54 protein-coding genes (2 of these 54 cut by a window edge) are annotated in these 57,671 nt (G+C 38.4%); 24 read left to right on the top strand and 30 right to left on the bottom strand.

What is annotated here, in order from left to right:
* From rodA to ftsB, 3 genes are all read right to left on the bottom strand, one after another.
* Nucleotides 1–379 carry the beginning of a rod shape-determining protein RodA gene (rodA, locus tag AC1M9J_RS02715; RefSeq protein ID WP_092766373.1) on the bottom strand. Its footprint begins 758 nt before the window's first position, so the window shows 379 of its 1,137 coding nt (coding positions 1–379); it begins with the start codon at nt 377–379; the stop codon falls past the left edge of the window.
* 82 nt (nt 380–461) lie between these two features.
* On the bottom strand, nt 462–1,187 hold the full coding sequence (gene ispD / locus AC1M9J_RS02710; RefSeq protein WP_035263723.1) for a 2-C-methyl-D-erythritol 4-phosphate cytidylyltransferase: 726 nt from the start codon (nt 1,185–1,187) through the stop codon (nt 462–464).
* Nucleotides 1,153–1,542: a cell division protein FtsB gene (ftsB, locus tag AC1M9J_RS02705; RefSeq protein ID WP_035263725.1), complete on the bottom strand. Its 390-nt coding sequence runs from the start codon at nt 1,540–1,542 to the stop codon at nt 1,153–1,155. Before ftsB ends, ispD begins: the two co-directional genes overlap by 35 nt.
* A gap of 254 nt (nt 1,543–1,796) precedes the next feature.
* On the opposite strand from ftsB, the gene AC1M9J_RS02700 reads away from it, so the two are divergent.
* Complete coding sequence (locus tag AC1M9J_RS02700; RefSeq protein ID WP_481951828.1) at nt 1,797–2,297, top strand: hypothetical protein; 501 nt, start codon at nt 1,797–1,799, stop codon at nt 2,295–2,297.
* 119 nt (nt 2,298–2,416) lie between these two features.
* Here the strand turns inward: AC1M9J_RS02700 and eno are convergent, their stop codons facing one another.
* From eno to AC1M9J_RS02685, 3 genes are read right to left on the bottom strand one after another with little or no spacing between them, the layout of a single operon-like run.
* On the bottom strand, nt 2,417–3,706 hold the full coding sequence (eno, locus tag AC1M9J_RS02695; protein WP_092766375.1) for a phosphopyruvate hydratase: 1,290 nt from the start codon (nt 3,704–3,706) through the stop codon (nt 2,417–2,419).
* A 46-nt stretch (nt 3,707–3,752) separates the two neighbouring features.
* The gene (gene kdsA, locus AC1M9J_RS02690) at nt 3,753–4,610 is read right to left on the bottom strand and encodes a 3-deoxy-8-phosphooctulonate synthase (protein WP_481951827.1); all 858 of its coding nucleotides are present in this window, start codon (nt 4,608–4,610) and stop codon (nt 3,753–3,755) included.
* 32 nt (nt 4,611–4,642) lie between these two features.
* Nucleotides 4,643–6,283 (bottom strand): CTP synthase, encoded by a 1,641-nt coding sequence (locus AC1M9J_RS02685; RefSeq protein WP_035263731.1) that lies wholly within the window; start codon nt 6,281–6,283, stop codon nt 4,643–4,645.
* A 227-nt stretch (nt 6,284–6,510) separates the two neighbouring features.
* Here AC1M9J_RS02685 and AC1M9J_RS02680 point away from each other — a divergent pair, with 227 nt between their 5' ends.
* Nucleotides 6,511–6,909, top strand: coding sequence for an internalin (locus AC1M9J_RS02680; RefSeq protein ID WP_481587524.1), 399 nt, complete (start codon nt 6,511–6,513; stop codon nt 6,907–6,909).
* 97 nt (nt 6,910–7,006) lie between these two features.
* Here AC1M9J_RS02680 and AC1M9J_RS02675 read toward each other — a convergent pair whose 3' ends face one another.
* The 3 genes from AC1M9J_RS02675 to AC1M9J_RS02665 form a co-directional block, all read right to left on the bottom strand.
* Nucleotides 7,007–8,107 carry a YheT family hydrolase gene (locus tag AC1M9J_RS02675; RefSeq protein ID WP_481951826.1) on the bottom strand — a complete coding sequence of 367 codons (1,101 nt, stop codon included), beginning with the start codon at nt 8,105–8,107 and terminating at the stop codon, nt 7,007–7,009.
* A 51-nt stretch (nt 8,108–8,158) separates the two neighbouring features.
* Nucleotides 8,159–8,566: a nuclear transport factor 2 family protein gene (locus AC1M9J_RS02670; RefSeq protein ID WP_035263736.1), complete on the bottom strand. Its 408-nt coding sequence runs from the start codon at nt 8,564–8,566 to the stop codon at nt 8,159–8,161.
* 146 nt (nt 8,567–8,712) lie between these two features.
* Nucleotides 8,713–10,737 carry a 2,4-dienoyl-CoA reductase FMN-binding domain-containing protein gene (locus AC1M9J_RS02665; RefSeq protein ID WP_481951825.1) on the bottom strand — a complete coding sequence of 675 codons (2,025 nt, stop codon included), beginning with the start codon at nt 10,735–10,737 and terminating at the stop codon, nt 8,713–8,715.
* Between the two features lie 138 nt (nt 10,738–10,875).
* Between AC1M9J_RS02665 and AC1M9J_RS02660 the strand changes: the two genes are divergently transcribed.
* From AC1M9J_RS02660 to AC1M9J_RS02650, 3 genes are all read left to right on the top strand, one after another.
* A complete protein-coding gene (locus AC1M9J_RS02660; RefSeq protein WP_092766380.1) occupies nt 10,876–11,418 on the top strand; it encodes a PadR family transcriptional regulator in 543 nt (180 codons plus the stop codon).
* A gap of 11 nt (nt 11,419–11,429) precedes the next feature.
* Nucleotides 11,430–12,338 carry an alpha/beta fold hydrolase gene (locus tag AC1M9J_RS02655; RefSeq protein ID WP_481595358.1) on the top strand — a complete coding sequence of 303 codons (909 nt, stop codon included), beginning with the start codon at nt 11,430–11,432 and terminating at the stop codon, nt 12,336–12,338.
* A 75-nt stretch (nt 12,339–12,413) separates the two neighbouring features.
* Nucleotides 12,414–13,136, top strand: coding sequence for an SIR2 family NAD-dependent protein deacylase (locus AC1M9J_RS02650; RefSeq protein WP_481951824.1), 723 nt, complete (start codon nt 12,414–12,416; stop codon nt 13,134–13,136).
* A 9-nt stretch (nt 13,137–13,145) separates the two neighbouring features.
* On the opposite strand, the gene AC1M9J_RS02645 is transcribed toward AC1M9J_RS02650, so the two are convergent.
* Nucleotides 13,146–14,033 (bottom strand): DUF4349 domain-containing protein, encoded by an 888-nt coding sequence (locus AC1M9J_RS02645; protein ID WP_481951823.1) that lies wholly within the window; start codon nt 14,031–14,033, stop codon nt 13,146–13,148.
* Nucleotides 14,034–14,201: 168 nt separating this feature from the next.
* Entirely contained in the window at nt 14,202–15,659 is a 1,458-nt protein-coding gene (locus AC1M9J_RS02640) for an aspartate ammonia-lyase (RefSeq protein ID WP_481595360.1), read from the bottom strand.
* 368 nt (nt 15,660–16,027) lie between these two features.
* Here AC1M9J_RS02640 and putP point away from each other — a divergent pair, with 368 nt between their 5' ends.
* Nucleotides 16,028–17,542, top strand: a complete 1,515-nt coding sequence (putP, locus tag AC1M9J_RS02635; RefSeq protein ID WP_180027777.1) for a sodium/proline symporter PutP — start codon at nt 16,028–16,030, stop codon at nt 17,540–17,542.
* 45 nt (nt 17,543–17,587) lie between these two features.
* On the opposite strand, the gene AC1M9J_RS02630 is transcribed toward putP, so the two are convergent.
* Nucleotides 17,588–18,079: an Lrp/AsnC ligand binding domain-containing protein gene (locus AC1M9J_RS02630; RefSeq protein WP_035263751.1), complete on the bottom strand. Its 492-nt coding sequence runs from the start codon at nt 18,077–18,079 to the stop codon at nt 17,588–17,590.
* Between the two features lie 125 nt (nt 18,080–18,204).
* Between AC1M9J_RS02630 and putA the strand changes: the two genes are divergently transcribed.
* Nucleotides 18,205–21,954 (top strand): trifunctional transcriptional regulator/proline dehydrogenase/L-glutamate gamma-semialdehyde dehydrogenase, encoded by a 3,750-nt coding sequence (gene putA, locus AC1M9J_RS02625; RefSeq protein WP_481595361.1) that lies wholly within the window; start codon nt 18,205–18,207, stop codon nt 21,952–21,954.
* A gap of 51 nt (nt 21,955–22,005) precedes the next feature.
* On the opposite strand, the gene pepN is transcribed toward putA, so the two are convergent.
* Nucleotides 22,006–24,615 (bottom strand): aminopeptidase N, encoded by a 2,610-nt coding sequence (gene pepN, locus AC1M9J_RS02620; protein WP_481595362.1) that lies wholly within the window; start codon nt 24,613–24,615, stop codon nt 22,006–22,008.
* A gap of 304 nt (nt 24,616–24,919) precedes the next feature.
* On the opposite strand from pepN, the gene AC1M9J_RS02615 reads away from it, so the two are divergent.
* The 3 genes from AC1M9J_RS02615 to thiM all read left to right on the top strand — a co-directional run bounded on the left by AC1M9J_RS02615 (nt 24,920) and on the right by thiM (nt 27,425).
* On the top strand, nt 24,920–25,183 hold the full coding sequence (locus AC1M9J_RS02615; RefSeq protein ID WP_481595363.1) for a hypothetical protein: 264 nt from the start codon (nt 24,920–24,922) through the stop codon (nt 25,181–25,183).
* Between the two features lie 199 nt (nt 25,184–25,382).
* A complete protein-coding gene (locus AC1M9J_RS02610) occupies nt 25,383–26,543 on the top strand; it encodes a hypothetical protein (RefSeq protein WP_481607435.1) in 1,161 nt (386 codons plus the stop codon).
* Nucleotides 26,544–26,552: 9 nt separating this feature from the next.
* A complete protein-coding gene (gene thiM / locus AC1M9J_RS02605; protein ID WP_481595365.1) occupies nt 26,553–27,425 on the top strand; it encodes a hydroxyethylthiazole kinase in 873 nt (290 codons plus the stop codon).
* Between the two features lie 34 nt (nt 27,426–27,459).
* Here the strand turns inward: thiM and AC1M9J_RS02600 are convergent, their stop codons facing one another.
* The 3 genes from AC1M9J_RS02600 to AC1M9J_RS02590 form a co-directional block, all read right to left on the bottom strand.
* Entirely contained in the window at nt 27,460–27,828 is a 369-nt protein-coding gene (locus tag AC1M9J_RS02600) for a 5-carboxymethyl-2-hydroxymuconate Delta-isomerase (RefSeq protein ID WP_180027772.1), read from the bottom strand.
* Between the two features lie 52 nt (nt 27,829–27,880).
* On the bottom strand, nt 27,881–29,596 hold the full coding sequence (locus AC1M9J_RS02595) for an AAA family ATPase (protein ID WP_481951822.1): 1,716 nt from the start codon (nt 29,594–29,596) through the stop codon (nt 27,881–27,883).
* A 113-nt stretch (nt 29,597–29,709) separates the two neighbouring features.
* Nucleotides 29,710–31,734, bottom strand: a complete 2,025-nt coding sequence (locus AC1M9J_RS02590; protein ID WP_481951821.1) for a hypothetical protein — start codon at nt 31,732–31,734, stop codon at nt 29,710–29,712.
* Nucleotides 31,735–31,963: 229 nt separating this feature from the next.
* Between AC1M9J_RS02590 and AC1M9J_RS02585 the strand changes: the two genes are divergently transcribed.
* The 3 genes from AC1M9J_RS02585 to mdh all read left to right on the top strand — a co-directional run bounded on the left by AC1M9J_RS02585 (nt 31,964) and on the right by mdh (nt 35,289).
* Entirely contained in the window at nt 31,964–32,794 is an 831-nt protein-coding gene (locus tag AC1M9J_RS02585; RefSeq protein WP_481951820.1) for an SDR family oxidoreductase, read from the top strand.
* Nucleotides 32,795–32,845: 51 nt separating this feature from the next.
* Nucleotides 32,846–33,811, top strand: a complete 966-nt coding sequence (locus tag AC1M9J_RS02580) for an alpha/beta hydrolase (RefSeq protein ID WP_481951819.1) — start codon at nt 32,846–32,848, stop codon at nt 33,809–33,811.
* Between the two features lie 305 nt (nt 33,812–34,116).
* Complete coding sequence (gene mdh / locus AC1M9J_RS02575) at nt 34,117–35,289, top strand: iron-dependent methanol dehydrogenase (RefSeq protein WP_035263769.1); 1,173 nt, start codon at nt 34,117–34,119, stop codon at nt 35,287–35,289.
* Nucleotides 35,290–35,491: 202 nt separating this feature from the next.
* On the opposite strand, the gene AC1M9J_RS02570 is transcribed toward mdh, so the two are convergent.
* Nucleotides 35,492–36,667 (bottom strand): sigma-54-dependent transcriptional regulator family protein, encoded by a 1,176-nt coding sequence (locus tag AC1M9J_RS02570; RefSeq protein ID WP_481595370.1) that lies wholly within the window; start codon nt 36,665–36,667, stop codon nt 35,492–35,494.
* 204 nt (nt 36,668–36,871) lie between these two features.
* Here AC1M9J_RS02570 and exaC point away from each other — a divergent pair, with 204 nt between their 5' ends.
* Nucleotides 36,872–38,383, top strand: coding sequence for an acetaldehyde dehydrogenase ExaC (gene exaC, locus AC1M9J_RS02565; RefSeq protein WP_481595371.1), 1,512 nt, complete (start codon nt 36,872–36,874; stop codon nt 38,381–38,383).
* Between the two features lie 59 nt (nt 38,384–38,442).
* Here exaC and AC1M9J_RS02560 read toward each other — a convergent pair whose 3' ends face one another.
* The 3 genes from AC1M9J_RS02560 to AC1M9J_RS02550 all read right to left on the bottom strand — a co-directional run bounded on the left by AC1M9J_RS02560 (nt 38,443) and on the right by AC1M9J_RS02550 (nt 40,992).
* Nucleotides 38,443–39,495 (bottom strand): NAD(P)-dependent alcohol dehydrogenase, encoded by a 1,053-nt coding sequence (locus tag AC1M9J_RS02560; protein WP_481595372.1) that lies wholly within the window; start codon nt 39,493–39,495, stop codon nt 38,443–38,445.
* A 101-nt stretch (nt 39,496–39,596) separates the two neighbouring features.
* Nucleotides 39,597–40,199: a 2-hydroxychromene-2-carboxylate isomerase gene (locus AC1M9J_RS02555; protein WP_481951818.1), complete on the bottom strand. Its 603-nt coding sequence runs from the start codon at nt 40,197–40,199 to the stop codon at nt 39,597–39,599.
* 22 nt (nt 40,200–40,221) lie between these two features.
* Entirely contained in the window at nt 40,222–40,992 is a 771-nt protein-coding gene (locus AC1M9J_RS02550) for an SDR family oxidoreductase (RefSeq protein WP_035263780.1), read from the bottom strand.
* Between the two features lie 86 nt (nt 40,993–41,078).
* On the opposite strand from AC1M9J_RS02550, the gene AC1M9J_RS02545 reads away from it, so the two are divergent.
* The 3 genes from AC1M9J_RS02545 to AC1M9J_RS02535 all read left to right on the top strand — a co-directional run bounded on the left by AC1M9J_RS02545 (nt 41,079) and on the right by AC1M9J_RS02535 (nt 43,162).
* Entirely contained in the window at nt 41,079–41,651 is a 573-nt protein-coding gene (locus AC1M9J_RS02545) for a TetR/AcrR family transcriptional regulator (RefSeq protein ID WP_481595374.1), read from the top strand.
* 88 nt (nt 41,652–41,739) lie between these two features.
* Nucleotides 41,740–42,441 (top strand): glutamine amidotransferase, encoded by a 702-nt coding sequence (locus tag AC1M9J_RS02540; RefSeq protein ID WP_481595375.1) that lies wholly within the window; start codon nt 41,740–41,742, stop codon nt 42,439–42,441.
* Between the two features lie 94 nt (nt 42,442–42,535).
* The gene (locus AC1M9J_RS02535) at nt 42,536–43,162 is read left to right on the top strand and encodes a LysE family transporter (protein WP_035263786.1); all 627 of its coding nucleotides are present in this window, start codon (nt 42,536–42,538) and stop codon (nt 43,160–43,162) included.
* A 47-nt stretch (nt 43,163–43,209) separates the two neighbouring features.
* Here the strand turns inward: AC1M9J_RS02535 and AC1M9J_RS02530 are convergent, their stop codons facing one another.
* Nucleotides 43,210–43,797: a YceI family protein gene (locus AC1M9J_RS02530; protein ID WP_481595376.1), complete on the bottom strand. Its 588-nt coding sequence runs from the start codon at nt 43,795–43,797 to the stop codon at nt 43,210–43,212.
* A 330-nt stretch (nt 43,798–44,127) separates the two neighbouring features.
* Here AC1M9J_RS02530 and AC1M9J_RS02525 point away from each other — a divergent pair, with 330 nt between their 5' ends.
* Nucleotides 44,128–44,655: a nuclear transport factor 2 family protein gene (locus AC1M9J_RS02525; protein ID WP_481595377.1), complete on the top strand. Its 528-nt coding sequence runs from the start codon at nt 44,128–44,130 to the stop codon at nt 44,653–44,655.
* Between the two features lie 59 nt (nt 44,656–44,714).
* Here the strand turns inward: AC1M9J_RS02525 and AC1M9J_RS02520 are convergent, their stop codons facing one another.
* Nucleotides 44,715–44,930 carry a hypothetical protein gene (locus AC1M9J_RS02520; RefSeq protein WP_035263790.1) on the bottom strand — a complete coding sequence of 72 codons (216 nt, stop codon included), beginning with the start codon at nt 44,928–44,930 and terminating at the stop codon, nt 44,715–44,717.
* Nucleotides 44,931–45,044: 114 nt separating this feature from the next.
* Nucleotides 45,045–47,033, bottom strand: coding sequence for a transketolase (gene tkt / locus AC1M9J_RS02515; RefSeq protein ID WP_481589912.1), 1,989 nt, complete (start codon nt 47,031–47,033; stop codon nt 45,045–45,047).
* A 443-nt stretch (nt 47,034–47,476) separates the two neighbouring features.
* Here tkt and metK point away from each other — a divergent pair, with 443 nt between their 5' ends.
* Complete coding sequence (metK, locus tag AC1M9J_RS02510) at nt 47,477–48,643, top strand: methionine adenosyltransferase (RefSeq protein WP_035263794.1); 1,167 nt, start codon at nt 47,477–47,479, stop codon at nt 48,641–48,643.
* 45 nt (nt 48,644–48,688) lie between these two features.
* On the opposite strand, the gene AC1M9J_RS02505 is transcribed toward metK, so the two are convergent.
* Complete coding sequence (locus AC1M9J_RS02505) at nt 48,689–48,931, bottom strand: hypothetical protein (protein ID WP_035263796.1); 243 nt, start codon at nt 48,929–48,931, stop codon at nt 48,689–48,691.
* 307 nt (nt 48,932–49,238) lie between these two features.
* Here AC1M9J_RS02505 and AC1M9J_RS02500 point away from each other — a divergent pair, with 307 nt between their 5' ends.
* Nucleotides 49,239–49,448 carry a hypothetical protein gene (locus AC1M9J_RS02500; protein WP_035263798.1) on the top strand — a complete coding sequence of 70 codons (210 nt, stop codon included), beginning with the start codon at nt 49,239–49,241 and terminating at the stop codon, nt 49,446–49,448.
* Here AC1M9J_RS02500 and AC1M9J_RS02495 read toward each other — a convergent pair.
* Both AC1M9J_RS02495 and AC1M9J_RS02490 read right to left on the bottom strand, forming a co-directional pair.
* A complete protein-coding gene (locus AC1M9J_RS02495; RefSeq protein ID WP_179998148.1) occupies nt 49,392–50,033 on the bottom strand; it encodes a LysE family transporter in 642 nt (213 codons plus the stop codon). The genes AC1M9J_RS02500 and AC1M9J_RS02495 overlap by 57 nt on opposite strands.
* A 106-nt stretch (nt 50,034–50,139) precedes the next feature.
* Nucleotides 50,140–50,724 (bottom strand): FxsA family protein, encoded by a 585-nt coding sequence (locus AC1M9J_RS02490; RefSeq protein ID WP_481951817.1) that lies wholly within the window; start codon nt 50,722–50,724, stop codon nt 50,140–50,142.
* Between the two features lie 122 nt (nt 50,725–50,846).
* Here AC1M9J_RS02490 and ruvC point away from each other — a divergent pair, with 122 nt between their 5' ends.
* On the top strand, nt 50,847–51,392 hold the full coding sequence (ruvC, locus tag AC1M9J_RS02485) for a crossover junction endodeoxyribonuclease RuvC (RefSeq protein ID WP_035263804.1): 546 nt from the start codon (nt 50,847–50,849) through the stop codon (nt 51,390–51,392).
* A gap of 23 nt (nt 51,393–51,415) precedes the next feature.
* Here ruvC and AC1M9J_RS02480 read toward each other — a convergent pair whose 3' ends face one another.
* Nucleotides 51,416–51,694 carry an acylphosphatase gene (locus AC1M9J_RS02480; protein WP_092766403.1) on the bottom strand — a complete coding sequence of 93 codons (279 nt, stop codon included), beginning with the start codon at nt 51,692–51,694 and terminating at the stop codon, nt 51,416–51,418.
* A gap of 15 nt (nt 51,695–51,709) precedes the next feature.
* Complete coding sequence (locus tag AC1M9J_RS02475; protein WP_481951816.1) at nt 51,710–53,221, bottom strand: NAD(P)H-hydrate dehydratase; 1,512 nt, start codon at nt 53,219–53,221, stop codon at nt 51,710–51,712.
* 20 nt (nt 53,222–53,241) lie between these two features.
* Here AC1M9J_RS02475 and queG point away from each other — a divergent pair, with 20 nt between their 5' ends.
* The gene (queG, locus tag AC1M9J_RS02470) at nt 53,242–54,345 is read left to right on the top strand and encodes a tRNA epoxyqueuosine(34) reductase QueG (RefSeq protein WP_481588239.1); all 1,104 of its coding nucleotides are present in this window, start codon (nt 53,242–53,244) and stop codon (nt 54,343–54,345) included.
* A gap of 290 nt (nt 54,346–54,635) precedes the next feature.
* Nucleotides 54,636–55,625, top strand: a complete 990-nt coding sequence (bioB, locus tag AC1M9J_RS02465) for a biotin synthase BioB (protein WP_035263808.1) — start codon at nt 54,636–54,638, stop codon at nt 55,623–55,625.
* 46 nt (nt 55,626–55,671) lie between these two features.
* Here bioB and AC1M9J_RS02460 read toward each other — a convergent pair whose 3' ends face one another.
* On the bottom strand, nt 55,672–55,881 hold the full coding sequence (locus AC1M9J_RS02460) for a hypothetical protein (RefSeq protein ID WP_481588241.1): 210 nt from the start codon (nt 55,879–55,881) through the stop codon (nt 55,672–55,674).
* 196 nt (nt 55,882–56,077) lie between these two features.
* On the opposite strand from AC1M9J_RS02460, the gene AC1M9J_RS02455 reads away from it, so the two are divergent.
* Nucleotides 56,078–57,397 carry an acyl-CoA dehydrogenase family protein gene (locus tag AC1M9J_RS02455; RefSeq protein ID WP_481951815.1) on the top strand — a complete coding sequence of 440 codons (1,320 nt, stop codon included), beginning with the start codon at nt 56,078–56,080 and terminating at the stop codon, nt 57,395–57,397.
* A 174-nt stretch (nt 57,398–57,571) separates the two neighbouring features.
* On the opposite strand, the gene AC1M9J_RS02450 is transcribed toward AC1M9J_RS02455, so the two are convergent.
* On the bottom strand, nt 57,572–57,671 hold the final stretch of the coding sequence (locus AC1M9J_RS02450) for an acyl-CoA dehydrogenase family protein (protein ID WP_481951814.1). It continues 1,163 nt past the right edge of the window; the window shows 100 of its 1,263 coding nt (coding positions 1,164–1,263); the start codon falls outside the window, past its right edge; the stop codon is at nt 57,572–57,574.

Genomic DNA, 57,671 nt, shown 5'->3' with positions numbered 1-57,671 from the left:
CACTCCCTAATCCAGGAATAGAAATCCAGCGTTTTGCGCCTAAGCGGACATCACCAATTAGCAATACCAAAAGCAGAAGCACAATCGAAAATGCATACAGATAAGGACTGACAATTTGATAAACTTTTGGAGGAATTTGTGCACAAATAAACAGCAAAATAAAACCGATACCAAAACTGGTCGCCTGACGAATCACCATGCTTGAATCATGATTGGTTGCACTATAAACAACCATGAGTCCAAAAGCTGCGTTTAATATCAAAAAACCAAGTAACCATGGATCTAAATGTAATTTAGTCCAACGTGACGAATCATGTTTGATTGTTCGTCCATCTCTCAAGGCATGACGCAAAAAACGGTACTGTTGTGAAGGTATCATTGGCTGAATTGCATATTCTAAGTGGCGTTATTATAAGACAATGTTTTGGCTATTTAAGCAAAGTCCCAAACATAAAACTAAATTATTTCGAGTCAGACTGTGACTGAAGAATCAGACGAGCAAGTTCTAAATCTTCAGGATAAGTAATTTTAATATTATCAGATCGTCCAATCACCACATCTACTGGATGATGAGCATATTCAAGCGCACTCGCTTCATCCGTGATTGTGATCTTGTGAGTTAATGCATGTTCAATCGAGGTTTTTAGCAATTTAATGGTCGACAATTGTGGAGTTTGTGCTTGCCACAATGCACTTCGATCAACAGTTTTTTCAATGGCACTCGACTGATCTACTCTTTTTAAAGTATCACGTACAGGCGTTGCTAAAATTGCGCTATGCTTAGATTCGATAACATGGCGAATCAAAGATTCTAAATTACTCAAGCTCACACAAGGTCGAGCAGCATCATGCACAAACACCAGATCATTTTCATCTGCAATATTGGTTAAATACTTTAAACCATTAAGTACAGAATCAACCCTCTCCTGACCACCTAAGCAGAAATGAAGGATTTCTGATTTAGCAAATTGAAGTGTCTGAGCAAATTTATCATGCTCTGAGATGGCCAATACATAGCCAGCAATAGGCAATTGAGCAATACGTTCCACAGTATGCTCAAGTACAGTTTTATTCTGGATAATTTGATATTGCTTTAACGCTGATTTGGAAAATCGACTACCAGAACCTGCTGCCGGAATAATAGCCCATAATTTACGGTTGTTCAGATTCAGGTTGTCTAGACTCATTGGTTCTTAAATCTACGTTAGCATTTGGGTCGATATAAATCGGCTTGTAATTCGTACTGATGGTACTCATTTGAATAAAAGTTTCATGAGGCTTAATTAAGCCAAGATCTAAACGTGCATGTTCTTCAATCGCCTCAACACCATTTTTAAGATCATACACTTCAGCAGCCAGAATACGATTACGCTCTTTTAACTCTTCATTTGTTTCAGCTTGTTGATTCATTTGCTGAAGTAGCGCCTGATGAGGGAAATATCCTCCCTCACCGAGCCAAAAGCGATATTGAAAGATGGCAATTAAAATTATTGCCACCAGCAAAATCACTTTACTTGAAGTAGTTTTAAAGACGTCTAACATTATATTTGAGGCTTAGTTAACATCATGAAATTAGAGCACTAATATACCCTAAAACAAAGAAAGGTAGTATGTGTAACTGTGTTAAATATGCAAATGTTAAACAAATTCACATTGATTGATTTCTTTTAAAAATACTTACTGATAAATATCAAAAGTTATTGAATATTCAAGAGTCATTATATTTACACTTTTTATTTCATAGCTTGATAACATAACAATTTGCTTAAGAGCTTCATAAAAAAGGATTTCAATTAATGAATGAATTTGAGATAACGATTCGTGCAGCCTATATTCAAGGTATTTTAGGGGTTCTAGGTGCATTAATTGGTGCTGCTGTCGTAATTTTCTCCCTGAGAAGCACAGCAAAGAATACAGTAAAACAAATTAAAATTGATAAAATTGCTGAATCTAAACGAGATCAATATATCGATCTTACAGACGCATATACACAATTTTTAGTTTCATCATTATTACTTAAGCACAAAAAACAAGATTCAGACAATCATCAACCCGATATTGAGTGGGACACTCATTTGTCCAAGTACATTAGATTGATTGGATGTATCAATAAAGTTAATTTAATTACAACATCATCAATACGATTAGAACTTTATGAATTAGAAAAAGTCCTCATAACTTATCAAACTTCTGTATCTAACCATTTCTTTAACAATTTCCCTTTAGACTCTAGCAAAACCCTTGAACAGAAAGTTTTCGACTTTGCAAAATTATTAAGAAATGATTTAAGTATTTAAAGTCATCAATCTTTGGAAGCAAAACTCTCTCAATTGAGGCTTAAACATAAACTTTAGAAATTAAATAAAAAACCACTCTTTAAAGAGTGGTTTTTTAAAATTCAAAATAATCTAAACGATTAATTTAAACCTTTAAACTCAGCTTTACCGCGGTAAATAGCATTCGTCAATTCTTCGATACGAAGCAATTGGTTGTATTTCGCTACACGGTCAGAACGGCAAAGTGAACCAGTTTTGATTTGACCAGCACCAGTACCTACTGCAAGATCCGCAATTGTAGAATCTTCAGTTTCGCCAGAACGGTGAGAAATCACTGTAGAGTAACCATTTGCTTTAGCAAGATAGATCGCATCTAAAGTTTCAGTCAACGTACCGATTTGGTTATACTTAATCAGGATAGAGTTACCAACTTTTTCGTTGATACCACGTTGAAGGATTTTAGGATTTGTAACAAACAAATCATCACCAACCAATTGAATCTTGTCGCCAAGAATCGAAGTTAGGTAAGACCAACCTTCCCAATCAGATTCATCTAAACCATCTTCAATAGAGATAATTGGATATTGGTTTACGAGACCTGCAAGGTAGTCAGAGAATTGGTTGTTTGTGAATGCTTTATTGCCTTCACCAGCAAGGATGTACTGACCATCTTTATAGAATTCTGAAGATGCACAGTCAAGCGCAAGCATAATGTCAGAACCCGCTTTGTAGCCAGTTTTTTCAATTGCTTCAAGAATAACTGTAATTGCTTCTTCGTTTGAACGTAAGTTCGGCGCGAAACCACCTTCATCACCAACAGCAGTATTTAAACCTTGTTTCTTTAAAACTGATTTTAAAGAATGGAAGATTTCTGCGCCTGCGCGAAGTGCTTCAGAGAATGAAGTGAAGCCAACTGGCTCAATCATGAACTCTTGGATATCAACGTTGTTGTCCGCATGTGAACCACCGTTTAAGATGTTCATCATTGGAACAGGCATTGTTAAAATGCTGTTGTTACGAAGGTCTGCGATGTATTGGAAAAGAGGAGTTTTCTTTTCGTCAGCAGCAGCACGCGCAGCAGCCAAAGACACTGCCAAAGTTGCGTTCGCACCTAATTTTTCTTTGTTTTCAGTTCCGTCTAAAGCGATCATCGTATTATCGATGTCTTTTTGTTCGAATACTGATTTACCCACTAACGCGTCACGGATTAACGTGTTTACGTTGTTCACAGCTGTTTTAACACCTTTACCTAAGTAACGTGCTTTATCGCCATCACGAAGTTCTAAAGCTTCACGAGAACCAGTTGAAGCACCAGATGGTGCACATGCACGGCCAACTACGCCAGATGCTAAGATAACGTCTGCTTCGATGGTTGGGTTACCACGAGAGTCCAAAATTTCACGTGCACGAATGTCAACGATTTGGCTCATGAACAATTCCTCAGTTGATTAATAAAACGATGCGTCTAACGCTGCATCAGTGTGTATCTAATTTTTTGAAACCTTTAACCAAGGTATCCAATTCTTTAAGCTGAGCTAAGAATGGCTCAAGTTGAGACATTCGAAGAGCGCAAGGTCCATCACATTTTGCTTTTTCTGGATCAGGATGTCCTTCCAGAAAAAGACCTGCTAGACCTGTAGCCATACCCGCACGCGCTAATGTCGTAATTTGTGCGCGACGACCACCTGCTGAATCTGCACGACCACCTGGGGTTTGAAGTGCATGTGTCACATCAAAGAAGACTGGCACATTCATTTCTTTCATGATGTCGAAACCAAGCATATCGACAACTAAGTTGTTGTAACCAAATGCTGAGCCACGCTCACATAAAATCAGCTTGTCATTCCCGGCTTCCAAACATTTATGCAAGATATGACGCATTTCATGCGGTGCTAAGAATTGCGCTTTTTTGATATTGATAATGGCTTGAGTTTTTGCCATCGCCTCAACAAGATCTGTTTGACGGCTAAGGAAAGCAGGTAATTGAATGATGTCAGCCACTTCAGCCACAGGTGATGCTTGATATGGTTCATGAACATCTGTAATGATCGGAACATTAAAATGTTTTTTAATGTCAGCCAACCACTCAATTCCTTTTTCAAGACCAGGTCCGCGGAAAGAATTTAAGCTCGAACGATTTGCTTTATCAAAGCTTGCTTTGAAAACATATGGAATATCCAAACGTTTGCAAATATCAACATAAGTTTCTGCAATTTCAAAAGCTAAATCTTTTGATTCAAGTACATTCATTCCGCCGAATAATACAAATGGCAAATGATTTGCCATTTGTATATCGCCTAAACGTACAATTTCTTGTGCTTTTAATTGTGACATTTAAACTTCCTAGTTATGTCCTAAGACATTCATTATTTCGATTTTTGATACTGTTTTTTAGCAGCATCAATAAAACCAGCAAATAATGGATGACCATCACGTGGAGAACTTGTAAATTCCGGGTGGAATTGTACAGCAATAAACCAAGGATGTTGAGGAATTTCAACAGTTTCAACTAAACGTTGGATTGGTGAATAACCAGAAATTTTCATACCTTTTTCTTCTAAAGTAGGAATATAACGATTATTCATTTCGTAACGATGGCGATGACGTTCAATAATTTCTACTGAACCATACACTTCTGCAGTTTTAGTGCCTTCAACCAATTCTGATTTTTGAGCGCCAAGACGCATTGTTCCACCAAGATCAGAATCTACAGAACGTTGTTGTACTTCACCACGTTCGTCTAACCATTCCGTAATCAAACCAATTAAAGGCGATTTAGTTGAACGGTTAAATTCAGTTGAAGTTGCATCTACGATACCAGCAACATTACGTGCGTATTCAATGACCGCAAGTTGCATACCCAAGCAAATACCAAGGAATGGAATTCCATTCTCACGTGCGAATTTAATCGCTTGCATCTTACCTTCAGTACCGCGCTCGCCAAAACCACCAGGAACTAAGATTGCGTCAGCATCTTTCAACACTTCCGCTACATCTTGGCTTTCTAGTTCTTCGGCATTGACATAATCAATTTGAACTTTAACGCGGTTTTGGATACCTGCATGTAAGAGTGCTTCGTTTACAGATTTATAAGCATCTGGAAGTTCAACATATTTACCCACCATCGCAACACGAACAGTGTACTCAGGATTTAATAGTGCTTCTACGACATTATCCCAATCTGAAAGATCGGCTTCTGGTAAATCGTTATAACCAAAACGCTCGCAAATTAAATCATCAACGTCTTGTTCATAGAACGTACGTGGAATTTCGTAAATTGTGCGTGCATCTTTACACACCACAACTGCACGAGCTTCTACGTTCGTGAACAACGCAATTTTACGCTTTGTATCAGCATCAACATCGTGTTCAGTACGACAGATCAAAATATCTGGTTGAATACCGATTGAGAGTAATTCTTTCACTGAGTGCTGAGTTGGTTTTGTTTTCAACTCTGCAGCTGACTTGATATATGGCAACAACGTTAAATGCATCAGCATTGTGCGTTTGTGACCAAGTTCAACCATTAACTGACGAACAGATTCCATGAATGGGAGAGATTCAATGTCACCTACTGTACCGCCAATCTCAACAATAGCAACGTCATAGCCTTCACCAGCGCGAAGAACACGTTCTTTAATATTGTCTGTAATGTGTGGAATAACTTGAACTGTTCCACCAAGGTAATCACCGCGACGCTCTTTATTTAAAACGTCTTGGTACACGCGACCAGATGTAAAGTTATTAAGCTTGGTCATTTTCGCACGACGCAAGAAACGTTCGTAATAACCCAAGTCTAAGTCAGTTTCCGCACCATCCTCTGTGACAAAAACTTCACCATGTTGGAACGGGCTCATCGTCCCTGGATCGACATTAATATATGGATCCATTTTCACCATGGTTACTTTTAATCCACGGGCTTCTAAAAGTGCAGCAACTGAAGCAGCTGAAATACCTTTACCTAGTGATGAAACAACACCACCAGTAACGAAAATAAAATGGGTCATTGGGTTTCTCGTACAATCGAGCCTAAATCGGCCTGCAATGTTGCGCAATTTTACTTTACTCTGTACCTATAAAGCAAAGTCAATCCGCATCAATTCAAAGAACAATAAACAATTGGTTATTCTATCATCATTTCCAATAAAGATTCACGCACACTTTCAGTGATTTTCATCTGTTAATTTGCTGTTATACTACGTCAGTCGATCTAGCTAGTTTGTTTTGAGCAACTATGAATAAAAAATTTTTAATCGGTGGTGCAATCTTATCTGCACTCCTCGTTACTGCATGTGTAAAAAAAGAAGCGCCTAAGGAAGAAGAACAGGAACAAACTGTTGAAACAACTGAACAGGCAGAACAAATTGAGAACATTGAGATTTCTGAACCAGAAATCGAACCTGAGCCACCAACTCAAGTTGAAATTGAGCATCAGGAAACAAACAATACGTCAGCGACTATTCGTCGTGAATACCGCGATGCTCCTGCACAAACGAATCCTGCCCCAGCACCAGCTGTTGAAAATGTAGAACGCCCTACACCTTCTCCAAGTGCATCAACAGGTGGTTCTCAATCTGAAGATGATGCTGTTGCCGCTGCTATTGCTGCTGCTACCCCTGCTTTAGAAAACTAATTTTCGAATTTAAAAAAACCGAGTGACAAGACTCGGTTTTTTTATGTCAACATAAATGAAAGTCAAATTGTTATTCATTTATAAACAACAAAAATTGTCAGGCTTTCTCTAATTCTAAAAAAAATTCTGCAATTAATTTGTGTGCCCAAGATTCTGGATTTTTATTACCTTCATAGAAACAGCAATGGCTTCCTTTTTTTGTGGTCACTACTGCCATGTTCGGCATATGTTGAATCACTTCTTTATAAGGCTCTAAATTGCGGATATGGCATACTGGATCGTCTTCCGAATTTAAAATCATCAACGGCACTCTAATCTTCTCAAAGACATAGATGGGATTTGTCGCTTTACAATATGCGTCATAATTTTCAAATCCAGCGAACTGATAATATGTTTTTTCAAAATCAAATAAATCTTTAGCAACACTCAGTTGCTTTAAACTTTCTAAATTTCGCCAATGTTGCTCATAAGGTTTTAAAAAATGTGCATTTAACTTTTTTGCCATCAAACGGCTATAAAAAGGATGAACATTTGAAAAACCAGTTTCCGTATTGTATCCAGGACAAAGTGCGAAAGCCGCTTGAATTGGTGTGGAGCTTTCTTCCTCACCTAAATATCGAACCAATAATCCAGTTCCTGCTGAAGACCCAACTGCATACAATTTAGAATATGGTAAGCGCTGTTGAATATGTTCAATCTGCTCTCTTAGATCTTGCGTGTTTCCAAAAAGATTAATTTTAGGAACTGAAAGTGGTAGACCTGCATGCCCTCGTCTTAAACACAATGCAATACGCCAACCAGTTACTTGATGTAAGTCTCTGACCAATTCTCTCATACTGGCTGGGCTTCCAGTAATGGTATGCAGCACTAAAATAGTAGGTGTTTCCGCAGGCAGATGCATGCCATACCAAGCAATACCCGTTGTTCCCCCATCAGACATTGTTAACTGTTCAATGAAGTCATATTCTAATTTTACGGTTTTCTTTCGAACTTTATCAAAATACACCAAGTGAGCATGCGTATTCGAGAGCCACGGCGTTGGTCTATATTTATAATGCAGACGTTTCAAGTTTGAAATCACATGCGCTAACTCACCTTGCGGATTAAAATAGATTGAAGGTATAGCTGCACCAGTAAAATGATCAAGTTGGGTTTGAGTGAATTCTTGCATCCACTTGAAACGCTGATTAAGATTCATACAGACTCCGAATTTACTTACTCCAATTCATAAGCCAAAAACATGCCTAATTTATTTTGGTAGAAATTGAGCCATACGTTGGCCCATTTGCAACGCCAAAGCCTCTAAACCACTTTTAGGCCGAATCATCACCTCAAAGTCAATAATTTGACCTTGCTCATTAAACTGGATCATATCAATCCCTTTTAATGTTTTTTCACCGACATTTGCGGAAAATTCGAGCACAACACTGAGCCCATCTGCTGTATAGAACTCACGGTGATAACGAAAATTTTCAAAGATCTCAATCACATTGGTCAAAATAAAAGTAACAACTTGTTTGCCTGGATAAGGCTTAAATGCGACGGGTGATTTAAATACGACTTCTTCAGACAAAAGCTCATTCAATAGACTTAAATCACGCGTTTCAAGCATGTGGTGCCAACGTTGAATGGATTTTTGTGTGGTTTCGAGTGTCATTTTTATGTCCTTTTTGTTGTATCAGTCCAACCTTTTAGAAGAAAAGGGAGAATACTATGTCAAGGAGAAGTCACATTTAATTAAGTACCCTCTCCAAATCCTCTTCTCGCACTTTAATGTAGAATACAGGAGAGAAATTTTCTGGCTTAAATCTTGGCAGCCAATTCAGCACCTTGACGAATCGCACGTTTTGCATCTAGCTCACCCGCTTCTTTCGCCCCACCAATTAAATAAACTTTTTTACCTACCTGCTCAAGTTGATCAAACATAGCCGTATATGATTCTTGACCTGCACAAATCACCACATGATCCACGTCTAAGACGGTAGTTTGTTCGTTAATTGTGATATGTAAACCTTGGTCATCAATCTTGTTATACGTTGCACCTGGAATCATTTTTACTTCGCGATTTTTTAATCCAGTACGATGAATCCAACCCGTTGTTTTACCCAAGCCTGCACCAACTGAAGTGGCTTTACGTTGTAATAAGTAGATTTCACGTGATGGCTGTTCTAATTGAGCAGGTTTTAAACCTCCTACATTAGAATATGATGTATCAATTCCCCATTCATCATAAAATTTTTGAGGATTCAAGCTTCCACTTTCCCCCTCATGGGTTAGATACTCAGCAGCATCAAAACCAATACCACCAGCACCAATAATCGCAACACGCTGTCCGACTGGTTTTTTCTCTCTTAAAACTTCGATATAAGACAACACTTTTGGATGATCAATTCCTTCAATATCTAAATGTCGAGGTGTCACACCTGTAGCGACGACAATTTCATCAAACTGATCTGTATTGAGCTCTTCAAAAGTTGCAGTATGATTAAGTTTTAATTGAATTAAAGGTTGCAGCTCAATTTTTCGCTTAAAGTAACGCAATGTCTCATAAAACTCCTCCTTTCCTGGAATCGTTTTTGCAATATTAAATTGCCCCCCAATTTGATCGGCTGCTTCAAAGATGGTGACTTGATGACCACGGTCAGCTGCATAAGTAGCAAAACTCAATCCTGCAGGACCTGCACCAATGACAGCAATTTTTTTAGGCGTATGGGTTTCTTTAAAAATGAGTTCAGTTTCATGGCATGCACGTGGGTTAACCAAGCATGACGCAATTCTGAGTGAAAAAATATGATCCAAACACGCTTGGTTACAGCCAATACACGTGTTGATTTCGTCACTTCTACCCTGTTCAGCTTTTAGTACAAATTCTGCATCTGCAAGCATTGGGCGAGCCATAGAAATCATATCTGCATGACCTGAAGCTAACACGTGTTCAGCCATTTCAGGGGTATTGATACGATTTGAGGTAATCAATGGAATATTAACTTCACCTTTTAGCTTTTCTGTCACCCATGTAAATGCTGCTCGAGGTACTTTCGTTGCAATCGTGGGTATACGCGCTTCATGCCAACCAATCCCTGTATTAATGATAGTCGCTCCGGCTTTCTCAATTTCTTTTGCAAGATGGATGACCTCCTCAAGCGTTGAACCGCCCTCAACCAAGTCGAGCATCGAAAGTCTATAAATGATAATAAAGTTTTCACCCACCTCTGCACGGGTACGTTTTACAATTTCAATCGGCAAACGAATGCGGTTTTCATAACTCCCACCCCATTCGTCATCACGGTGATTGGTACGTGCTGCGATAAATTCATTGATGAGGTAACCTTCAGACCCCATAATCTCAACACCATCATAACCTGCATATTGAGCCAGCTTTGCACAGTTAGCAAAATCATCAATGGTTTGATGAACTTCAGCCGAGCTTAAAGCATGAGGTTTAACTGGATTAATTGGTGCCTGAATTGCTGATGGTGCAACGTTTTCAGGCTGGTATGAATATCGACCAGTATGCAAAATCTGCATTGCAATCTTACCGCCAGCATCATGTACTGCTTGTGTAATGATTTTATGTTTCTCTGCTTCAGCAATCGAGTCTAATTTTGACCCTCCCGCAAAAGTCACACCAGCATCGTTGGGTGAAATTCCCCCCGTCACGATAAGACCGACCTGTCCTTGAGCACGCTCAGCATAAAATGCGGCCATACGTTCATAGCCACCTTCAACCTCTTCTAAACCTACGTGCATTGAACCCATCAATACACGATTTTTTAAAGTGGTAAAACCTAAATCTAGTGGTGCAAGTAAGTTTGGATAATTTGACATTCTGACCTCATGGCTCGCGTTTGCTTGCTATTATTGTGTGTTTCATGCAACTTGTTGCATAAATATATATTCTAATTTTGCTTTTTATGCAACATGTTGCATAATTAAGTTGATTCAACATTTTACGATATATGATTTATGTCTTTAGCACATGTTTTGTTGACCAGTCTCATTGAAAAACCAAGTACAGGTATTGAACTTGCACGTCGCTTTGACCGTTCTATGGGATTCTTTTGGAATGCAACTCACCAACAAATCTATCGTGAACTCAATGCTATGCAAAAAAAAGGTTGGATTTCGACTATTGATGAAGGTGATCCCAACTCGAGAAAGAAAAAATATAAAGTTGATGCTCTAGGTCGAACTGAACTTGCCAATTGGATGGTACAGCATAGTGAGCCTGCCCAACTCAGAGAAGAATTGATGGTGCGTTTAAGAGCTGAAGCACAACTAGGTGGTAATAATGTGCTGACAGAATTGGAGTCTCATTTAGAAATTCATAAAAATAAGTTAAAAATATACCAAGCGATTTACGACAAAGATTTTGCCAATAAAAATAATGATGATCGTACACTCTATATTCATAAAATGATTCTTCAATTAGGCATTGAATTAGAGCAAGGTTGGATCAGTTGGTTAGAACGTGTAATTCCACAATTGAAAATAATGAATACAAAATAAAGGATATATCTATGCCATTTTATACCATGCAAGATGACGAAAAATTATATGTTCGTGAAATAGGTCAAGGTGAACCTGTTTTGGTGCTATCTGGTTTAGGAATGCAAAGTTGGCAATGGATTCCTTTTTTTGCATTTAATTTAAAGAAATATAAATTTATTATTCCTGACTGGCGTGGTTTTGGTGGGTCTAAGCATTGTAAAATTCCAGATGCTGATGCTATTTCAAGTCACTGGAACGATATTCAGGCATTGATTAGTCAACGCCCTAGACAACAATATAAAGTGATTGCTTATTCTATGGGGGCAACTACTGCCATGCATGGTATGCAATATGGTCAATTTGCTGATCAAATCCAAGCATACTTGCATATTGATCAAACCCCTAAAATACCTTCTGATGAAACTTGGAGTTTCGGGCTATTGGGCGATCGCTATCCAGAGTTCAAAAAGCTACTCATCGAACTTTCTTCTTTTTTACATCAACATGAAAATTATCAAAACCTGAGTGAATTACCTACTCACTTAAGCCGCGAATTAGTCGAGCTTTGGGTTAAATTTTTATCTTTACAAGATAATCATCAATTGAGCGCTAAAATTTTTAAAACAACACTCAATCAACCGAAAATTCAAAAGTTAATCCTCCCTATGCAACGTCTCGACTATATGCGTTGGTACATTGACAACTATCTAAACCATAAAGAAGATTACAGAGCCGCGATCTCAAAGTTAGAATGTCCAGCAACTTTTTTTATCGGCGCTAAATCCGCACTCTATCCAGCGCAAGGGCAAAAGCTCATTGCTGAATCGGTTAAAAATCATCGTATCGTACTGTTTGAGCGCTCAGGGCATACGCCTTTGATCAATGAACCCATTAAATTCGCACAAGAAATTTCTAAATTTCTGAATCAAACTATATAAGCTCTAATGAATATTTGAATATTAAGTTGATCCAGACGTCATACGTGGGCATAAAATCAATAGGATGGAGATTGGATGAATCAGTCTAAAAAAAAGCTTGTGATTTTTTCGGGTGCTGGTATGAGTGCTGAAAGTGGTATCAATACATTTCGAGATAGCGATGGACTTTGGGAAAACCATCGCATAGAGGATGTCGCAACGCCCGAAGCTTGGCGTAACAATCCTGTTTTAGTACAGCGCTTTTACAATGAACGGCGAAAAAAAATTTTAGCATCTGAACCTAATGCAGCACATCTTGCGATTGCAGCACTTGAACAACATTATGATGTACATGTGATCACGCAGAATATTGATGACTTACATGAACGCGCTAGAAGCAAAAAAGTACTACATCTTCATGGAAATATAAGACTGGCCAAAACCTCAGGGCCAGATGCTCAATTCACAGACAAATTTTACACAATTGAAGGTACTGAACTGGATATTTCTCGTGACTTCTGTGACGCTGGATATCCGCTTCGTCCACATGTCGTATGGTTTGGTGAATCCGTTCCCGCTTTTGAAGAAGCAGAAGTGATTTGCCAGCAAGCTGAAATCTTTGTTGTGATTGGAACAAGCTTAGCTGTTTATCCTGTTGCAAGCTTAGTACACAGTATTTCACCAAGCTGTGATGCGTATTATATCGACCCTAAAGCCGATCTCGGCCGTGTGCCACAACACTATACATGTATCTCAAAATCAGCAACCGAAGGAATGCAAGATTTGGCTAAACTTCTTTCTTCAGTTCAGCCAAATTGAGGCATGGGCTTATTTGAGTTTATCAAAATAAGGTTTTAACCATCGATATAACAAGAAGCCAATTAAGACAATCAAATAAAAAGGCCAAATCATTAATAAAAACACCAAAACATCGAGCACAAATTGCCAGCCATATTTGATGCTATTCCAAGCACGCTGAATAAAGTGATCACCATTTAATCGCGCCACTGCATCAATATCAATATCAACCCTTTCTCGGACCAGTGTTGGTTGATTCAGTTGTAAACTGATCGTACTGAATTTAACACGGTCTTGAACTTCGAGTTGAGTGAGCCGTGTGATTTCATTCAAATGAGCTGGTCGTGCTTGACTTGAAATAGTCTGTGCTTGATTCATTTTTTCTTGAAGAAGCTTCAATTCAAAACGTTGTGCACTATAGCGTTGCTGATTCAGAAAAAACATTAAAGGTAAAAGTTGATTAACAACATGTGGGGCACGCTCACTCGGTACACGTAGCACCATAAAAGATATAGGTTCAACTTTTTCAAATACTTTTACTTTACCTTCTGAAATATTCTGACGTTTAAGATCAACCACATTGAAATCAATATCTTTTCTTTCAATAAATCCGCCTGCTTCAAGGGTTATTTTTTCTATCTCTAAACTGCTTTTCACCACATCTTTAACAGTAAAGTTAACTTGCGCCTCTCGAACCATACGACGAGTCAGTTCAACTGGATTAACCTCTTGATTTAATATGACCTCAGGTTTTTGCTCCTGGACGGGCGAAGTATTTGGTTCAGCCACTTCTTGCATATCAACTTGCGTATCAGCAGTATTTTCTTGAACTGCTTCAGCAGAGTGTTCCTCTATTTTTTTTGAACAGGATGCCAGCAACATCGAACACAGCAGCGTGCTTATTACTATTCTTTTCATTCATTTTCTCTAAATTATAATGTTTGTATTGATGGCTCATAATTTTAATTATTATAAACATTCAATTAAGAAATTATACTTAAAAGTTTCAATGAAAATGGCATACCTCATTGAACGAAATATGCCATCAATTCATATTCAATTGATTTTCAGATTCTATCTACTCTATTAGCTTACTTTGTCCATGTTCATATCATCGACAACATGACCAGCGATCTCAGACACTAAATTTTCAAAAGAGAAAATTTGATTTAACTGCTCTTGCGTCAAAAGATTCTGCTCAATGACAACTTGCTGAATGGTTTTATTTTCTGCAAGACAAACCTTCCCAATTTCATCACATTTGGCATGACCTAGAATCGGATCTAATAATGTGACGATACCAACACTTCGCATCACTGCATCGTAACAAGTCTGTTCATTTGCAGTAATACCTTGAATACATTTGTTTTCTAGTGTTTGCATTGCTTGAATTAATAAATTGGTTGATTCATTCATGGTCAGTGCAATTACAGGTTCCATGACATTTAATTGTAATTGCCCCGCTTCAGCTGCCATGGTCACTGTCAAATCATTACCTATGACTTTAAAAGCAATTTGGTTCACTACTTCAGGAATAACTGGATTGATTTTCGCAGGCATAATGGATGAGCCGGCTTGTAATTCAGGTAATCTAATTTCAGCTAATCCCGTACGAGGCCCTGAACTTAATAAGCGCAGGTCATTACAAATTTTTGAGAGCTTGACGGCTAAACGCTTTAAAGTACTTGATAGAATAATAAATACGCCACAATCACTGGTGGCTTCAACATAGTCTTCAGCACCTTGTAATTTCAATCCAGTAATTTGAGAAAGCGTTTGAACCACTTCTAGTGCATATCCATGAGGTGTGTTCACACCCGTTCCAATCGCAGTCGCACCCAAATTTATTTCTAGCAGTAAATGACGCATCTTTTGGATGAGGCGATAGTCTTCTTTTAATAGCGTCGCAAATGCACGAAACTCTTGTCCGAGTGTCATGGGTACAGCATCTTGGAGTTGAGTTCGCCCCATTTTAATTACGTGTTGAAATTCAGATGCTTTGATCTCAATAGCAGCGATTAATGAGCGAACTTGAGACAATAAATCTTCTAAACTGTAATATGTTGCTAATCTCAATGCAGTGGGATAAACATCATTGGTCGATTGCGATTTATTCACATGGTCGTTTGGATGAATTACATCATATTGACCTTTAGGCAAGCCGAGATGCTCGAGTGCAAGGTTAGCCACCACTTCATTACTATTCATATTAATAGAAGTTCCAGCCCCACCCTGATAAATATCAATTGGAAATGATGATTTCCAACTTTCAGGCTGCTCAATCAGTTGATCACAAGCCCATTGAATCGCTTGACTGACGTCTTGACTCAATTTGGAAAATTTTAAATTTGTCTGTGCTGATGCTTTTTTTACCTGCGCCAATGCACGAATAAAATGTATGTTTTCACCTACCTGTTGATGCGAAATCTGAAAATTCTCCATCGCTCGCAGGGTATGAATCCCATAGTAACGATCGAAAGGAACTGCTTTTTCACCGAGCAGATCATGCTCTATTCTTGTTTTATCAAATTGAACCGTAGACACTTTTAATACTCAACAATAATGCACCATTATCGTGCAATATCGATGATAGGCTTCATGCTTATTTTCACTATTGATTTAATACTTCTTTATGCAATAAAAAATTACAACTTCGCTGTTTAAGTGACAAATGTAACTTTATGTTAAAAATAATCATTTATAGAATTGTTTTGAACCTCAAAGTAAACTTTTTTGAAAAAATAGTCTTTGTAACCAAAATTACATTCAGTTTCACTAAACGACTATAAATCTCACTCAAATGTAACAGAGCGTAATTTTCAAAACGTGCTTGAATCAGCTCCTCGAATAATTCGATTAAAAATTCATCTCGGAAAGATGGTCATTTAGGACAGACAAAGGATGGCATAGCAATGAGCCAATTAAATCCTACGCTAATCACATTTATTTTTTATATTGTGGCGATGCTTGGCATTGGGCTTTATGCCTACAAAGCCACGAATAATTTTGATGATTATATTTTAGGTGGTCGGAGTTTAGGCAGTGTCGTCACTGCATTATCCGCAGGTGCATCAGATATGAGTGGCTGGTTACTCATGGGCCTACCTGGTGCAATTTATCTCTCAGGTTTATCCGAAGCTTGGATTGCCATTGGTTTAATTATCGGTGCTTGGTTGAACTGGCTGTTGGTCGCGGGTCGTCTACGTGTTCATACCGAAATACAACATAACGCATTGACTCTCCCCGACTATTTCACCAGCCGCTTTGGTGATCGGAAAAAAGTTCTTCGTATCATCTCAGCTTTTGTAATTTTGATTTTCTTTGCAATTTATTGTGCCTCTGGCATGGTCGCAGGTGCACGTTTATTTGAAAGCCTATTTGGTTGGGATTACAACACAGCCCTATGGATTGGAGCAGTGGCAACGATTAGTTATGTCTGTATTGGCGGTTTCTTAGCCATCAGTTGGACAGATACATTCCAAGCAGGCTTGATGATCTTTGCGCTTTTACTTGCTCCAGTAATGACCTATTTAGCCATTGGTGAAAACGCTCAGCAAGTTAGTGTCATTGTGGAATCCGCACGCCCATTAGCGAATAATTTACTTTCAGATCTCAGCACTGTAGCAATTTTATCTTCAATGGCATGGGGACTTGGCTACTTTGGTCAACCACATATTCTTGTGCGCTTTATGGCAGCAGATTCCGTGAAGTCTATTCCAGCAGCACGTCGAATTGGAATGACATGGATGATTCTATGTCTTGGTGGTGCAGTCGCTGTCGGTTATTTCGGAATCGCTTACTTTGATACGTTTCCTCAACTCGGTGCTGCAGTCAATGCAAATCCTGAAACAGTCTTCATGGAATTAACTAAAATCTTATTTAATCCATGGGTTGCAGGAGTGATTCTTGCCGCGATTCTTGCTGCAGTGATGAGTACCCTAAGCTGCCAACTATTGGTATGCTCTACCACGCTTACAGAAGACTTATACAAAGCATTTATTCGTAAATCTGCCTCACAAACCGAGCTGGTTTGGGTAGGTCGTTTGATGGTATTAATCGTTGCGATTATGGCAATCTTCCTTGCAATGAATCCGAACAGCAAGGTACTCGGTTTAGTTGCTTATGCGTGGGCTGGCTTTGGTGCAGCATTTGGACCACTGATTATCCTTTCTCTCTTCTGGAAGCGAATGACCATCAATGGTGCATTGGCAGGTATGATTGTTGGTGCTGTTACCGTCATTGTATGGAAAAACACTATGGCTGATACTGGCGTCTATGAAATCATTCCTGGCTTTATTTTATCTTGGGTGAGTATTATGGTGGTGAGTTTATTAGGCCGCCCGCCAGCGCAAGATGTGACTGACCGTTTTGATGAAGCTCAACAGAAATATGAAATTGAAATGCAAGAAATCAAAAATGGAAGGTAATGAGAAATAAAAAATTAAGGGGCTTATAGCCCCTTTCTTATACATTTACTTTTTAAATGTTTGCTTAAGTTGCACTTGCGAAGATTCCTTAATAACTTCCATCACTGGATAGCTACGGGTTTCTTTGATGCCAGGCAGTTGCCATAAAACCTGTCCAGAGATCTTACGAAACTCTTCCATGTTGGCGCAACGAATTTTAACTACAAAATCAAACCCACCGCTGATCATGTGACATTCAACAATTTCAGGGTAACTTCTCACTGCATCAGAAAATTCTTCTAATACATTTGGAGTTGTTTTATCTAATAAAATTTCGACAAATACCACAAAACTTCGATTCAGCAGATCTGGATTTAACTTGGCTTCATAACCTGTAATATATCCATCTTTGGTTAGTTTTTGTACTCGAGCAAGCGCTGCTGTGGGAGAAAGATTGACCATTTCAGCAAGTTTTATATTTGATAGACGCCCATCTTTTTGCAAGATATCTAAAATTTTTAAATCTGTACGATCCAAGGTCATCATTTGAGTCTGCATGCGAATTATTCTCTAAATTTAACTCTAATTATAGTGAGTTATGCACCATATTTTCTGTAATTATAAATTAAATAAACCTTAAAGATAAATCTATTTCATTGTCACAGGACGCTGGCGTATATCTCATGGAACAACTTAGCTCACCCCTTTCTCGCCCATTAGACATTCAAGACATTACTGAATTTAAAGATAAATCAGATCTAGAATTAGAAATAAATCGTGCATGGCGCCGTGATGAATCTGAATGTGTCGAAACACTTCTCGAACAGACCGAGATTGATCAAGAAATTTCAGACAAAATTTATCAATTAGCCTTCAATTTAGCGCATTCATTACGTGAACGTAAAGGGTCAGCGGGCAAAGCAGGCATTGTACAGGGTTTATTACAAGAATTTTCATTATCTTCACAAGAAGGTATTGCGCTCATGTGTTTAGCTGAAGCGCTGTTACGTATCCCTGATAAAGCAACACGTGACTTATTGATCAAAGACAAAATCAACCAAGGCAATTGGAAAGATCATTTAGGTCAAAGCAGCCTAATGTTTGTAAACGCGGCAGCATGGGGCTTAATGTTGACCGGTAAATTAATGGAAACACCTAAAGCAAATAGTTTATCTGGTCTACTCACAGGCATCTTGGCACGAAGTGGCCGTGGCATTATTCGCAAAGCCGTTGATGTTGCTATGCGTATGATGGGTGAACAGTTTGTTACAGGTGAAACCATTGATGAGGCGTTAAATAATGCCGAACGATTAGAAGAACAAGGCTTCCGTTACTCATATGATATGTTAGGTGAAGCAGCACTTACAGATCATGATGCGGAGCGCTATTATCAAGATTATACAAATGCGATTCATGCGATTGGTAAGGCATCGTCTGACAAAGATGTTTACGAAGGCCCCGGTATCTCAATCAAACTTTCGGCGCTTCATTCACGTTATCAACGCTCGCAAATTGACCGTGTACACGATGAGCTTTATCACAAAGTCTTTAATTTAGCGGTTCTAGCGAAACAATATGATATTGGTCTAAATATCGATGCTGAAGAAACTGATCGGCTGGAAATTTCATTGGAACTTCTTGAACGCTTATGTTTCGAACCAAAATTGAATGGCTGGAAAGGCATTGGATTTGTGATTCAAGCTTATCAAAAAAGATGTTTTTGCGTGGTCGATTACATCATTGATTTAGCTAAGCGTAGTCAAAAACGTTTAATGATTCGTTTAGTCAAAGGCGCCTATTGGGACAGTGAAATTAAGAAAGCACAAGTTGAAGGCATGACCGATTATCCTGTCTTTACTCGAAAAGTGCACACAGATTTATCTTATATTGCATGTGCTCGCAAACTTTTAGCCGAACCAGACTTTATTTATCCACAATTCGCAACACATAATGCACAAACCTTAGCCACTATTTATCATTTGGCAAATCCTGAACAATATTATAAGGGACAATACGAATTCCAATGTTTACATGGCATGGGTGAACCACTTTATGAACAAGTCGTCGGTTCTAAAGCAGATGATAAACTTGGCGTACCTTGCCGAATTTATGCACCTGTCGGAAATCATGAAACCCTTTTGGCTTATTTGGTTAGACGATTGCTTGAAAATGGGGCAAACACGTCTTTTGTAAATCGTATTGCTGATAAAACACTCAAAATTGATGACTTGATTGAAAATCCACATCAAACCATTGATGTCACAAGTCGAATCGAAGGCAAAGTTGGATTAAAGCACCCTGCTATTCCATATCCGAAACATTTATATGCTGATCATCGCCCTAACTCTCTTGGAATTGATCTTGCAAATGACCAAGACCTTGAACATTTGAATCATACTTATCAACAATGGTCTAAAGTTCAAATTAAAGCCACCCCAATGGGTCTGAGATTAGATGAATCCGTACACGATACAGAGTCAATGGCAATTCTCAATCCTGCGAACCATCAAGATATTGTCGGTGAAGTGACGGAGACTCATGCCATGCAAGTGGAAATGGCGTTAGTTAATGCGACTGAAGCACAGCAGGATTGGCAAAATTTAGAAAAAGATCAACGTGCAGAATATTTAATTACAGCATCCAATGTGATGGAGTCTCGACTTGAAGAGCTAATGGTTCTGCTCAGTCGCGAAAGCGGTAAAACATTTGCCAATGCGATTGCTGAAGTACGCGAAGCAGTAGATTTCTTACGCTACTACGCAGCACAAGTGAAAGATCTAGAACACAAAGCCGTTATTCAACCCTTAGGTACAGTACTGTGTATTAGTCCTTGGAACTTCCCATTGGCAATTTTTACAGGTCAAATCGCGGCGGCACTTGTAACAGGGAATACTGTAATCGCCAAACCAGCGGAGCAAACTCCTTTAATTGCCTCAATTGCAGTTCAGATCCTTTGGGAATCTGGCGTACCACAATCTGTCTTACAGCTCTTGCCAGGACGTGGTGAAACAGTGGGTGCACAACTCAGTAGTGATCATCGTATTCAAGGTATTATGTTTACAGGGTCAACTGAGGTTGCGAAAATTTTGCAGAAAACCGTTGCAAAACGACTGAATCAATTTGGTCAATCAATACCTCTCATTGCAGAAACTGGCGGTCAAAATGCCATGATCGTAGATTCTTCTGCCCTGACTGAACAGGTGGTATTAGATGTTGTCAGCTCAGCATTTGATAGTGCAGGTCAGCGTTGTTCAGCACTGCGAATTTTATGTGTTCAAGAAGATAATGCACATACCGTGATCAAAATGCTCAAAGGTGCAATGAAGCAATTGCGTGTCGGCATTCCAAGTTTATTGAAAACTGATATTGGACCTGTAATTGATCGAGAAGCAAAACAAACCATTGATCAACATATTAATAAAATGAAATCTCTGGGTTATCCCGTTCAACAACTCATGTGGGATGAAGATGACTCTCATCTCAAGCAAGGGACATTTGTTAAACCGACTTTAGTTGAGTTACCACATTTAGATGATCTTGAACGTGAAGTTTTTGGTCCAGTACTGCATGTCATTACTTATAAATATGGCGAACTTGATCGACTTATTGATCAAATCAATGCCAAAGGCTATGGTTTGACTATGGGCTTACACACGCGTATCGATGAAACCATACAAACCGTAATTTCAAAAGCAGAAGTTGGAAATCTCTATATTAACCGCAACATTGTAGGTGCTGTTGTCGGTGTACAACCCTTCGGTGGAGAAGGTTTATCTGGTACAGGTCCCAAAGCTGGTGGACCGATGTATATTTATCGGTTAATGCATGAATGTACACATAAAAAAATTGAACAACCTTATGCAACGAGCAAAGGCGTTGAATTGACTGAACATCAAAACTTATTGAATCAATATAAAGATTGGGTCAATAAGTCATTTCCTCATTATCAAATGAAGGTGTTGCAACCAAGTTGTGTCGGACATAGCTATGAATTACAAGGACCAACAGGTGAAAGCAATCAATATGTTGTGTTACCGAGACATCGTGTTTTAAGCTTGGCAGATCAAGAAATAGATCAGATTCATCAACTTCATGCCATTCTCGCGGTTGGCTCTCAGCCAACTGTTCTAGGTGAGAATACGTTTGTTTTAAAATACTTACAGTCTATGCCTAAAGAGGTCGCTCAACGTATCGCCATTATTGCTGATATTGAGACAGGTAGTTTTGATGCAATTCTACATCATGGCACCAAAAATCAACTGTTAAAATTGCAAGATAAAGTGGCTCAGCGACAAGGTCCGATCATCGGAATAACACATCTAGAGCCTGGTAATTATGACATTCCTTTAGAACGCTTCTTTATTGAACGTGCAATTAGTATTAATACCGCAGCTGCAGGTGGTAATGCGAGTCTAATGACCATGCAAGCTTGATTCTGTTGAGTCAAAAAAACCAGTGCATTGCACTGGTTTTTTATTTGTGATTTAAACAGCAAGCATACTATTTAAAGTTTCAGATACATTTTTAGATTTCACGATAGGTTTCAATGCTTCGAGTTTCGCTTTGACTTCGGCTTGTTGAGGATGGGCTAACGTGTACCAACGTGATAAAAGTTGTAACAAACGTGAGCCTACAATCGGATTCTTTTCATCCAAATATTGAGCCAACTGAATAATATGATCTACCCCAAAACTCCAAGTATTGACAGGGTTTGAATTTAAACCACCAGTTACAGCACGGATTCGATTAGGTACTTTAAGATCGTAATCAGCATGTGATGTCAGTTTTTGAATCGTTTCTGCTGTCGCTTTCGGATGAGCTGCTTGGATCATAAACCACTGATCCATTGATAGAGCCTCATCTTTAAAACGCGTATAGAAATCTTCTAAAATCTCAACAGCTTGCGGTGCATCATTCCACACCAACACTTTTAAAGCACCTAAACGTTCAGACATATTACGTGTTTGACGATACTGTTGCTCAGCTAAATCAAATGCAGCCTCATCTCCTTGACGCGCAATAAATGAAAGCATGATGTTCTTTAAAGCACGTGTACCCATAGCTTGGGAAAAATCTGACTGTATTGCTGGATCTAATGATAAATAAGTCTCTTTAGCAAAATCACCTAAACGGCGAGACAAAGTATCTAATAGAGCATTACGCTTTTCATAGATCGCTGTCGGTTGATAATCGTGGTCAATACGACTACCCAAATAACCTTCACTCGGAACATCAAATAAACGTGAAGCTAACAGCGGATCTTGCTGAATTACTCTAGGTAGCGTTTTTAACATCGCTTCAATATATATGTCAGCAGGTTGGTCATTTAATAAGATGCGCTCAAGCAATGTTTGCGTCGCTTGCCACTGATTAAAGCCATTGGTTTCGTACTGTAATAAGAACGCAAGCTGTTCATCAGTATAATTAAACTCTAAATTCACAGGTGCAGAGAAATTTCGTAATAGTGAAATTACAGGCACCTTCGCCACGTTTTTAAACTCGATCGTTGCTTCATCAGTCGTGAATAAGTAAACACCATCTTTGACTTGATCTTCAACTAAAGCTGAGCATTCAAGTTGAAGTTGCTCACCAGTGTGTTCATCAAACAAAGCCAAAGCGACAGGAATTGGAACCGCTTTTAAGTTTGGATATTTTGGATGTGGTTTTAAACTTTGCTTAAAGTTTAAACGATAAGTTTTCTGCTCAGCATCATACTCACCTTTGGCTTCAAGCTTAGGTGTACCCGGTTGGTTATACCAAGTTAAAAATCCTGATAAATCCACACCAGAACCTGCTGATAATGCAGCAACCCAATCTTCCACAGTCACAGCTTGACCATCATGGCGACGGAAATACTCATCCGTTCCTTTACGGAATTTTTCTTTACCTAATAAAGTCGCCATCATTCGGTTAATTTCTGCACCTTTTTCATACACAGTCGCTGTATAGAAGTTATTAATTTCTACGAAATGATCTGGACGTGGAGGATGAGACAATGGGCCTGAATCCTCAGGGAATTGATGCGCTTTAAGCACTGCCACATCATCAATTCGTTGAACAGCAGCAGACTGCAAATCCTCAGAAAAAGATTGATCACGGAAAACGGTTAAACCTTCTTTCAGACAAAGTTGGAACCAGTCTCGGCAAGTAATACGATTACCCGTCCAGTTATGGAAATATTCATGAGCGATAACAGATTGAACACGCATAATCGCAGCATCAGTCGTGTATTCTTCATCAGCTAAAACACATGATGTGTTAAAAATATTAAGCCCTTTGTTTTCCATTGCACCCATATTGAATGCACTGGTCGCGACAATCATATAATTGTCTAAATCATAAGGTAATCCATAGTGCTCTTCATCCCAACGCATAGAATGTTTAAGTGCTTCCATGGCAATATGGCACTTAGGAATATCTTTTTCTTCAGCATAAATTTCTAGAGCTACATCACGACCTTCAGAAGTGACGTAACGATCTTTTAATACCGCTAAGTCTCCAATGACACATGCAAAGAGATAGGCTGGTTTCTTGGTTGGATCTTGCCAAATGGTATAATGACGTCCTTCGCCCACTTCACCCGCTTCAATTAAATTACCATTCGCCAGTAGGACTGGAAATTTCTTATCCGCTTCGACACGTGTTGTGAAAACAGACAGCACATCTGGACGGTCTGGATAGAACGTAATTTTACGAAAGCCTTCTGGCTCGTTTTGAGTTACAAACAGATCAGATGCTGCTTGGTATAAACCTTCAAGTTGTGTGTTTGATTCAGGATGAATTTCAACGACTGTAACGATGCATGCATCATCAGGTGCATCTTTAATCACTAACTGTTCATCATCTAGATGATATTGCGAAGAATCTAACTCTTGACCATTCAGTGTAATTGACTTCAACTCAAGCTCACGACCAAGCAATACCAAATCACCTTCAGTCTGACGTTGCATTTTTAGTGTGCCTGTCACCATCGTATGATCGTCATAGACTTGGATATTTAAATCAATCGAATCCACGACAAATGCTGGCTTCTGATAATCTTTCAAAAAAATCGTTTGATCTGCTTCGATCACTGGATTTGCCGCGATATTCATAACTCGTCCTATAAGCTGTTCTTTACAGCGATTATGCTTTTATGTGAAGTCAATTGATCATAGGTCAAAATTGACGAATTGTCTGTGTTTGACGCTCTATTTAATATGGGTCTATTCATGTTTTTTTCAATTTAATTTATTTGTAGTAACAACAGTTTGCTTCTTTATTACCCGTTTCAAATATCTTGTCTAAGTACGATAGAAATGTAACAAAAATTCACTTCTTTATTTTCAAGCATAATTATTGCTTCAGTTTAAGAGCGGTAATCATCAAAAAACTTATAAATCATAAATGAGGTGAATCATGCTCATCAGGGACCATATAGTCAGAGTAGAAAACATCAGAACCATGCAGATGATGGATGCTGCTAAAATTGATCATCGCGTGATTGCAGCGTTTTTAACCAGTGAGGGAATGCCTATTGAAACATCAGAAGTCACAGCTGTATTGAAAAACTATGATGTACTCGGAATCAAGAGATTATCTCAAAAGAAATCTCAGGTACTGATCCAAGCTAAAATGCAACATTTTTCCGATTCAGAGCTCCCTTGCCCTTTAACCTATTAAATCCTCTATCTAGGTCGATCTAACACTTGAGGAAATGATTTTCCGGTTCGATCTATTCATATATTTCACATAAGCAGGCATTCACCTGCTTATTTTATTGATCGCAACACCAGTCAGATTTGTTTTCAATACTGACTCAATCAAGCGATGTTGAACAATCGTGTGTATAATTCTTTCATCTTGAAATTAAAGTGCTGCCATGTTGCAAATTCTCCAAAAAAATGCTGATGAAAGTAGTTTCTGTCCACTTTGTCAGGCCAGTATGTACTTTATTGAAGCAGAAGAATTTGATAAAGAAATCCTATTCCATCAATGTTCCCATTGCCACCATCAAGTCTTTCAAGATGAAAACCGCAACTGCCATTGTGAGCGCTGCACAGCAAAACGAAAGAAAATGATGCAGGAAACTCGCATTCAAGAACAACGTAAGATTGCATCGAAGAATAAAGACATACAAGAACTCGATTTGCATCAACTGAGCTTTATGCACAAGTTGTTTTTACTCTCAATATTAGATCAACAAGTCCATGAGCATACCCAACATCAAGAATTCATCGATTGGGAAAATATTAAATATCATACCATTACCCCAAGTTATTTATTTCAAAATCATTTGATGAAACAACTTTTGAAAGACAATATTCTTGTCCCACGTGACTTTTCGAGTGAACTCAGTCAATACTATATTAATGTCCGTCTTGACGGCTATTCTGAGCCGAGCTTGTTTAGTATTACTCAAGCGTTACGTCAGCTCTTTTATGAAAATCTGAGTCAAGGTGTACCATTTAAAAATAGTGATGAAGTCAAAAGTGCACTCTATACTCTGTTGTACCAAGAAATTATTCAATTTGCGCAATACTACTGTCGAACTTGGGGCGTTCAAATTGCTGGAAATCAGAGTTTTCAAACCTTTTGTTTTAGATTATTAGACTCTCTTGCTGTGGGTCAAATCTATTATTTAGTTCAAACTGCGCTTGAGTATTTGCACCATCAGAAAGCACTCCAAGCCCGTAATGAAAATTTTATCAATACCAACCTTTTAAAAAAGACTTTACAGCAATATCGTGAACGTTCTTTAGCTGAAAAATGGGAAACCTCAACACTGCCAAGGCTACCTAACTTGCCTTTAAGTAAAATGAGCGAAATCTTATTTTTTCATTTTCTAGGCTATGATGAATCAATCTTTTTTCAACCTGTTTGGCGATCGTGGAGTAAAATCGAGCCACGTTTAAATTTCTACTCACAAAAACGTTGTATGAATTGTGGCTCGAATGAACTTTCTGTGGATTATGACGCAGATGACTATGTCAGTTTAATTTGTCGTAATTGTAATCACCAAGACCACTATTTTACACGCTAGCGAACGACTATGAATCATCCAGAAAACTTGATAGCAAATGCTCCAAAAGATATTGAGGTTCAAACCCAAGAGATTCTTAAACAGGTCATTGAAGCATGGAATCTGTTAAAAACCACTCAACCTTTAGTGCATTGTATGACCAATCTGGTTGCTGCCAACTATGTCGCAAATGTACTGTTAGCTGCTGGTGCCTCACCTGCCATGATTGATAATCCTTTTGAAGCTGAAAGTTTCGTGAGTATTAGTCAAGCTTTAAGTATCAATTTAGGGACTCCTCATACAGAACAAGTTGCCGCAATGAAAATTGCCACAGAAACTGCTCACAAAAAAAATATACCTTGGGTATTAGATCCTGTTGGCTATAGTGCTGTTTTGCCATGGCGTACTGAAATTACAAATGATTTATTGCGGTTTAAACCCACCATTATCCGAGGTAATGCTTCAGAAATTGGGAGCTTAGCAGGACAACAAAACCAATCTAAGGGTGTAGACAGTACCCTCGATAGCGCTGCCGTAGTAGAACAGGCAAAAACTTTATTAGATTACTCTGAATGTATCGCAATTTCTGGCGAATCTGATTTTATTCTTTCTAAGTCTTATGGATGTATGGTTAAGATTAATGGAGGTTCACATTTACAGCCAAAAGTTACCGCTACAGGATGCGCCTTAGGTGCATTAATTGCTGCTTATGCTGGCGTAACAAACCCAACCATTGCCTGTATTGCTGCCCATGTACACTTTGCCATCGCAGGTAAGCTCGCTTATACGCAGGCTCAAACTGTCGGAAGTTTTAATGTCGCTTTTATCGATGAACTCTATAGCTATTCGGCTAAAAAAATTCAAAATAGTGCAGATATCGAAATACTGACTTTTGCTGCATAACAAAAGGCTGAAGATCACTTCAGCCTTTTTTGTCTTACTTCTGAACTCTACCTTTACGATAATGCTCTTTTGGCATTTCCGCCAACTCAATGATCAATTGAACCGTTAAGCCTTGAGCATGATAACCATTAAAGCTATGAAGATACTCATTTAAGCGATCTGAAATAAGATTCTTTTGCTCTTCATTACGCCCCGTCATGATCCCTAAACGAACATGAATATAGGCTTGAGGCTCTTCGCCAAAACCAATCAGGAAATCACTATTAGCACGAATACGTGATTTGATATCAGAAGGATGCCCCACTAGACCTGTATCAAATAAAGCGTGGTTTAAGCCTAAAAGCAACGCTTTCGCATCTAAATTTTGAATGTTATCCGAATACTCAACGATCATCTGTGGCATCTTAATTCCCTTTGCTTGTGTGTTAAAAAATCAATTTCAAATGCGTAACTCATTATTCAATGAATAATAAGGCTAATCTCACTTGGTCATAGCCCATACGCGGATTGGTATTTTCCACGATCGGACGCAACTTGATCGCACCATCTTCACCAAAATGTTCAGGACTCTGTCTTTTAAGTAATTTTTTATAGATTTTACGTACTTGTTCAACGACTTCATCCCCAGGATGAGCAACCGAGATATCTAAGCCCTGCTCTCGATGAAGTTTGCCTAAGTGGTTAATAATGGTTGCTGGCGTTAAACCACGCTCAACCGCAATATCCTGAATTTCATAACCATTTTCAAAGAGCTCGCGAGTTTCATCGAGAGTCGCGGTGGCATAATTGGCTTTACCTGCATTTTTGGCAATTTTTTTCTCATTACGACTAATCTCAAGCTCATTGAGTGTGCCACCACAGTGCCGAATAAATGCCTTATGTTGCGCTTCTAAATCAGCATCACCAAAATGCGCTTCTGCTTCATCAGAGAGTTCTTGAAATCTTCGGTCGGCTTTAATCGCTAAACTGTCCAATTCTAATGCTTGCTCATTGAAACCGAGTAACCTTAGACCATCAATAGATTTCAAACGAGATAACCCGACATAGCCCTGACCCTTTTCAAAGGTATTCGCCAAATTGATTTCTGCCGCCGATAAAGTCATCCCTTGAGACTTATGAATAGTAATCGCCCAAGCTAACCGCAAAGGAACTTGGGAAAAACTCGCGATTGTCTTTCCTGCATCATTATCAACAGACCAGGTTTCAGGTTCGACCACCAGAATAGTGCCGTCTGTTAATCTAACTTTAGGTAATACCCCGTGATCATCTACTTCTTCAAAGCCAATGACTTCACCAAGGCTGCCATTGATATAACCCACATCAAAATTGTTTTTTACAAACATGACTTTGGCATGTTTCTTTAAGGTCAATTCTTCTGGTGCACGTACGGAAGATTTTAATGTCTCTATTAATTTTTCATTACCATCCATTTGTGCACAAAATTGATGACCATCCCCATCAATCTCATTTAAATGACGGTAATTAATGGCATCAACATCCATATTATGGGTATACAAACGTGTAAATGTTTCACCAATATCTTGCTCACGCGTTTGTTGTAAAGCTTTAATATGCTCGGCTTGAATATTTTGCGCACGGATTGCATTCAAAATATCATTCAAGGCTGAGTCATCTTGTCGATGTTGTTCAGTTAAATAACAAACACGAAATTTCGCTTCTACCCAAGCCTGGGACATAAAACAGAATTTATCTCGATTTTTTTCGTCATTGCGTCCGACTGGTGGTAACTGGAAGAAATCTCCAGCGGCAATCACCTGTATGCCACCAAATGCTTCATCAGACTCTTTAAAAAACTTAAGCACTTGATTAACTAAATTAAGCTGCTTCGCATGTAGCATCGAAATCTCATCGATGATCAATACCTGCACATTTTCTAAATGCTCTTTGAGATATTTACGCTCTTTCATGCGCTTTAGATCATCATCTGATAAAAAATCTTTGATCCCGATCCCCGCCCACGTATGAATGGTCATCCCATTCATGTGTGTGGCTGCAATGCCTGTAGATGCGGTAATGGCGACTGAAACTTTTCGTGCCTTAAGATAATTAATATATTGATTAAGCGTATACGTTTTTCCTGCACCTGCAGAACCTGTCAAAAAGACATTTTCTCCTGCTTTCATTAACTTCAGTGCAGTTTCTTGTTTCATATGTGCTTAACCTAATTTGAACGCTCATAGCCTAACGACATTTCATAAAAAAGTTAAGCCATAAATCAGCCTTGTGATCATGTTAACGCGTGAATACGTCAATTTAAGGCGCATCAGTTGTTGATTTGTTCAGGATCTCCAAAATTCCAAATCAACATTTCATTGACTTGATGTACAAACGCTTTGGCTTCCCTCACAACCTTTAGATCAGCAACTTCGTTATTGGGCAAACGCAGTTGGTCAAAATGAAGCTGATCGAATTTAAAAAAACAACCGAGTGTCAAATGCTGTGAGGGATCATGTAAATTTGACATATGGAACGCCACATATTCACCATCAATAATTCTTTGGGTATAAGATAAAGCCAGACAATGTTTATAATTTACAGACTCTTGAATAATTTGCTCTAATTCATTCAACTCCACAAATTTCCAATTCTCTGTATACATGACTGCTTGAGGTGATACTCGTTTCCAATGACTTTCAGCATGTCTCAATTTCAAAGTCGTCAATGTATCCACATAATGTAAATGCTGATGCCAACGTATTGCTTGCTGATACCATGCGGGCCATGTCATATTTTTCGAAATAGTTCTATCTTGTTGGAAAAAATCAATGAGATAATCTGCGACATAAGAGTCAAAAATACTATTGCTTCGGTTATATTGAGAGTTTGGATGTTTAAAGCGCTGCCTAAACTCATCTAGATTGATATGATACTGCTGCATCAAGAAATGAAAATGCGTTTGATGTTGTGTTGAGGGCTCAATAAATTTGATGATTTCATCAGGTAGATCTTTAACTAAGTCATTTAAAAACAACATATAAGACTGCATCACTTGAGAAATACGTTTAAAGACATATTTCACTGAACTCAATCCTTGCTGATCCAATGACCATAACAAGTCCAACCATTCATTAAGATATAAAATAGAAGCCGTGAGAGGTTGTGATTTTTTAGAATATTGAACATTTAGCGGCTCATGCTCAGCAGATAGTTCAAACCATGATTGTTGCTGTGAAATACGTAGACACTCAGAAATAAATAAACGACCGATAACCTGTTCAAAATATTGAATCGAGAGTTGTATGACATGCGGATGTACTTTAGAGCAATCCACAAAACTTAAAGCGGTGACGGCCAATCGAATATTGGGATCTTTTAAATTTTCACTTACCCAGTCGATGACAAGATAATCTTGTTTAAATAACCAATTCACTGCTCTTTTGTGTATAAACAGTGGCGACTGTTGCGCTATATCTTCTACCCAATACTGCACATCTTTATTTAAAAAATTTTGTTTATTGAAAATATCTTGATACTGCCAATACCCTCGTTTGATCCAACGTGTAAAACCTAATAAATGCGGTGTTTGCTCGTTATGCTGTTTGAGTAAATTGAAATCAGGCTCTAAGTCTACCAATTGAGATAAGCTAAATTGTTCTTCGAAAGAAATTTGTGCCATACGATATAACCGTTTTGGCAACATTAATTCTGCTGAAGTGCTTAACCGATCGTATACTGGAATCAATTTTTGCACTGCAAGAAAATTATCTCCCATGACTGAATTGACCAAACACAGATGTTTAAAATTTAGTTCAACTTCCAGAGGTATTTCAGCACCAAATCGACTGAAATTCAGCAAATGAGGTTCATCATAATACTCACTTTGCATCATGATTCGATCTAACTGCATCGCTTGCTGATCGGTCAAATTATAGAGGCACTGTTCAACACGATTTTCTCCATCGACCCATTTAAAGACTTCTTCAACCAGCATTTGACGAAATAACTGCACTTTCGTTTTTAAATATAAAGAATGATGTGAGGCCTTATGATTAAAGATAAAACTAAAATCATTGAACATAAAATCCGCAATTTTTTGAATCTCGACATTTGAGTGGGATGTATAAAATTGAATTTTATAATCATCGATACACTCAACTGTGAGCAGTCCATCTGCGATCACTAAGCTATTATTTTCCTGATCAATTACGAATAAATTTTCAGGCGTAATCGTCCATAGATATAACCACTGATCCTGAAATACGGCTTTGAGTGTATCGCAATGATCAATTAATGCCTGTGCAGTATATTGATGACGTTGCTTTGGATTTTGCGGAGGACACGCCAGCATACAGTTTGCCTAAATAAGAAAGACTGGAAGAATTTTAAAAATAACAACGATATAACTATATTATTCTATCTTAAAATGAGTTGTGCTATTCAGATTCTGTAACTTTTGTATGAGTCAGATAAGCAGTTCGTATCATGCAACAATTATATGAAAATTTCTTGAAAGTAGGTTTGACTCACTGCTCTGACTGTATTAAAACAATCTCATACTAAGAACTTTAGAGACAATAATGAAAACAGTGGTGATTACAGGTGCAAATACAGGAATTGGATTAGCGACAGCAAAAAAATTTGTTGAAGATGGTCATCATGTCGTACTTGCCTGTCGTAATTTGGATAAAGCTCAGAAAGCTAAAGCAGAAATCAGCACCAAAGGTCATGGTCAAATTGATATTGTAGAATTAGATTTAAATGATTTAAATCAAGTCAAATCTGCAGCACAAACTTTAAAAGAAAAATATTCACAGATTGATATTTTGGTCAACAATGCAGGTCTAATCACGCCTAAATTAGAAGAAACGGCTAATGGTTTTGAAAAACAAATAGGTGTCAATTATCTAGGACATTTTGTGTGGACAATACAATTGTTACCTTTACTTCAAAACGCGCCTTCAGGCCGTATCATTCATCTTGCATCCATGATGCATGTTCTGGGTAAAATTGACACACATCAATTTAAATTTCATTCTGTTAAAAAATATAACGGTGTACTCAGCTATGGAAATAGTAAATTAGCAAATTTACTATTTAGTCATGCCTTAGCTGAAAAGCTCAAAGGCACATCTATCACCAGTAATGCAATTCATCCAGGTGGTGTGGATTCCGAAATTTATCGCGAGCTTCCTAACTATCAATATCGCGCTTTAAAATTGTTCTTAATCTCACCCAACAAACCAGCAAATCTTATTCATCAAATTGCGTTATCACCTGAATGGTCTAAGAAAACAGGTCAATACAAAAGTTTGCAAACACCAGCTTTTCAATCTGCACATGCGAAGAATCGTAGTTTAGCTCAGCGATTGTTTGACGAGACAGAACAACTTTTAAAAGAATATTTATAGTCAATATAAACAATTTTGAATCAGGGAATGAATCAATAGATGATCGAAAAAATGAGTGCTGAGACCACGCTACAATACCAACCCGACATTTTAGGTGAAAAATTTGAGCAACATATTTTCAAATTTTCGCCTGATTATGATGGTGAGGTTATTGCAACATTAGTACGTCGTCCATCAGATATTCCATCAACTAAAGCTGTACTGTATATCCATGGCTTTATTGATTATTTCTTTCAACAAGAAATGGCGAAAAAATTTAATGCCCAAGGTTTTCAGTTTTACGCCATTGACCTTAGAAAATACGGTAGATCACTACTTCCGCATCAAAAACCTTATTTTGTGAAAGACCTAACCGAATATGATGAAGATATTCATGCCGCATTGAATACAATTCAAAGTGAAGGAAATGAATCGGTATTATTATGCGGTCATTCTACAGGCGGTTTAACTGCCACTTATTTTTCAATTCGACACCCTGATCATCCATTGATTAAAGCAATCTGGGCCAACAGCCCATTTTATGATTTCAATATGAATGTATTAAAAAAGAAATATGCGCTTCCAATGATTGCAAAATTAGCTCAGCAATTTCCGTTGATGCAATTACCAAGTGAATTAAATAAGTTTTACGTGAAGAGTTTGCACGAAAATTTGAACGGTGAATGGAGTTTTGATCTCAAGCTTAAACCTAAAACCTACACCAAAGTGTATTTGAGTTTTATTGGTGCTGTTGTGAAAGCACAACAGAAAATTCAATCTGGTCCTAAAATTTCAGTTCCGCTCCTTGTTATGCACTCAAGTCGCACGACCAATCCGAAGAAATACAACATTGATGCTCAGACCTCTGATGTGATTTTAGATGTAAAAGCTATCGAAAAATCTGCAAAAGCATTACAAGGTGATGTCACTGTAATGACAATTAAAGATGGCCTGCATGATTTGGTTCTTTCAAAAAAACTGGTTCGTCAGCAAGTATATGACCAACTCTTTGCTTGGCTTTCTTCAAAAAATCTATAAATTCTGTTCATCAAAGACCTCATTTTACTGGTCTTGATTGTTAATGTGTAATGATCAAGCTTAAGAGGCCTTCACTTGGTCATACAATATTTCTATTCTTACCTCCCCATCTCTTCACAGACCTTTGCTACCAATCTCCTTTTTCACCCATTTGAAATATTATTTCTTATTTGCTGTATCTTGTTTTAAGCCATGGAGAAATTGGGTTGGTGTTTGGTAGGTACACATCTTCTCAAGCGTGTCCAATACTGCAAACACGGTAAATATCACCGAACACAACAATAAATGGTAAAAGGAATCTCACCATGGCTTTTAAAAATATTGCAGACCAAACAAACGGTTTTTATATCCCTTGTGTTTCACTTTTCGGACCAGGTAGTGCTAAAGAAGTTGGAAGCAAAGCTCAAAATTTGGGCGCTAAAAAAGCACTGATTGTGACTGATGCAGGTTTATACAAATTTGGTGTCGCAGATATCATCGCTGGCTATTTAAAAGAAGCGCAAGTGGAGAGCTACATATTTGCTGGTGCCGAGCCTAATCCGACTGATATTAATGTCCACGATGGTGTGGAAGCCTACAATAATAATGCTTGTGATTTTATTATTTCTTTAGGTGGTGGCTCTTCACATGATTGTGCTAAAGGTATTGGTTTAGTGACTGCAGGTGGTGGGCACATTCGCGACTATGAAGGAATCGATAAAAGTACCGTCCCGATGACACCTCTTATTGCAATCAACACAACTGCAGGAACTGCTTCGGAAATGACGCGTTTCTGTATTATTACCAATACAGAAACTCATGTAAAAATGGCAATCGTCGATTGGCGTTGCACTCCACTCATTGCCATAGATGATCCTAAACTGATGATCGCAAAACCTGCAGCATTGACAGCTGCAACAGGTATGGATGCGCTTACTCATGCCGTCGAAGCCTATGTTTCAACAGCAGCAAACCCAATTACAGATGCCTGTGCTGAAAAAGCCATCAGCATGATCAGTCAATGGCTGAGTCCTGCGGTTGCTAATGGTGAGAATATTGAAGCACGTGATGCAATGAGTTATGCACAATATTTGGCAGGCATGGCATTTAATAACGCCTCTCTAGGTTATGTACATGCCATGGCTCACCAATTAGGCGGTTTTTATAATCTTCCGCATGGTGTGTGTAACGCGATTTTACTCCCACATGTCTGTGAGTTCAACTTAATTGCCTGCCCTGATCGTTATGCCAAAATAGCTGAATTAATGGGTGTAAATATTGAAGGATTAACCATTAATGAAGCTGCATATGCAGCAATTGATGCGATAAAAATCCTCTCTCAATCTATTGGCATTCCAACAGGATTAAAAGAGCTTTCGGTTAAAGAGGAAGATTTAGAAGTGATGGCTCAAAATGCACAAAAAGATGCCTGCATGCTCACTAACCCACGTAAAGCAGATCTCCAACAAGTCATCAACATTTTTAAAGCTGCAATGTAAACTTTTGAGTTGCTAGATCTAAAAGAGAATCTGGATACACTTCAGATTCTCTTTTTTACTCTTTGATTCTCAATCGAATCTGATAGTGCATTACATCAGGAACGGCGGCGTTAAATTTTTGTAGGTATAAATAAATGAGGATAAAATACGTTAACAATACGAAGAATATGCTTTAGGCCGCTGTGTTTTACTTTAATTCGGCTCAATTACGATAGTGCTGTAAAAGTTGTTGCGTTGAATAATCTTGCGGTGACAACTCCATTAAACGCTCCATTGCATCAACTGCATCAGGATTTCGTGCAATGTATTTTAAAAGCACTTCAACATCACAATAGTTAAAAATTGCTTCACTCAAACGCGAATCTAAACAATTTCGCCAAGAACATAAGAATGGGCTTTCTGTTTTTGCGAGCATTACACCATTGACCTGCTGTAAAGCTTTATCAATAAATCCAACGTCTAAAGCATTTTCGATTCGGAGGAAATCAGCCTCAATATGAGCCAGTAATTTATAGGGTCTTGAGCCTAACATTCCACCCAATAAATCTCGAAGCTGCGACATTTCAGCTTTTAAAGTTCCCATGCTTACCTTTCGCTCCCCATACAAAGCTTGATGAAGCGAATCTAAGCTAAGCCCTTGAGGACATAATGCCAATATTGTCAAAATTTCAATCTGTCTAGGTGTAACCACCAAGGTACGTCCGTTAAATATGACTTGAGGAATTCCAAAGGTACGAATAAATAAATGTTGGCGTTGATAATTCAGTAATGCTGATTGTATTAAAGATGCACAACGTTCTGCTGCGAGTAGTCCAAAACTATTGTGATGATCCCATGTCGTTGATAAATCTAATACACCAATGAGTTGCTTCGAAAATGGATCAACAATTGGTGCTGCATAGCACACCCAATCATGAATAGACTCCATATAGTGTTCATTTGAAAACACACAACTTGATTTTTCAGTTTTCAAGGTTAATGCTAAAGCATTGGTTCCAACCACTTCCTCCCGCCATTGACCGCCTTCAATAAAGTGAACACGTTCTGCAGCCTTACGCATTTGTTGACTAGCTTCCGTCCAAATAATGGTGCTGTTGATATCGCCTACCGCAAGTACCATAGATGATTGTTGTGCAACATGTTTTAACTCTTGTTCACATATTTTCAATGCTTGATTTAGGCTGTTACTTTCAACAGTACTCGTTGTGATCAACGGCGCTACCATTCGCTCTTTCGGAATTTCTGCCAACTTCGATCTTTGCCAAGACTTTAAAATATGCTGACCAAGTTGTTTCGCCTGTACAGTTGAAAGACTGATTTTCTCTCTAAGTGTTTCTATTTGTTGTCTTTGCTTGATAAGAGTCTGCATTGAGTTCATTCCTTATTATCTCAACATTTCCCAATATGCATATGTTGTACTTATTATAGTTATAGTATTTGTTGATCAGTTGTAAACCTTCATCATTCCAACCTTTTTCCAACCTTATTGTGGTTATGTTAACTCATCAATAATAGAAGATATCTAATACCAAAGACGAAGATATTTTCCATAACTTTACAGCACAACCAAAGGATGGACACTATGCGCTACGCTGATCCCAATCAACCAGATTCTAAAGTTCAATTTAAAGCACAATACGAAAATTTCATTGGTGGGAGATGGGTTCCTCCAGTAAAAGGTGAGTATTTTGATAATCTTTCTCCCGTAGATGGGAAAGTTTTTACTCGAGTTCCCCGTTCTTCAGTCGAGGATATTGAACTCGCTTTGGACGCAGCTCATGCCGCTAAAACTGAATGGAACAAAACGTCTGCAACAACTCGCTCTAACATTTTATTAAAAATAGCAGATCGCTTAGAAGAGAATCTAGAATTACTTGCTGTGGCAGAAACATGGGACAATGGTAAACCTATCCGTGAAACCTTAGCTGCAGATATTCCACTGTGTATTGACCATTTCCGCTATTTTGCTGGCTGTATCCGCGCACAAGAAGGTGGTATTTCAGAAATCGATGAAGATACTATCGCTTACCATTTTCATGAGCCGTTGGGTGTCGTTGGACAGATTATTCCATGGAACTTTCCGATTTTAATGGCGGCGTGGAAACTTGCGCCTGCATTAGCAGCGGGGAACTGTATTGTCTTAAAACCAGCTGAGCAAACTCCTGTCAGTATTCTAGTTTTAGTTGAACTGATACAAGATATTTTACCACCAGGTGTGCTGAATATCGTCAATGGTTATGGTGTTGAAGTAGGACGCCCTCTTGCCACAAATCCACGTATTTCAAAAATTGCATTTACTGGCTCAACTGCGGTTGGTCAATTAATTATGCAATATGCCACCGAAAATATTATTCCAGTGACATTAGAACTGGGTGGCAAATCTCCAAATATTTTCTTCGAAGACATCATGGATAAGGATGATGAATATCTAGATAAAGCGCTTGAAGGTTTTGCCATGTTTGCCCTGAATCAGGGAGAAATTTGTACTTGTCCATCACGCGCTTTAGTCCAGGAAAGTATTGCAGATAAATTCTTAGAGATGGCTGTAGAGCGCGTGAAGCGAATTAAAACGGGACATCCACTTGATACAGAAACCATGATTGGTGCTCAAGCCTCGCAAGAGCAACAAGATAAAATTTTAGGTTGTATTGCGACAGGTCGTGAAGAAGGTGCTCAAATTCTTACGGGTGGTCAAGCTCGTGAAGAAATTGGACAAGGTTTTTATATTGAGCCGACTATTTTCAAAGGCAATAACAGCATGAAAACATTCCAAGAAGAAATTTTTGGACCAGTTTTGGCTGTGACAACATTTAAAGATTTCGACGATGCCATCAAAATTGCCAATGACACCATTTATGGATTAGGTGCTGGTGTTTGGTCTCGATCAGCGCATACTTCATATCGTGCAGGACGTGCAATTCAATCAGGTCGAGTCTGGACAAATTGCTACCATATCTACCCTGCTCATGCTGCTTTTGGCGGTTATAAAAAATCAGGGATTGGTCGTGAAAATCATAAAATGATGCTGGATCATTACCAACAAACTAAAAATTTATTGGTGAGTTACTCTACTAAACCAATGGGTTTCTTCTAAAACAAAAGCTAAAGAAGCGGCAGATTGCCGCTTCTTTTCTGCTACAGGAGTTTAATGGATTAGCTGGCTTGTAGACTTTTCATATCAATCACAAAACGATATTTCACATCACTTTGAAGCATTCGCTCAAATGCCTCATTAATATTTTGCATATCAATGACTTCTACATCCGACACGATATTGTGCTCACCACAAAAATCAAGTAGTTCTTGAGTTTCTTGAATCCCACCAATCACCGATCCTGCGATTGATTTTCTTCCCATAATCATGGGTACGGAATTGCTGCTAAATTCTCCGAGATAGCCTACCAATACTAGTGTCCCACTCAATGCAAGTGTCGGAATATAAGGCTTTAGATCATGATCATATGGCACAGTATCAATAATTAAATCGAACTGATTTTTCACTGATTTCATTTGTGTTGGATCTGTTGATAACACGACATGATCTGCACCTAAATCACGTGCATCCTGTTCTTTATTTGCTGATCGTGTAAATAAAGTCACTTCTGCACCAAGTGCATGAGCAAGTTTAATCGCCATATGACCTAAACCACCGAGTCCAACAACAGCCACTTTAGAGCCTTCACCGACATTCCAATGCTTTAATGGCGACCATGTCGTGATCCCAGCACATAAGATGGGTGCAATGGATTGTGTATCTAAATTTTCAGGTACTTTCAATACAAAATCTTGGCTCGCAATGATCGTTTGTGCGTAGCCACCATAAGTAGATGTTTGATCATGACGATCTAAACTACCATACGTTTGTGTATTGCCAGCTTCACAATATTGCTCCAAACCTTGGTGACAAGCTGAACAAGTACGACATGAATCTACCATACACCCGATTCCGACCAGATCTCCAACCTTAAACTTCGTTACAGATGTTCCGATGCTTTTTACACGACCAATTACTTCATGACCCGGTACAATTGGGTAACGACTAAATCCCCAATCATTACGCGCTTGGTGTAAGTCAGAATGACATACACCGCAGTATTCAATATCAATAATGACATCATCGGGGCGAGCTTGACGTTGCTGGAAAGTATATGGAACCAATGGACTTTTAGAATCAAGCGCTGCGTAAGCTAAAACATTATGGGTCATCGTGACTCCCTCAAGCTGTTAATTTCGTACTCTCTTATTCGTTATATCACATCAATATTTTTAATAAATTTAGCTGAGTCTCAATCCAATTTCTTTTTCACTTATTTTTGTAATTCGCGCTCTACAAAATGCAAGCGATCTTGTCCCCAATACATATTTTCCCGTACAAAAAATGTAGGTGCTCCGAATACCCCTCGTTGTACGGCATTGTTTGTTTCATCAATCAATTTTTGTTTTACCACCGGATCTTGGCTTAAATCCAAAAGTTGCTGACCGTCGATTGCATCACCTTGAAATAAATTTATCAGAACTTCTGGATCGGCTAAATTCAAGGGCTTTCTAAACATCGCATCAAAAAGCTTGGTCAAAATCACTTCAAAATATTCATTATGATAGATTTTGACTCCCGTTAACATACGCATTAAAGTCAATGTATTCATTGGAAAATATGGATTCATCTGCATCGGGATCTGATAATAATCTGACCAACGACTTAAGTCTTGCATTGAATAGATCCCTTTAACAGGCACCTCAATTGGACTCTTGTTACCAGTCGACTTAAAAATTCCACCCAATAAAATTGGTGTGTAATCAATCACTGCATTATATTTTTTGGTGATTTCTTGTACCTTATAAAAAGCCAAATAACTAAATGGACTGCCAAGATCGAAATAAAATTCAACTTTTTGTTGTTGTGTAGTCATGTCTTATCCTTATTAAATATGATTACCACTGTTCAGACCATGGTCGCAAATCCAATTCATGTGTCCAAGCATCTCGTGGTTGATGAGCAATATGCCAATAGTTATCAGCTATATGTTGAGGATTCAAAATACCGTCATGCTGTTTTTTTTCATACAAATGAGGGAAAGTATCTTTAATAAAATCAGTATCAATCGCCCCATCAATAATGATGTGCGCAACATGAATATGATGAGGCCCTAACTCTTTTGCCATACTTTGGGCTAAGGCTCTTAACGCATGTTTAGCGCCAGCAAAAGCGCTGAAATATGATGAACCACGGATGCTTGCTGTTGCACCAGTGAAAATGATAGTGCCGCGCTGCCTTGCGACCATCCGTTTAGCTACTTCACGACCATTTAAAAAAGCACTAAAACAAGCCATTTCCCAGATTTTAAAATATTTACGTGCTGTTTCTTCTAGAATGCTACACGGCACATTTGCTCCAATATTAAAAACCAATACTTCTATCTGACCAATGTCACGTTCAATTGTGTCAATCAGTTGAATCACTTGATCTTCTTTTCTTGCATCTGAAGCAAATCCATAAGCTTTACCACCGTGTGCTTCAATCTCTCGGATAACAAGTGCAAGCTTGTCTGCATTGCGTCGAGTCATACAAGCAGTATATCCACCTCGTGCAAAGCGTTTTGCGATCTCACTGCCTGTGGCATCTCCTGCACCAATGATCAGTGCGACCTTGTTATATGTTGATTTTTCTTCTGAATGATTAATTTCTGACTGCTGATCGTTCATCACCTCTCCATTAAATAACGATCGTTATTATAACGATCACTATGTTATAGTTTTGAGGCACAGTCAATGGTTATTGAATATTCAATATGAGATATAAAGCAGGATACAAAGAAGAAAAACGTCGCGAAATTTTAAAAACCAGTGGTGAACTCGCAAAAAAACAAGGTTTTAACAATACTGGGGTTGATGGTTTTATGCACGCTGCAAATATGACCAGCGGCGCTTTCTATTCTCACTTTTCTTCAAAAAACGACTTATTTAAAGCCTTAATCGAATCTGAAATCGGAGCAAGTATTCAACAGTGGGAAATGAATCCTCATCAAGATCCAGAATCTTGGTTAGATTTTGAAATGAACCGATATCTTTCTCTATTACACGTTCAACACCCAGAAAAAGGCTGTGTTTTACCCTCACTTGCTGCTGAAGTTTCACGCGCTGATGCTGACATTAAACAATGTTTTGAAAAAGAACTTCAGCGTGGTTACAAACTATTTGCGCAGCATGCTCCAGAACCTGATTTCGCTTGGGCCATACTCTGTCAAATGGTGGGCTCCGTACTATTAGCGCGTGGAGTTCAAGATGAACGCTTAAAAAAAGATATTCTCAATTCTAGTCTAGCGATGCTTAAGAAATTATTAAAAAAAGAGATTGCGAAATAAATCGTTTTATATTGTTTTATGGACGAAACCTTAGTTCCAAAAGTTCTATACTATAATCTCCTCATCATTCTTTTAAGAACGTCACATCATGAGAAAGCTTCCTGAAACAGTATATGCAATACAGCATTTAGCCTTTGAAGATCTAGGTTCTTTTGAGGAGACACTATATCAACTGGGTTATCGGGTCAGATATTTTGATGCAGGTGTGGATGATCTTTCAGTAGCCTTAAAGTACGAAGGTCTGACCATTATTTTGGGTGGACCGATTGGTGTTTATGAGACAGAAGATTACCCTTTCCTACAAACAGAAATAGACTTACTTAAAGAAAGATTAAAACTCCAACGCCCTACGCTTGGCATCTGTCTAGGTGCTCAACTCATTTCAAAAGCCTTGGGCGGTGCAGTATATGCTGGCCACACTAAAGAAATTGGCTGGAGTACGGTAGATATTATAAATGAGCAAGACAACGTTCTAAATTCTTTAAATGGTGTGCCAGTTTTGCATTGGCATGGTGATACCTTTGATCTTCCCGCGCAATCGAAACTTCTGGCGAGCACTCAAATTTATAAAAATCAGGCTTTTCAAGTTGGATCTAATATTTTAGCACTCCAGTTCCATCCTGAAGTGACCTCAGATAGTTTAGAGAAATGGTTGATTGGTCATACTTGCGAATTGCGTAAAGCGGGTATAGATATTACTCAATTACGTGCAGATAACCATCGTTATGCTGAAAAACTTGAATCTGTGGCAGGTTCAATCTTAAGCCGTTTTATTGAACAGATTAAATGATTTTGATTTGATTGCCTTCAACCCAACTGTAGATCAGGATATTGGATTGTGCTATACCTAAATTCAATATCCAAAAATTATAATGAAGATATAAATGTCACCACTGTTCAGTTTAGCCATCATTCATTTCTTTGCACTTATTAGTCCTGGACCAGATTTTTTATTTGTCACGCAAAGTGCGGTTCGACAGTCTCGCATACATGCACTTTTTGCAGCATTAGGAATTTCTCTTAGTATTTTAGTTTGGGCAATTTGTGCTATGAGTGGATTACACTATCTATTCCAAAAAATGGCTTGGCTCCAAACAATTATGATGATTTTAGGAGGGGTTTATCTCATTTATTTAGGCATTCAACTCTTTAAATCAGGGCTAACGAAATTAGAACCTGCTTCAGCTTACGTTACAAAAGGCATAGTCAAGAAAAAATACAGTTCTTTACTGATTCAAGGCTTTCTCACCAATATGGCAAATCCTAAAGCATTAGTTTACTTCAGTAGTGTTTTCGCGCTTGCGATGAATAGTGATGCAACTCTGATACAGCAGAGTTCACTGTTAATGTTAATTTTTGTTGAAAGCTTGATTTGGTTTGCGATAGTTGCTTTTATTTTTTCTGCTAAACAAGTAAACACAATATATCAAAAAATCAGCAAGAAGATTGATCTTATAACAGGTAGTATTTTTATCAGTTTTGGATGTTTCTTAATTTTTAATCGTGATTAAAAAAGCACCCGTAGGTGCTTTCTAAAATGTACTGTTTTTGAAGAATATTATTTCTTATCAGTTGCGACTGAAGCTTCAGTCGTAATATTCACCGTGATTTTGTCGCCTACATTAGGCACATATGCCCCAACACCGAATGCAGAACGGTCAAATGAAGTCGTTGCATTGAAACCAATAGACTGCGCTTTCGTCATAGGATGTTCAGCTTGTTTATTCAAAACAGCATCTAGTACGACAGGCTTAGTAACATTTTTAATCGTTAGATCACCTGTGATCTTATACTTGTTCTTACCATTTGGTTGAACTTTAGTACTTTTAAAAGTGATATTCGGATATTTTTCAGCATCAAAGAAATCTGGTTTCAATAAATGTTCATCTAATGCTTTGACATTTGTATTGATACTTGAAAGTGGAATTGTGACATTCACCGCTGAATTAGCAGGCTTTTCATTGTCTACTTTGATCGTTCCTTGGATATCGCTAAAATTACCTGATGGTGTAGAAAAGCCAAAATGATCCCAAGTAAATACTGTCGCTGTATGAGTTGGATCAATTTTATATTCAACTGGTTTAGCAAATGAAACTGTTGCTACAGAAAGCACTACGGCACTTAACGCTATTGTTTTAAAGTTCATCAATTTTTCCTCAAATTTTTTAAAACATTTATGAAATGGATAGTGAATAATGTATAGCATTCTGAAATTCTTGCATCAGTACAGATAGAACAGTTTGTTGCAAGATTAGAACGCACCTTAAGAAGGTGTCACTTTTATCAAATCAATTTGATCAGATTATGACTATCACTTGTGTATAGATCATGTTTTTCATCTTTAAGCTTTCTCCTAATAAGCAGTTAACATCAACACATATCTTAAATATGAGATTAAATTAAACATTTATACAATATACTAATATTTTGTCTCATTTATAATACTAAAATTACCACTTTGAACTGGAGAATAATGATGAGTGAACAACAACAAGCGATTGATAAAGCGCTTAAAACTAAAGCACCTAAAGATGTCGTATTGGCTTTTTTATATAATACTGATAAATCAAGAGTAGCGATTGCTTCAGAAAAGTTAGTGGCTAAAGATGCCATTTATACTTCGCTAAATTTTAATAATCCTGAACTTAAACAAATTGAACCTTGGGCTGGTACTTCTACAGGTCGTGATGTCTACATTTATACTTTTTCTAATGTCGGAACTTATTGGACGATCGATGATTTTCAAATCACAGATATTTTAGCTGAAGATGAAACAGTGGCTGTATTCGGTCAATTTACTTATACATCTGTTTACGCTAAGCGCACTTTTACTTCACCTTTTTCAATTAAAGCAATAGTTAAAGATGGCTTAATCACGTATTTCCAGTTTATGGAAGATACTTATGCTTCAGCAGCATCTTTCAGAGTAAGTGGTGAATGGACAATTCAACAAAATGCTGATCCAAAATTAAATTTTACCGTGTCAGAAACTACGGCTAATTAACTGTAAAATAATAAAAATAGGCTATTAAAAAAGCCTCATAGGAGGCTTTTTTATGACTGTTAAAGCTTTTCAATCAGAATACGATCAATCTGTTTTAATCCTGAAGTTTTTTCACGATTTTTTCGACGTACTTTAATGATTTTCTCTTCTGCCATATCTTGTAGCAATAACTCTACTGCTACCATCGCTTCAAGTGGTAAGTCTTCACCAATCCACTTTTGCTCACCCGCATCCATTAAAGTAATTTCATCACTAATTTGCTCATACAAACTCATTGCGCTACTCACTTCCAATCTGAAATCTAGGGAATGAATGTATCTATATAGATACATAAAAATAAAAAGACGCCCCACAGTTGGGACGCCTTTTAAAACACTTAATTCTAAGAATTAAGCAGTAATTTCTTTCACTGCTGCGACAACTGCTTCAGTCGTAATACCGAAGTGTTGGAACAAATCTTTCGCTGGTGCAGATTCACCATACGTAGTCATACCAATCACACGACCATCAAGACCTACAAATTTCCACCAGTAATCTACATGTGCTGCTTCTACAGCAACACGTGCACGAATGTTAGATGGAAGAACTGCCTCACGATAAGCCGCATCTTGCTTAACAAATTCTTCAGCACATGGCATAGACACAACACGCACACCTTCAAGCTGTGCATAAGCTTCCATTGCCAATGCAACTTCTGAACCTGTTGCAATGATAATCGCTTTCAATTCGCCTTTTTCTTCAGCCAATACATAACCACCTTTCGCAACATCAGCAATTTGTGCTTCTGTGCGTGTTTGGAATGCTAAGTTTTGACGAGAGAAGATCAACGCAGTTGGGCCTTCAGAACGTGTTAACGCAGATTTCCAAGAAATTGCTGCTTCAACTGTGTCACATGGGCGCCATGTGTTGAGGTTTGGTGTACCACGTAAAGATGCGATTTGTTCAATTGGTTGGTGTGTTGGACCATCTTCACCCAAACCAATAGAATCGTGTGTGTAAACATGAATCACACGTTGTTTCATCAATGCAGACATACGTACTGCGTTACGTGCATATTCCATAAACATGAGGAATGTTGCTACGTAAGGAATGAACCCACCGTGAAGTGCAACACCGTTTGCGATTGCAGTCATACCGAACTCACGTACGCCATAGTGTACGTAGTTACCTGCAGCATTGTCTTGAACGCCTTGTGCGCCTTTCCAAAGTGTTAAGTTAGAACCTGCTAAGTCAGCAGAACCACCTAAGATTTCAGACAGCATTGGGGCAAATGCTTGGATTGCATTTTGGCTTGCTTTACGTGTTGCGATGGTTTCAGCTTTTGCGTTTACTTCAGCAATATACGCATCGGCTTTTGCAACGAAGTCAGCAGGTAATTCACCGCTTAAACGACGTTTAAGATCAGCCGCTTCAGTTGGATATTTTGCTTCATATTGTGCAAATACTTCGTTCCAAGCTGCTTCTGCTTGTTGACCTTTTTCTTTAGCGTCCCATGCAGCATAAACGTCAGCAGGAATTTCGAATGGACCTTCAGTCCAACCCAACGCTTCACGTGTTAATGCGATTTCGTCGTTACCCAGTGGTGCACCATGGCAATCTTCTTTACCTTGTTTGTTTGGTGAACCTAAACCAATAATCGTTTTACAGATAATGATTGTTGGTTTCTTCGTTTCAGCTTTAGCTTCTAAAGTTGCCGCACGTAATGCATCTGCATCGTGACCATCAACTTTCAATACTTGCCAGCCATAAGCTAAGAAGCGTTGTTCTGTGTCATCAGAGAACCAACCTTCTACTTCACCATCAATTGAAATACCATTGTCGTCATAGTAAGCAATTAATTTACCTAGACCCAAAGTACCTGCCAATGAACATGCTTCATGAGAAACACCTTCCATTAAACAGCCGTCACCTAAGAAACAGTAAGTGAAATGATCAACGACTTTAATGTCTTCTTTGTTGAATTGCGCTGCTAAGGTTTTTTCAGCCAAAGCAAAACCGACAGCATTCGCGATACCCTGCCCTAATGGACCAGTAGTTGTTTCGATACCAGGTGCATAACCTAATTCTGGGTGACCCGGTGTTTTAGAATGCAATTGACGGAATGCTTTTAAATCTTCAATTGAAAGATCATAGCCAGTCAAATGTAATAATGCATATTGAAGCATTGAGCCATGACCATTTGATAATACAAAACGGTCGCGGTTAGCCCACTGAGGGTTTGTCGGATTGTGATTTAAGAATTCACGCCATACAACATCAGCAATATCAGCCATCCCCATTGGTGCACCTGGATGTCCAGAATTTGCTTTTTGCACAGCATCCATTGCAAGTACACGAATTGCGTTAGCAATGCGACGTTCATTCAGCGGGGTTGTCATAGATCAGTGTCCGATAAATTAAAGATGGGAAATGAATAAAATTCAAAAACTGGGTGTATTGTCTTAAAAAAATCAAACAGCGTAAAGCCCAGAAACGTATATTTCAGCCCTAAAGCGAAAAAATTCATACAATGCGAGTCGGTTTTACCAATATTCAATTCAATCCAATATTTTTTAGTCGCTTGGCCTTTTTTTAAAGTACTGATGTTGAATCATATATTCATATTCTTTCGTACCCACTTAAGCTGTTTTTTATTTCAGCTCAGTCTTAAAAAGAATAAGTCTTATACAAAAGTTTTCACTTATCAATTTAACAGATGATGATATCAATTAAAAAAACACAAAAATGACATAAATTCATGCTTTTTAGTCAGGTTAAGCTAGTCCTTAACGTTAAGTCGATGTACCATATTGCGTCTTTAGAAATAACTGTGATAGGACTTATGCGCGAGTACGCTGTATTTACTTCAGAATCTGTAAGCGAAGGCCATCCAGATAAAATGGCTGACCAAATCAGTGATGCTATTTTGGATGCAATCTTAAAAGAAGACCCATATGCACGGGTTGCTTGTGAAACGCTTGTAAAAACAGGTGCTGTTGTTCTTGCAGGTGAAATCACAACAACTGCAAATGTAGACTTTGAAGCAATTGTACGCCAAACCGTAAATGGCATTGGATACCATCATTCTGATTTAGGTTTCGATGGTTCAACTTGTGCTGTTATCAACATGATTGGCAAACAATCTCCTGAAATTGCTCAAGGTGTAGATCGTCAAAAACCTGAAGATCAAGGTGCTGGCGATCAGGGCTTAATGTTTGGCTACGCAAGTCGCGAAACAGATGTTTTAATGCCTGCTCCTATTTCGTATGCGCACCGTCTTATGGAAAAACAAGCAGAACTTCGTCGTAACGGAAGTCTGCCATGGTTACGTCCAGATGCGAAAAGCCAAGTGACTTTTGCATATGAAAATGGCGTACCTGTTCGTTTAGATGCGGTCGTATTATCGACTCAACACGATCCTGAGATTTCACAGACTGATTTAAAAGAAGCTGTCATTGAAGAAATCGTGAAAAAAGTGATTCCAGCAGATATGTTCCATGCGGATACCAAATTCCACATCAACCCTACGGGTATGTTTGTGATTGGTGGTCCAGTCGGTGACTGTGGTTTAACAGGTCGTAAAATCATTGTAGATACATATGGTGGTATGGCTCGTCACGGTGGCGGTGCTTTCTCTGGTAAAGATCCATCTAAAGTAGACCGCTCTGCTGCTTATGCTGGTCGATATGTTGCAAAAAATATTGTTGCCGCTGGTTTAGCCGATAAATGTGAAATTCAAGTGTCTTATGCGATTGGTGTTGCTGAACCAACATCTATCTCAATCAATACATTCAATACTGCTAAGGTTTCTGAAGAATTGATTATTGCATTGGTACGTGAGCATTTCGATTTACGTCCATATGGAATTACACGTATGTTGAATCTCATTCAACCGATGTATAAGCAAACTGCTGCATATGGTCACTTTGGTCGTGAAGGTTCTGATACTGCATTCACTTGGGAAAAGACAGACAAGGTTGAAGCGCTTAAAGCATCAGCTGGTTTGTAATTTCCAAATAAAAAAGCCCACATCAATGTGGGCTTTTTTATAGATTCAATTTGCTTTATCACTTTGATGAAGCGTGTCCAAAAACGACTGCTTCACAGGGACATTTTGGTTATCTTGTAAATATAAATGGGCCACTTTAAACACAATGGCTGCGGCTAAACACGCAATGATACAAAATATCCAAAAACCATAAGGTGTTCTGATATTTTGTGATCCGCATTCAGAACACACTTTGTCTGTCGAAGCAACCACCTTGTCGCAACACGCACAATGATACTGATACAGCATACTCATCCTCCCGATTTGACTGTCTTTTTATTTTTATCTACATCACCTTAGAGGCTAATATTTATACTATATAAGCCTTCACCAATAATCAACCTCATGATGTAGCTATAAAACAGCAACCATCTATGTCTTCATTCAATATCTTGTATTATCAGATATCTATATGAATTTTTTTTGACAACCTGCTCTATCATTCTTTTTTCTTCTAGAGATTATCCATATTTTATTCACGCACTCGCCCATCATATCCGCATGGAAATCATAAATTGAAGTAAAATAAACGTAGTGAAAAAATGATGATATGACTATGGTTCAATTAATTAAGAAAGGCGGCTTGAGAGAAAGAGCAAACAGAAGTCGCTCTTATCAAGGTTCTGAAAATACTGAAGCAACTTTGCGACCAAGACGTTATCAGCAAGACACGCTCGTTCTGACTCAAACAGAAGAGTTAGATCAGGATTCAGTTAAGCAAAATAAGCGCATCTATCCACAACCAGACTGCAAAGATCAAAAATAGACCACCCGATGCCATATCTATGTAATGCCCTGAACGCTGGTAGAGCTGTTTAATTTTAGGTCGTGCTAAAACGACCATCAAAAACGTAAAGGTTAAAAACGTTTGAATCGGAATAATGACTGCCAGTTGTATTTTCAACATCTCTGGTGCTGAAGCAGTTAAGGCAAGTGAAAATACACTACTAAAATAAATCAGTGTTTTAGGATTGGATAGGTTTGTAAACAACCCCATCAGAAAGTATTTTTCAGCTTTTAAAGGTAACTGATTTTCATCAATTGCATCAAGTTTGAAAGACTTATAGGTTTGCCAACCACCCTTTAGCATCGCCCAGCCCATTTTTGCCAAAAATAAACCACCGACTAACATTAAGACTTGTTGAATCCATGGGAATTGGGCAATCAAAAGTGCAAAACCTGATAAAGTTAAAATCACCCAAAATAAAATTCCAATAGAAATACCTAAAATAACTTTCAACGTGTTTGCGATTGTGGTTGACGCTGCGCATTTGGCAATCAACAAAATATCAGGTCCAGGACTCAATTGAGCAACAAGATGTAGGACACAGATGGTAAGTAATAGAGACATAAATCAAAAATGAATAAAAATTGTTTGAATTATACTGTTTTTTAGAAAAATCGAGATACAAAAATAAAAAAACCAGACATTACATCTGGTTTTGAACATGCGCAATTTACTTTTGATTAACGTCTTTCATTTCAATTTTCTTTGCTTCAGGTGTAATTTCTCTTGCTTCACCATCAATGATAGTAGAGTCATTTGAACCACGACCGTGCTGCTGGCTTTGCATTTCTTGCATTTGGCGCATTAAATCTGCAAATGGATTCTGACCATTTGCTTGACCACCCATGCCGCCCATATCTCCCATCATACCACCCATCATTTTTTCCATCATGACTTGCTGACGCTTCATCATGGTTTTCATCATCACCGCTTTAAATGCTGTTTGAACAGGTGGAATTAGAATAAGTAAGGCGAATAGATCGGAAATTAACCCCGGAATCAAAAGGAAAATACCCGCAATAATTTTAGGTAAGTTATTGGTCAAATTCGGATCAGCACTCATATGACCTTGTTGCATTTGCTGCATCTGTGGCATTAAACCTGATGCATGAGAACGAACCATATTTAAACCAATAAAGAATGCAGCAATAAACCAGCAGAATACATACCACATACTTCCGACTAGATCACCCACACCGACCCATACGAAGATTTCAAGGACTATACCGATTAAAACAATAAGAGCTAATTTCATGAAATGTAATCTAATCTCAAAAATTTAAATATAGGGTCGTAATCATCTGCTCAATCTGTATCAAGCTTTTTTCATACGCTTATGTAACAATATGGGCATTATTTTATTTTTAAAGTCATGGAATGTCATTAATTATCGGAATTGATCCTGGTTCACGTCTAACAGGTTACGGTATTATTCAAAAAGAGGGGCAAAAACTCACTTTTGTTGATGCTGGAACAATTCGCACTGAAACACCTGACATGCCTGAGCGTCTAAAACGAATTTTTTCAGGCATTGAAAGAATCGTTAAATTTCATGGTCCTACCGAAGCTGCTGTGGAACAGGTATTTATGGCGGTCAATCCTGACTCTGCCTTAAAACTTGGTCAAGCACGCGGTGCAGCTATAGCGGCATTGGTCAATTTAGATCTACAAGTGGCTGAATATACTGCGCGTCAAATTAAACAATCTGTTGTTGGCTATGGCGCTGCTGATAAAGAACAGGTTCAAATGATGGTTATGCGCATACTTAATTTAAGTATTAAACCACAAGCCGATGCTGCAGATGCACTTGCCGCAGCAATTTGCCATGCACATGCCTCTGGCAGTATGAGTAAATTGGCTGTCTTAAATGCTTTAGGTGGAATGGCACGTGGACGAAGCCGCAGCAGTAGTCGTCGACGTTAAAAGTCTCTCGACACTCAATGCACTTATTGGCGAATTTGAAAGTTATCGAAATCACGCTCTTTGATGTCAATTAAGTCTTCATAGAAGATTTGCTTAACTTTACTATTATGAGGCCCTGCCATGGCCAGTTTGATCATGTCATTTACATCTTTATATGTGCCAACAATGATAGCTTCCACATCCCCATTATCCATATTTTTAACGTAACCAGTTAAATGTAACTTTAAGGCTTGTTCCATAAACCAGCGACGAAATCCGACCCCTTGAACAAGACCTTGTATCGTTAATTTTAAATATCGCATATCTATCCCTGAATTTTATTTTAGATTTACTATTTGATAAATCGCTTGAGCCATATTCTGAGCTAACAAACCACGTTCACCCTGTTGAGCCAATACATCACCTGCCATGGCATGTAAGTTAACAATTTCATGAAGTTGAATGGAATTAGACAATTGTCCTTTAAGACTAGCAATCATTCCTGCAAGGATATCCCCCATTCCACCTGTACCCATTCCTGGATTACCTTGGGTGCAAATCCAAATGGTTTGCTGCGCGTCAATCGTTAAACTTCCTGCACCTTTTAATACCCATTCACCAGCATACAGTGTTTGTAATCGTTTAATTGCTTTGATGCGGTCATGCTCAACTTCCGCCACGCTAGAGTGTAAAAGTTTTGCAGCCTCACCAGGATGTGGCGTTGCGTAAGTACTCTCATTGAGTCGAATGGGCTTTTCAGATAAGAACCACAATGCATCAGCATCGAGTACAGTAGGTTTGTTCGTAGAGGACAGAATACTCATCCATTGATCATATTGCTCAGCTGCCCAATCATCACGTCCCAACCCCATTCCAAAACAAATCGAATCGACTTGCTGTAGCAAATTTTTTCGTTGTGATGGATCGAAACGATTAATATCCTGCACCATTACATTGGGAGATCGTGACAAAATTGCTGAATGATGTTTAGCATCACACACGATCGTGACTTTACCCGCCCCAGCGGCAAATGCAGCTTCAGCCGCCATAATCACCGCACCTCCCATTTGTGCATGACCGCCAATCACGAGCACATGCCCATACGTTCCTTTATGTCCTGTAGAGTGTCGTCGCGGCAAAATTGTTTTGACTGGGCTTAATCGGGCCACAGGTTTTAAATCTGAGTCACATGGTAAAATGGGAATGAGTTTTAGATGTCCTATAAAATCCTGTGCACGCCCTACAAATTGCCCTACCTTATATGCGAGTGCGGTAAGAGTATGCTGAGCATGAATAGCCATTGGTAATGGTTGACCTGTATTTGCATCTAAACCGCTCGGCATATCAATCGCAATTTTGACGCCGTCTTGCTCATTAATATGATGGATAATTCTCTGCCAGTCTTCACTTAAAGTACGATTAATTCCAATTCCAAACAATGCATCAATATAGACATCATAACCCTTACAATGGTTCAGATCGGTGAACTGCTTAAGTGGTATGGATTGACTCATTTTATAAGCACTCTGCAAGGAGTCAGCCGAGTGATGATCGACTTGTGAAAAAGAAAAAATATCGATTTCTAGATTTTGGTTGAATGAACAATGTCGTGATAAAGAGTGCTGTGCTAAATAGTACGTAACAAGATAACCATCCCCTGCATTATTTCCTTTGCCGCAGCAGACTGCGATACGGATTTTCTTTTTTTCTATACCTTGAAGAATTGTGATGATTTCTTGTGCCATCATCCAAGCAACTTGCTGCATAAGACCAAAAGCACTATTTTGATCGTCAAACCAGCGCTGTTCCCAAGCTTGTATCTCACTGCTGTGATAAACTTGTTGATGCATTATCGTTCCTTTTTTTATTTATGACTCAATCTCTCTCATCTATACCAGCTCGTATTCCAACACAGCAATTTGATCCTCATGCGCTTAAAGCTTGGATTAAATCTCAAGCATTGGAATTGGGCTTCGCTGATTGTGTCATTGCCCGACCTGATGCTCAAGATGAATTACCTCGATTAAAAGCATATTTAGATCAAGGATTTCATGGTGACATGAAGTTCCTCGAAGAAAATTTGGAAAAACGTGCTAATCCAACACTGTTGGTTCCCCATACAAAAAGTATTATCTGCGTCAGAATGAATTATTTGGTTGAACGACCTCAACCTCGAACAGTACCTGATTTCCCTAATTCTGCCGTTATTGCGCGATATGCACGCGGACGGGATTACCATAAAACCATGCGCGGTAAATTAAAAACACTTTCAAACCTTATTCGTGAAAAAGTCGGTCCGTTTGAATCAAGACCTTTCGCCGATTCAGCCCCTATTTTTGAAAAATCACTCGCTGAATCTGCAGGTATGGGTTGGACAGGTAAACATACCCTGCTCATCCACAAAAAATCGGGTTCGTTTTTTGTACTCGGTGAACTGTTTAGTTCTCTTGAATTACCCTTTGACGAGCCTGCCAGTGCACATTGCGGATCATGTACAGCATGTATTGATATTTGTCCAACGCAGGCGATTGTAGCGCCATATCAATTAGATGCCCGAAAATGTATTGCCTATCTGACCATTGAATACCAAGGGGTGATTCCTGAAGAACTACGCCGTGGCATAGGTAATCGCGTATTTGGATGTGATGATTGCCAGCTGATTTGTCCTTGGAATAGTTTCGCACAAACCACAACGGTTACTGATTTCCATCCCCGTCATGGGCTGGATCGTCTTTCTTTAATGGAATTATGGCAATGGGACGAAGCAACATTCTTAGCCAACACAGAAGGCAGTCCACTGCGTAGAACAGGCTATGAAAGCTTTATGCGGAATATTGCGATTGGAATCGGGAATGCACCCTATCATCCAAACAATATTGAGCAATTGATACTAAAAAGAAATCAGTCTAGTGAGATTGTGCAAATCCATATTGACTGGGCAGTACAAGAACAACACTCAAAAAGAAACAATTAACACTACTTTTCCAAGATGACTTGACAAGACAAAATCATCATTTTGAGCATGATCTGAAATTTTAAGCACACGTTAGCAACAAGTTCTCAGCATCAAGTTCCCAAAAAATAATTTTGCCGCGAAAAATGCATAAAAATAGTTAAGTTTGTAACTAAATCAACAATGATTAATTTCTATTGAGTTGGCGAATTTGATAATTTTTTTGAGTCATTATTGTCATATTTTACGATTTTGCATTATTAAAATTACAGTATGATCAAATAAGTAGCTTTTTAATTGATGGATAAATTATGCAAGTACGCAATGATTGGACGCGTGAAGAAATACAAAAACTCTATGAACAACCCTTCATGGACTTAGTTTTCGAAGCACAACGCGTGCATCGTCAATACTTTGATGCAAATACCATTCAGGTCAGCACATTACTATCAATCAAAACGGGTAAATGTCCTGAAGATTGTAAATACTGTTCTCAATCTGCACGTTATGATTCCAAACTTGAGGCCGAAAAAAGAATTGCTGTTGAAAAAGTAATTAATGAAGCCAAAGAAGCTCTCGCTTCTGGATCATCTCGTTTTTGTATGGGTGCTGCATGGCGAAATCCTCATGAACGCGATATGCCTTATGTACTTGAAATGGTACGTGAGGTAAAGGCCCTAGGACTTGAAACTTGTATGACCTTAGGGATGCTCAATCAATCACAAGCGGAACGTTTAAAAGAAGCAGGTTTAGATTATTACAATCACAATTTAGATACCTCTCGTGAGTACTATCCAAATGTGATTACCACACGCACTTATGATGATCGTTTAAATACTTTAGACTTTGTACGCCAAGCAGGCATGAAAGTGTGTAGTGGTGGAATTGTTGGCTTAGGTGAAGATACTCAAGATCGTATTGGTCTATTACATGAACTTGCGACCTTAGCTATTCATCCAGAATCGGTACCAATCAACATGCTTGTACCGATCGAAGGCACACCCTTAGCAGACGTTGAAAAACTCGATGTGACTGAATGGATTCGCACGATTGCCGTAGCGCGCATTATCATGCCAAAAAGTTATATAAGACTTTCAGCGGGTCGTGAATCTCTTTCTGATTCTGATCAAGCTTTAGCGTTTATGGCAGGTGCTAACTCTTTGTTCTCAGGTGAAAAGCTTTTAACGACACCTAATGCTGGTGAAGGCAAAGATAAGCAGTTATTCGATAAGTTAGGTCTAAAAGCCGAAAAAGCGAAGCCGACTGTATCAGAGCTGACTATAGATGCAATGGCAAGTTAATTTATAAGATTCGCTCAATCAAAAACCGAAGCTTTGCTTCGGTTTTTTATGATGTGATCAATATGCCATAACTGGCATTAAGATACTGTCCTGGCTTAATTTCATCTGTTCCATTGGCATGGTGTACCGTTATTTTTTGACTAAATGCATCAAACTCAAAGCGATCATAACTATCTTGGTGGTGCATCAACCAATAAATCGTATCTATGACATGATCATCACAAATATAAGTATTCGATTTAAAATCTTTACTCATTTAATTTAAATCCTTTTTTCAATCACAACATTATTATATCTCAATTCATTTTATTGAATATAATTTTCTTTATTTAAGATAATTTCTAATTTTTTATTAATCCAATATATTATATTTACATATCACAATAAATCGATTTTCACCCATTTTATAAGCGCTATTATTTTATTTTAATTTAAAATAAAGACTGAGTATTATGAATATCGTTAATTTAAAAACTCAAACTGCATTACAACACCGTCCCAGCGCACTGACCACACAAATTAATGCTGTATGGGGACAAGGACCATCTTCACGTTATGAAAGCCTCGCCTCGTTATTTAGACCAACATTTGAAAAAATCAAAGCTTCGCGATCAGAACGCGAAGAAAAGCGAATTTTAGCTTTTGAACAGATTCAATGGTTAAAAGACATCGGTTTTACGAGACTTCGCTTACCCACTTCGCAAGGTGGATTTGATGCAACTATTCCAGAATTATTTAATCTATTAATCGAACTTGCCGAAGCTGATGCAAATTTACCGCAGGCACTTCGCGTACATTTTGGCTTTGTGGAAGATTTACTGCTCAGCCGCGACCCACAGTTTAAATCTATATGGCTTCCTAGAGTGGCTCAAGGTCAAATTATTGGAAGCGCATGGTCTGAAGGTGGAAATGAGTCCATTCATGAATTTAAAACGAGACTTTCCAAAGATGCTGAGGGACGCACGATATTGAATGGACAAAAATTTTATACCACAGGAAGCTTGTATGCAGACTGGATTGATGTGGGTATTACTGATTTGTATGGAGAATCAGCCAGTATTCTAATCCCTCGACATGCTGAAGGTGTTGAGATTGTGGATGACTGGAATGGTTTTGGTCAAATTCTTACAGCAAGTGGTACTACTAAGTTCACTGATGTTGTTGTGAATCAACAAGATGTCATCGGAGACCAACAGCGCTTTAAATATTCAGCAGCATTCTATCAACTGATTCAATTGGCAATTATTTCAGGGCTTACAAGAGCAGCAAGCTATGAAGTATCAGCTGAGGTTTATAAACGTGAAAGAAATTATACGCATGCCAATGCTTCCTTCGTCCGTAATGATGCTCAAATCCTACAAGTGGTGGGTCAAATTCGTGGTGTCGCGTACACCACTGCAGCAATTATTGAAAAAAATGCACAGGCTATACAACGTGCTTTTGAAGCTGGGTTGAATGAAAATGAACAACTCGAAGCAGATCAAAATGCCATAGCAGAATTAGAGATTGCTCAATCTCAAACCATTATCACCACACTTGCATTAAATGCTTCGACCATCATTTTTGATGCTCTAGGAGCATCAGCCACTGATAAAAACTTAGCTTTAGATCGTTTCTGGCGAAATATTCGTACGCTCGCATCACACAACCCAAGAATTTATAAAGATCGAATTGTCGGAGACTTTAGCGTAAATGGTGCATTGCCCCCTTATCAATGGCGTATCGGTAAAGTTGATGTATCAGGGCTTCGGCAAACAGATAAGGCTTCTTGAGCTCGCTTTAAATCGTTAAGACACTATTCTTTAGTGTTTTTTTTTAGTGTCTTTTTTTAGTGTTTTTTAAAGTGATCTATCTAAATCGCTTAGGCTATTAGAGCTCTTATTTACGAACCTAGTAAAAAGGTCCTTAACAGGACCTTCTTAGCAGCATCATCGAAATTACATCAATTAAGCCACTTGAGCTTTCAAGTGTTTCGCCAAAGGACTATTACCAATTTGCCATACAAATGGCAATTCAGTTTGATTCACGACAAAAGCCCCCACCACT

The organism is Acinetobacter sp. ANC_7588 (genome assembly GCF_056783995.1).
Note: the sequence above shows the minus strand (reverse complement) of the source record. Positions and strands in the feature narration are given on the sequence as shown.

Coding starts and splice junctions, on each gene's coding strand:
- queG (WP_481588239.1), top strand. CDS start 53,242: ATGACTCAATCTCTCTCATCTATACCAGCTCGTATTCCAACACAGCAA.
- AC1M9J_RS02570 (WP_481595370.1), bottom strand. CDS start 36,667: ATGAACTCAATGCAGACTCTTATCAAGCAAAGACAACAAATAGAAACA.
- AC1M9J_RS02520 (WP_035263790.1), bottom strand. CDS start 44,930: ATGAGTTTGTATGAGCAAATTAGTGATGAAATTACTTTAATGGATGCG.
- AC1M9J_RS02540 (WP_481595375.1), top strand. CDS start 41,740: ATGAGAAAGCTTCCTGAAACAGTATATGCAATACAGCATTTAGCCTTT.
- AC1M9J_RS02525 (WP_481595377.1), top strand. CDS start 44,128: ATGAGTGAACAACAACAAGCGATTGATAAAGCGCTTAAAACTAAAGCA.
- exaC (WP_481595371.1), top strand. CDS start 36,872: ATGCGCTACGCTGATCCCAATCAACCAGATTCTAAAGTTCAATTTAAA.
- AC1M9J_RS02615 (WP_481595363.1), top strand. CDS start 24,920: ATGCTCATCAGGGACCATATAGTCAGAGTAGAAAACATCAGAACCATG.
- AC1M9J_RS02505 (WP_035263796.1), bottom strand. CDS start 48,931: ATGCTGTATCAGTATCATTGTGCGTGTTGCGACAAGGTGGTTGCTTCG.
- AC1M9J_RS02585 (WP_481951820.1), top strand. CDS start 31,964: ATGAAAACAGTGGTGATTACAGGTGCAAATACAGGAATTGGATTAGCG.
- pepN (WP_481595362.1), bottom strand. CDS start 24,615: ATGAATATCGCGGCAAATCCAGTGATCGAAGCAGATCAAACGATTTTT.
- AC1M9J_RS02480 (WP_092766403.1), bottom strand. CDS start 51,694: ATGCGATATTTAAAATTAACGATACAAGGTCTTGTTCAAGGGGTCGGA.
- AC1M9J_RS02655 (WP_481595358.1), top strand. CDS start 11,430: ATGCCATTTTATACCATGCAAGATGACGAAAAATTATATGTTCGTGAA.
- kdsA (WP_481951827.1), bottom strand. CDS start 4,610: ATGTCACAATTAAAAGCACAAGAAATTGTACGTTTAGGCGATATACAA.
- mdh (WP_035263769.1), top strand. CDS start 34,117: ATGGCTTTTAAAAATATTGCAGACCAAACAAACGGTTTTTATATCCCT.
- metK (WP_035263794.1), top strand. CDS start 47,477: ATGCGCGAGTACGCTGTATTTACTTCAGAATCTGTAAGCGAAGGCCAT.
- AC1M9J_RS02595 (WP_481951822.1), bottom strand. CDS start 29,596: ATGAAACAAGAAACTGCACTGAAGTTAATGAAAGCAGGAGAAAATGTC.
- AC1M9J_RS02550 (WP_035263780.1), bottom strand. CDS start 40,992: ATGAACGATCAGCAGTCAGAAATTAATCATTCAGAAGAAAAATCAACA.
- AC1M9J_RS02580 (WP_481951819.1), top strand. CDS start 32,846: ATGAGTGCTGAGACCACGCTACAATACCAACCCGACATTTTAGGTGAA.
- thiM (WP_481595365.1), top strand. CDS start 26,553: ATGAATCATCCAGAAAACTTGATAGCAAATGCTCCAAAAGATATTGAG.
- AC1M9J_RS02600 (WP_180027772.1), bottom strand. CDS start 27,828: ATGCCACAGATGATCGTTGAGTATTCGGATAACATTCAAAATTTAGAT.
- AC1M9J_RS02650 (WP_481951824.1), top strand. CDS start 12,414: ATGAATCAGTCTAAAAAAAAGCTTGTGATTTTTTCGGGTGCTGGTATG.
- AC1M9J_RS02680 (WP_481587524.1), top strand. CDS start 6,511: ATGAATAAAAAATTTTTAATCGGTGGTGCAATCTTATCTGCACTCCTC.
- AC1M9J_RS02495 (WP_179998148.1), bottom strand. CDS start 50,033: ATGTCTCTATTACTTACCATCTGTGTCCTACATCTTGTTGCTCAATTG.
- AC1M9J_RS02475 (WP_481951816.1), bottom strand. CDS start 53,221: ATGCATCAACAAGTTTATCACAGCAGTGAGATACAAGCTTGGGAACAG.
- AC1M9J_RS02545 (WP_481595374.1), top strand. CDS start 41,079: ATGAGATATAAAGCAGGATACAAAGAAGAAAAACGTCGCGAAATTTTA.
- ruvC (WP_035263804.1), top strand. CDS start 50,847: ATGTCATTAATTATCGGAATTGATCCTGGTTCACGTCTAACAGGTTAC.
- AC1M9J_RS02530 (WP_481595376.1), bottom strand. CDS start 43,797: ATGAACTTTAAAACAATAGCGTTAAGTGCCGTAGTGCTTTCTGTAGCA.
- AC1M9J_RS02455 (WP_481951815.1), top strand. CDS start 56,078: ATGAATATCGTTAATTTAAAAACTCAAACTGCATTACAACACCGTCCC.
- ftsB (WP_035263725.1), bottom strand. CDS start 1,542: ATGTTAGACGTCTTTAAAACTACTTCAAGTAAAGTGATTTTGCTGGTG.
- AC1M9J_RS02555 (WP_481951818.1), bottom strand. CDS start 40,199: ATGACTACACAACAACAAAAAGTTGAATTTTATTTCGATCTTGGCAGT.
- AC1M9J_RS02665 (WP_481951825.1), bottom strand. CDS start 10,737: ATGTCAAATTATCCAAACTTACTTGCACCACTAGATTTAGGTTTTACC.
- AC1M9J_RS02560 (WP_481595372.1), bottom strand. CDS start 39,495: ATGACCCATAATGTTTTAGCTTACGCAGCGCTTGATTCTAAAAGTCCA.
- AC1M9J_RS02660 (WP_092766380.1), top strand. CDS start 10,876: ATGTCTTTAGCACATGTTTTGTTGACCAGTCTCATTGAAAAACCAAGT.
- AC1M9J_RS02670 (WP_035263736.1), bottom strand. CDS start 8,566: ATGACACTCGAAACCACACAAAAATCCATTCAACGTTGGCACCACATG.
- AC1M9J_RS02675 (WP_481951826.1), bottom strand. CDS start 8,107: ATGAATCTTAATCAGCGTTTCAAGTGGATGCAAGAATTCACTCAAACC.
- putA (WP_481595361.1), top strand. CDS start 18,205: ATGGAACAACTTAGCTCACCCCTTTCTCGCCCATTAGACATTCAAGAC.
- AC1M9J_RS02460 (WP_481588241.1), bottom strand. CDS start 55,881: ATGAGTAAAGATTTTAAATCGAATACTTATATTTGTGATGATCATGTC.
- AC1M9J_RS02685 (WP_035263731.1), bottom strand. CDS start 6,283: ATGACCCATTTTATTTTCGTTACTGGTGGTGTTGTTTCATCACTAGGT.
- AC1M9J_RS02590 (WP_481951821.1), bottom strand. CDS start 31,734: ATGCTGGCGTGTCCTCCGCAAAATCCAAAGCAACGTCATCAATATACT.
- AC1M9J_RS02645 (WP_481951823.1), bottom strand. CDS start 14,033: ATGAAAAGAATAGTAATAAGCACGCTGCTGTGTTCGATGTTGCTGGCA.
- AC1M9J_RS02700 (WP_481951828.1), top strand. CDS start 1,797: ATGAATGAATTTGAGATAACGATTCGTGCAGCCTATATTCAAGGTATT.
- AC1M9J_RS02630 (WP_035263751.1), bottom strand. CDS start 18,079: ATGCAGACTCAAATGATGACCTTGGATCGTACAGATTTAAAAATTTTA.
- AC1M9J_RS02500 (WP_035263798.1), top strand. CDS start 49,239: ATGGTTCAATTAATTAAGAAAGGCGGCTTGAGAGAAAGAGCAAACAGA.
- tkt (WP_481589912.1), bottom strand. CDS start 47,033: ATGACAACCCCGCTGAATGAACGTCGCATTGCTAACGCAATTCGTGTA.
- AC1M9J_RS02535 (WP_035263786.1), top strand. CDS start 42,536: ATGTCACCACTGTTCAGTTTAGCCATCATTCATTTCTTTGCACTTATT.
- eno (WP_092766375.1), bottom strand. CDS start 3,706: ATGAGCCAAATCGTTGACATTCGTGCACGTGAAATTTTGGACTCTCGT.
- putP (WP_180027777.1), top strand. CDS start 16,028: ATGAGCCAATTAAATCCTACGCTAATCACATTTATTTTTTATATTGTG.
- AC1M9J_RS02610 (WP_481607435.1), top strand. CDS start 25,383: ATGTTGCAAATTCTCCAAAAAAATGCTGATGAAAGTAGTTTCTGTCCA.
- AC1M9J_RS02490 (WP_481951817.1), bottom strand. CDS start 50,724: ATGAAATTAGCTCTTATTGTTTTAATCGGTATAGTCCTTGAAATCTTC.
- bioB (WP_035263808.1), top strand. CDS start 54,636: ATGCAAGTACGCAATGATTGGACGCGTGAAGAAATACAAAAACTCTAT.
- ispD (WP_035263723.1), bottom strand. CDS start 1,187: ATGAGTCTAGACAACCTGAATCTGAACAACCGTAAATTATGGGCTATT.